The sequence below is a fragment of the Deltaproteobacteria bacterium CG11_big_fil_rev_8_21_14_0_20_42_23 genome, from assembly GCA_002796345.1.
GTDB lineage: Bacteria > UBA10199 > UBA10199 > 2-02-FULL-44-16 > 2-02-FULL-44-16 > 1-14-0-20-42-23.
Genome location: PCXC01000017.1, coordinates 1 through 51,780, shown reverse-complemented (window position 1 = coordinate 51,780; position 51,780 = coordinate 1). Strand labels below are relative to the sequence as shown.

Genomic DNA, 51,780 nt, shown 5'->3' with positions numbered 1-51,780 from the left:
TTGAGGTTGATTTTTGTTGAGCCTCCGAAAAAACACACCGCTCAAGGTCCGCTATCTTGAAAAAATGGGTTTTTCAGGGGGAACTAGTTATTCTCGATGACGAAACATCAATTCACCAAGTATGGAAGAGTAAGTTTGATGTATTGAGAAAAGATAACCCTAAAGAATTTTCGATTTCTCATTTTTCATCTGGGTTAGAATTAAAAAAATGGTACAAGAATCAAAATAATGGAAGTGAACGAACTCTTTTTCTTTGCGACTATGAATTATTAGGTGAAAACGAAAATGGTGTTCAAATTGTCGAAGAACTTGGGGTTCACAAACAAACAATTCTTGTTTCTAGCAGATATGAAGAGCCTGAGGTGAGAGAAAAGTGCAAAGAGCTTGGTATTAAACTCATTCCGAAGAGTTTAGCTGGATTTGTTCCGATCAAGCTGCGAGCTTCTTTGAAGCTCTTGGGTCAGGAAGTGCAGCCTTCAGATTCACAAACGATAAACAACGAACAACGAAGCATGAGTATTTTAGTCATCGATGACGATGAAGGCATTCGTTTGAGTTGGAAGGTGAGTAAACAGCGATTGGGTATTGAGCATCTTGATACTTTTGCTTCCATGGAAGCGTGTGAGGCGGAAGATCTAGACTACACAAAGTACAGCCAGGCTTATGTTGATAAAAATATTGATGGTTCAACTTGGACACTTGCTAAAACTCTTTGTTACTTGAAAGAGCAGGGTGTTGGGAAGATTGTTATTGCTTCTGGTGAAAATTCAGATGATATCAGAAATGATCGCTTTTATTTTTGCAGATGCTGTCTGTGCTCCTGACAAGATCCCAGAAAAATTAATTTTTTAGATTAAATTTCCCCCCTTTGTTAGTTAGCCGTTTAGTTTCGTTTGCCATTGACACCCCTCACCAACGACGGGCCGGTGACGTTGATGCTGGAAGTTTTGCTTTAGTTTGTGTTCTGCTGCTCCAACCAGTCTAAGTAACGAACTCCATTAATAAAGAGGTTTAGTCTTGCTCCATCTGAGTGTGCAAGTTCTGGATCGGGTTCCACAGTAAATTGGTAATCAGAAGAAAAATAATTTTTAAAAATCCTTTTGTATTTCAATTCTACTGATCTTCTAAACACCTCTTCTACCAGTGGAAGAGGTGTTTAGCCCGCCAAAGCGCGCATTAAATTTTTGGGATTGCCTGTTAAAGTTTTATAGTTACCTTCAATAGCTCTAATAAGATATCCCTCTTCATCAAGGGTAACAGTTTCATGAAGATCGAGATATGGCACGCCCTCACCATTAATATCATAAAAATCCCTGAAATCAGTATCATGAAGGATGTTGTCAAAGTATTTGCTCTCATTTCCTTTTATTTCGGTATAAAAGCCATATTCACCAGTTGGAGGTAAAGGACCGGCGTTCTTGAAGCGCAGTAAATATTTTCCATATTCTTCCCGATCAGCTTGTAGAGTAGTAAAGCCAACTTGCTTTGGTGAAACAACAATAAAAAAATTGTTTAAATCAAAAGGTGGAATCCTAGTTCGATAATCATGAGGAACACCATTTTCAGTGTAGGATTCTAAAAACCATACTCCTGTAAATGGATCAGACTCACAGTTCACACCTTCTTCATCAAACCAAACATCGAATCTATTTTCAATTGTTGCATTGTCAGGAAGATCGAAATCATGAAAAGAAATGAGGTGTATTTGAACGGCTGAAGCATCGATTTCCACTTCTGTATTAGCAGGGAGTTCTCCTGATGGAGTATTGTTCCCAACGTCTGATGCCAATGCGATAACAGCATTGTTTGAAGCGTGCCTTTTTATACGTGCAACACATTGGTTTTGACGAGTGTCTCCAGAGACGTTTACACAACTACTTGCCATAGGGTGAGTGGTCATTACAAAATAGTTTTGGCCATTTGCATCAGTGTCTAATTCTACTGGAAGACATTTAATTTTTTTCTTTTGACGAGCAGAGTCATTGACTGCAATAAACTGATCTGTGAAAGACCTCCCTATTTTCCCAAACGTTTCGTTATAAGTTATTTCGGTATTATTATAGTTTAGCTTACCATCAACATAACTCATGAGCTTTTTCCAAAAATTAGTAAGAGCATTTGGAGAAGCTAAGTTTCCATGGCTGTAAAGGGGATACCTGTCGTATTGAGGCCCCTTGCTTTTATAGGTGCGTAAAGGAATTTCCCATCTACCTGTAATGCCATCACTATTTTCATAAAAATTCTCTGAAGCTTGAGCAGTAGATTCTTCAAGCCATCCTGCATAAGGGTTATTGCGTTTTCCTTGATATGCTGAATATTGAAAGGCGTGGAATAATTCGTGTATTAATAAGATTGAAAGATTTTCTCCGCCTTCTTCTGCATATTTTAATGAAATATGCATTATGCGAGAGGCTGGATTGTATCCACCAACAGAACTTCTGCGAATAACTCCATTTACAGCAATCATCAAATGAGGAAATGTATTAGGATTATGGTCCCTTGCTACAATAGGGTAGGTGTAGACCATTTGTGCAAAGATAAGGGGAGTTATTAACGCTGCGACTTTATCGACTCCTATTTGTGCAAGATATTGTGCTGCGTGCCTGAAATGTGGTTCAACCTGATCAAAAGAATTGTTGCATCGCAGAAAGAAATCCGGAGTGTGTGAAAGGGTATGGATGTTAGGCAAACAATAAACGGCTAAAGGCAACTCTGACCAAGGCAAGTCTTCAGGTTCTGTTGACTTTGTCCCTATACTTTTTGAAACTTCTGAAACATTTGTTTGTGGGAGAATATTTTTTATAGCGGAAGGTATAGCATTTGGATCTTGCACTAAAATAATCTCAACATTTTCTGCAGTTGCATAAAGTTGTAGTGTGATTTCTCTTTTTTCAAGGTCAAGTTTTCCAAAAAGTAAATCCCATTCACTTGCATCAACATGTTCAAATTCAATTTGTTTTCCTTCAAAACGAAACAAAGGCAAGATACCTTTGCTGATATCAATCTCTTTTGGAATGGGAAGTGTGATTAAAATTGGTTTGTCAGAGCGTGAAAGATGTCCATCGTCAAACTCAAGCACAATGGGTTCTCCCACGATGGTGTAACTTGCATCAATTTGATCAGCTGCCACTTGATCTTTGCCCACGAAGAAACCTTTGTACTTTACTTCATCGTCCGCAAAACTATCTGCAGCAATCTTAAGAGAGAAGTTGACTTCTTTCACTTCAATGCCGTTGGTGGAACTTATGATTCCAGCTGTGTCAACGGGCGCTTGATCTGACACTTGTGCTGCTGTGTTGGAAGAAGAGCTTCCTCCGCTGCAGGAAAGCATCAACAGTGAAAGTGCAATGGCGAAACTTATTTTATCATTTGTCTTCAGCATGAACATTTCCTTTTTTACGGCTGTTGCTGCTGTTCCAACCAGTCCTGATACCGCACTCCCTCGATGAAGAGGTTGTTGCCATCGTGACAATTAAGTTCTTCACCAGCCTGCTGTGGATCTGCAGCAAAGTTGAATGGCGTGTTTATGGTGTTAAACAGTTTTATGTATTCTACATCAGCCGTTTCTTCGTAAGGAACATTCACCCATTGCTGATGATGAGCCATTTTCAATTTATAAGCACCACTTGTGTGATTGCTGATGTTTCCAGAATCATTTAACACCAAATGCTCTCGCGAACTAAAAGCAGTGATGTTTTGACTATTGCCAATCTCTGGAAAATCAACATAGCTTAAGCGGAAGTCGAGCATGTTTTGCTCAACTCCACTTACGACAACTTCTTTCCAATTTGAGTTTCCAGCGCTTGATAAAATGGAAGGACGTATTTGTATGAGGTAGGTGTTGTCTACGTCAGGCTTTTTCTTGATGATCATATATGATGCGCCATTAACTTGAACTGGCGTTAAGCACTGTGAATAATCACGGCTAGAAACATCTACATCTGCATCACCGTTTCTCCAAGGATAGTAGCTTCTTTTTTCAGATTGAGATGATTGTAAAAACCACACCCCTTCAAACGCATCATGCTGACAGTCTTCTAATGTAATACCTACCGTAGTTTCCAGTTGATCACTATTTGCAACTTCGTAATTTGTGTTTGAAATATACTGAAGCGTAAGTGAGCTTGCATCGGTTTTGAGAACACCATCTGCAGCAGAAAGAGGAAGCGTGTTTCCATTTCCACTTACCAGAAGAAGAGCTGCATTATTTGTGGGAACAAGACCATTGGCAGAAAAAATGCCATCACCCAATCTGCGAAGGTTCATACATTTTTTTCTGTCGGGACTTTTTATGGTCATACATGAACTTGCCATGGGATGAGTTCGTGGCCACACAAATTTTTCTTCGCCACTTGCAAATCCGTCAGCTCTCGCTTCAACAACTGGGCACTCAATTTTTCCGGCAGCTTTTTGTGCAGTATAAAAGTCTTTAAGATGGTTAGGGAAAATTTCTCCAGTACTTCCCCTAAAAGCATCTGCAATTTTTTCATAGCTAATGCCATCAAGATTTTTCCAAAATCCACTGAAATAAGAAATGGGATTTCCTGTTGCATTTGCAATAGACGGAACTGAAAAGACAGGGTGCACTTGTCGGTCTGGAAAAGTAAGTGCTGGAAAGTTCTGATTTCCATCAGCATCTTCCCAAATTACAGCTGGGATATCATCTATTTTGTTTAAAGCTAATTTCCAGTCTCGTTCACCATAGTGCTGGTCTGCAAATCCAGGAGCCATCGCATCTTGAAGGGCGATAGCCATTCCGTTTCGAAGCCATGACATTTTTGATGAGAAAAGGTCTGTTTTATTTTCGCCTTTGTAATTCTGTGAAATAAAACTCTTAAAAAGAGTGTCCGCGATTTCTAAATTGGCAAAAGGAACTTCGTTAGGATTGAAGATGTCGTAAGTAATGTATATTGTATGCGTGCTGTCGTCGTAGCAACTATGCGTAAACACTGGGCACATGCCAGCAGCAGTAAGAATGATGGGGAGATGCGGTCTTCGGTCATCAAGTTCTGCGCTTAAGCTTGTCGTGAAATCTTGTCCTGCAACAGCTCGTATTTCTTCAAGAAGCGCAAAATTTAAGGCGATTGGCGTAAAGCGAAGTTCTTTAAAATATTGAGACACTTGATTTAAAAATGGAGCAAGAAATTCACCAGCAACTGTTTGGCAGGTGTTTAAATGTTCATCGCTGATGTTGTTGCTTACATCACACACAAGAGCCCACGGAAGTTCATACCATTCCTCTTCTCCTTCAGGAATATTTTTGCCCACATTTGTTTGAGCAGATAAAGCCTGCGCTGCGCTTTTCACATTGGTTGAAATATGTAAACTTTGATCAGTTGCATTTCCTCTAAACTGCATCAGGACAAGTTCTACATTTTCTGCAGTTCTGAAAAGATGAAGAGTGATTGTTCTTTTTTCAGCATCAACTTTTCCAATGAACGGCCGCCATTTTTTTTGATGCATTTCTCCATTCTCAACAGATGAACCCATAAGGCGAATGAAAGGCATGATGCCTTTGCTCATATCAACGCCAGCAGGAATGGGAAGGGTGATGATAAGAGGTTTGTCAGCATCACTCATATGAGTAGAGTTGAAATGTAAAACGAGCGGAGTTCCTACTAAAGTAAAATTATTTCCAAGAGAAGTGATGTCAACTTTGTCTTCACCTGTCTCAAAGCCTTTGTATTCAACACTTTCCTCATCATCAAAACTTTTTGCAGAAATGCTCAGGCTAAAAGCTTCATGTTGAAAAAGATAATCTTGTTCAGAATCAATAATGCCAGCAATGGAAGTAGCAGCCGCAGGAGTGCTGCTGCCAGAATTTCCTCCGCTGCAGCTTGCGATGACGAGCGCTATAAAAAGAAAGCAAATGTGTTGAAGTGTTTTCATCTTCGTTTCCCTTTTCCCGTTATTGATTACTGCTGCCAATGCTCTGCGCTGTTTCTTCTTCAAGTGCTGTGTCTACTTTATTGAGGTCTAGCAGCGAAGTGTTGAGCACGGTCATAAGTTCGATGGCGGGTTTGTCTTTGTCCCACAATCCTTTGATGTGGGCATAGAGCATGTCGCCGCTAAAATTCATGGCGCCCGCAAAGTAAGGCAGAGATTCTTTTGGGGCTTCCTTCACCAAAAAGAGAGAAGAAAACTTATTGAAACTTCCTTGCGCTACTTGACCGATGAGAACAAAATTGGAAGGTCTAAATCCATTCAGTAATTGTTGGTAAGGATGTAACCCACATACTTCAGCTGGTTTTGAAAATGAAGCGTTCAGATACTTTGCCGTTCCCACCAAAATTTTTCCCGCTGATTTTCGTGCAATAAAAAGTGATTCTTGAAATGAAGCCGTGGCACTTTCGGTGCTTAACTCGTAGCGAGAAAAAAGACTTGCTTGTTCGGGAACCGTTCCCAACGCCGTCTGTTCTTCTGCTGTAAGCACTGGTTTTGCGTCTCCTTCTTTAGAACTCAACCAAGAATCTAAAGCCCAAATAGAACTTTTGTCACTTTCATCGGGATAGGCTACGACCACAATTTCTTTAATGGCTTGCGAAAGACTGCATGTTTCAGTTGGTTCGCTTGTGGTAGAAGGTGATGCTTCTGATAAAATATGCGATTCACCACCATAAGTATCATTGCTAGGATAATTGTAGTTTTGGCCAAGCGTTAGCCCGCTTCCATTTGTGGTGTAAGCATTTCTGCCGTATGCGCTTCCAATGGAATTTCCAGAAGGAACATAAGCGTCACTTGTGCTTGCGGGTGTTGATGTTTGTGAAAGGCAGAAGGTATCTGGATTTGCCTTGTATTCGTCCTTATATTTAATGGCGATGCCCATGCGTGGAGGTAAAAAGTTGAACATTTGTTCCAGCAACGTTCGTGTTTCTGTTTTTTCTCCATCTGCTTCCATGGAAAGGTACTGCGCCAGGAGTGTTGATTCTTTGAGGCCGGCTGTATTGACGCAGGCTACAACATCGGCATCTTCTGGAAGGTCGTCCAAGCATCCGCAGCTGGGAGTAATCACAACGGGGCCTTCAGCTTTTGGCTTAAGGCATTCCAGCGTTTCTTTCACTTCGGGTTCTGGGAGTATTGAGGTTTCAATTTGATCTTGTGTGGCAAGAGTCTCAATACCATCTGAAGTTTCCGCGACTTTTCCCACGTCAAAATCACGGACAATTTGCCCGCCATGACAGGCCGTAAGCAGGGTAAATAAAAAAACTCCTCCCAAGTACATTGCACATTTTTTCATACTCTCCTCCCAGTATTCTTAAAGAGAGCAACAAGCATGCCACTGAAATGTGAGCTAAGCCTCTGAAAATGAAAGGCGTTTTTTTACACTGAGCTCTCAAAATGAGAAAAAAATGAAAAAAGTTCAGAATTTGACGCCATGGGGAAAGGAGAAAATAAAGGCTTTCCCTCATTACTTTTAACGTGGCAGGGTTTGCCTCAAACCTTATCGATAATACTATTGTCATTCTTTTTAAAGATTGTTAGGTGAGGTGCACTTTTTCCGGAACGTGGAAAAACAAAGAGGTTTTTTATGTCAGAATCAGCCGCAGCTTTACTTATTTTGTTTGTTGCCTCCATCGCCTTGGGCAGTGTTGTGGTGCTTGTTTCTTCGTTTATTGGAAAAAAATCTCGCAAAGGCGAAGCCTACCACACGCCATACGAGTGTGGTCTTGATCCAGTAGTTGAATCGCACCGTAGAATTCCCATTCATTTTTTTCTTATTGCCGTGCAGTTTATTATTTTTGATATCGAAGTGGTGTTTTTATATCCCTGGGCCAAAGTGTTTTTGCGTTTTGTTGAGGCAGGTTTGGGCTTGGTAATGTTTGTGAAAATGATGATCTTTTTGGGCGTGCTCCTGATTGGTTTTATCTACGTATGGAAACGAGGCGCTCTAGAGTGGGAACAATAGTTTTTGGATGAAAAGAAAGTGAATATGAAAAACGAATCACCAGGTTTTTTTACATCTAAGCTTGAAGACCTCATTGCGTGGGGCCGTAAGAATTCTTTTTGGCCATTTCCTTTTGGAACGGCGTGCTGCGCCATTGAATTTATGGGTGCTGTTTCAGCTAGGCATGACGTGTCTCGCTTTGGAGCAGAGCTCGTCCGCTTTTCCCCGCGCCAAGCGGATTTGCTGATGGTGATGGGAACGGTTACCTACAAGCAAGCGCCTATTCTCAAACGTATTTATGATCAAATGTGTGACCCAAAATGGGTGGTTGCCTTCGGTGTGTGCGCAAGCACGGGTGGTTTTTACGATAACTACCACACCCTTCAGGGCATTGATGAAGTGATTCCGGTAGATATTTATATCCCCGGATGTCCGCCGCGGCCAGAGCAGTTGTTTGATGCCTTGTTGAAACTGCAAAACAACAAAGACTTGTTGCTCGCAAAACGAGGTAAAGAAAAAGTGATGTTGGAAGATTTGTCATTGTGAACACGCGTGATGACAAGAGAATAACAAAAGAAAGAAGGATCTATGAAACGTTTCGTGACACTTCTTTTTCTCAGTTTTTTTGTGGTTTCGTCGTCGGCTTTTGCCTCTCAGTTTGATGATGGCATGAAGCTCTTGAAGGAAAAAAAGTTGGAAGAAAGTGCAAAAATGCTTTCACAGTTTGCACAAGAACACCCGCGGGAAAGTAACGCAGCACAAGCCTTAGCGGTTACAGCAAGAATTTTAGATTTGCTCCAAGATACGTTTAGTGAGCGTGCAGAAAAGAAATGTTATTGGGGTTCAAAGGCTCCAAGCACGCCAGCTTGCATGAGAGATGAAGCAAAACGCTTGAACGAGATCTATGGCAAAAATGCGTTCGATTATATTGGTGGAACCAGTGTTGCTTATATTGCGTATACGGGAAGTCATTATAAAACAGTGTTGAAGCGTCATTCGAAAAGCACATTTGTCGATGAAGCTGAGTTTTACCAGCTTCTGCTTAAGCTGGAGGGCCACCCAGACAAAGTGCTTCCACGCATTGAAAAATTCCAGAAGCAGCATCCCTCTGGAGAGTGGAATCGAAAAGCGAGATTATTGTGGGCACGGGTAAACGAAGATGTCTCCTTCATTTGGAGAAAGTGGACCTGGGTTTTGTTTAACGGAAAAATTACAGAAGACGAACTTATTGTTCGTTCAGCGCCATACCAACGGGCTGCAATAGCTGCCTACACTGAACTTGCGAAGCAGCACGCCGCAACAGTGGAAGGGCGCATGGCAGCAGAAGAGTTGAAGCAACTGCAAGCAACAGGCGATAATGGAAATGTGATCAGCATTACCAACGATGCTTCAGCAACTCCTTGGAGTAAATGGGGTGTAACTCTTTCGCAGTAGAATTTTTTCCCTTGAGAGGTTTTTGTGTCGCAGCAAGTGATTGAAAAAATACAGCAGCACTTTCCAGAAGCAGTTCTTGAAAGTTCATCGCACCTCGGAAATGAAACCGTGCTTCTTGCACGTTCATCATGGTTGCAGGTTTGCGCGTTTCTTCGCGATGAGCCAGATATGGCCTTCAACATCATGATGGATTTGTGTGGTGTCGATTATCCTGGCAGAGCAGAACGTTTTGAACTTGTGTTGCATCTGTATTCGTTGAAGCACAAACATCGCATTCGCTTAAAAACCAGATGCAGCTTAGATGACCCGTTCATCGATTCCATTAGCTCACTCTATAAATCTGCTGATTGGTACGAACGAGAGGCCTACGATCTGCTGGGCATCAAGTTTTCCGGGCATCCCAATTTAAAACGTATTTTGTGCCATCATGAATTTGAAGGTCATGCACTTCGAAAAGATTTTCCGTGTAATCGACGTGGAAAACTTCCCACTTCAGAAACATTGTTGGACGAACTTGAAAAAACTCCAGTGTGGAAACCTGAGCACGATGAAGATGAAGAAGATGCTTACGCAAACATGAAAGACCTGTCGCATGAAGCGATGTTTCTTAATATTGGCCCGTCGCATCCCGCCATGCATGGATGTTTCCGCGTTTTGGTTGACCTAAACGGCGAAACCATCAGCCGTGCAGTTGCCGAGATTGGCTACTTGCACCGTTGCTTCGAAAAAGAATCCGAAGGTCATACGTACACACAAGTTATTCCTTATACTGATCGTTTAAATTATCTTTCTCCGCTTATGAACAACACCGGCTATTGCATGGCAGTAGAGCAGTTGCTGGCGGTTCAAGTTCCAGAGCGCGCCATTTGGATTCGCATGCTTATTTGCGAAGTGAGCCGCATTTTAGATCACCTTATTTGTATTGGAACCAACTTGGTGGACATTGGTGCGCTGACAAACTTTTGGTATTTTTTCAATGCTCGCGAACTTTTTACCGATTGGGTTGAAGCATTGTGCGGAGCAAGGCTCACTACTAATTACACTCGCATTGGTGGCCTCATGCGCGACCTTCCCGCAAACACCGATAGCTATTTGCGCAAATGTCTTCAAGAAGTAAGCAAGGCCATTAAAGATGTAGAAGGTCTTATTAAGCACAACCGTATTTTTATGGACAGAACCATGGGAGTTGGTGCGGTTTCAAAAAGAGATGCCATCAGCTTTGGCTTTACTGGCCCCTGTTTGCGGGCGTGTGGAATCGATTACGATATTAGAAAAGATCATCCTTATTATTTCTATTCAGATGTGAATTTTGATATTCCCGTTGGAGAACATGGCGATTCTTACGATCGCATTTTTGTTCGTTTTGAAGAAATGAAACAATCTATTCGTTTGGTGGAACAATGTTTAGACAAAATGCCGCAAGGCCCCATTATGTGTTCCGAGCCGCATGTTGCGCTGCCACCAAAGCATGAAGTGTATGGTTCTATTGAAGGCATGATGCGTCACTTCAAGTTGATTATGCACGGCATTAAAGTTCCTGCTGGTGAAGTGTATTCGTTTACAGAAGCTGCCAATGGTGAACTTGGTTTTTATATTGTAAGCGATGGCAGTGATAAACCCTATCGCATAAAAGTGCGGCCGCCATGTTTCAATTTGTATGCGGCCTACCCGCAAATGATCACGGGTGGCATGATTGCGGATGCTATTACCATTCTTGGAAATTTGAATATTATTGCAGGTGAGATTGATCGATAGAAAGTGAAGTTAAAGTTATGTCGTTCACATTAAACAAAAAAGCTGAAGAGAAAATTCCTGAAATTTTGGAACGCTTTCCAGAAAAGCGTGCGGCCGTTCTTCCTTTGTTGTGGCTTGTTCACGATCAAGAAGGCTGGATTCCGCCAGAAGCGATGGAATACGTTGGCCAAAAAATTGGGCTTAATGCTACTGCGGTTTGTGAAGTGGTGAGTTTTTATACCATGTTCAATCGCAAACCCATTGGCAAACATCACCTTCAAATTTGTAACAATTTGTGTTGTCGATTACGTAATGCCGATTGGCTTGTTGATTATGTGCAAGAGAAACTTGGAATCAAACCTGGGCAATCAACACCCGATGGAAAATTTCATCTTTCTACCGTTGAGTGTTTGGCATCGTGCGGAACTGCACCAATGATGCAGGTTGGCGACGACTACCATGAAAATTTAGATGCAGAAAAAGTGGATAAACTTTTAGAGGAGTTAAATAAGAATTGAATTTAAGTTAGCGGGGATTCTGTGTCATTGTGAACGAAGTGAAGCAATCTCCTCGTTCAATTGGCCGAGGAGATCCTTCGCTACACTCAGGATGACAAGGCATTGTGAGAATTAATCCCCGACTGAAGCATTCGTGGATAAAAAAATAAATTAAGATTGCTTCAAAAAATTTCGCAGTGACATTGTAAACAAGTGGATTATTAAAAGATTATGAAAAAAACACCAAAAGTCTTAACACAACATTTCGAAGTCAAAGAAATGCATACGCTGAAAGTGGCGAAAAAGCATGGGCGTTATGAATGCTTGAAAAAACTTTTCTCCATGAAGCCTGAAGAAGTGATCGAAGAAGTGAAGGCTTCTGGCATTAGAGGCAGAGGTGGTGCAGGTTTCCCGGCTGGCTTGAAATGGAGTTTTGTTCCCAAAGACAGCAAAAAGCCAAAATACCTTGTGGTGAATGCCGATGAAAGTGAACCTGGAACGTTTAAAGACCGGGCTTTGCTGGAAAAAGATCCGCATATGTTGCTGGAAGGCATTATCATTGCGGCTTATGCCATTGGCGCCAACAGAGCATACGTGTATTTCCGCGGCGAGTTTGCAGCGCAGTATGATTTATTTTGGAACGCCATTGAAGAAGCAAAAAAAGCAAAATTGCTTGGCGATGATGTTGATGGTTCAGGCTTCAAGCTTGAAGTGGTGGCGCATCGCGGAGCAGGTGCCTATATTTGTGGTGAAGAAACGGCTTTGCTTTCTTCGCTTGAAGGTTATCGTGGGCAACCTCGCATAAAACCTCCATTTCCCGCCGTTGAAGGTTTGTGGGCTTCACCTACAGTTGTGAATAATGTGGAAACCATCGCAGCTCTTCCGTGGATTTTGAATAACGGTGCAAAAGCGTATGCCGCGATGGGCACCGAAAAAAGCCCCGGCACAAAATTATTTTCAGTGTGTGGTCATGTGGAAAAACCCGGCGTGTATGAAGTAGAGCTTGGCACACCGTTCAAAGATTTGCTGGCCATGTGTGGTGGAGTGTGGAAGGGCCGCAACTTGAAAGCAGTGGTGATGGGCGGTTCTTCTGTTCCTGTGGTTACGGCAGAAGAAGCCATGAATGCAAAACTCGATTACGAATCATTGCAGCAAGCAGGTACTCTGCTTGGTTCTGGCGGCATGATCATTTTTGACGATAGCATTTGCGCGGTTGAAATGATGACAGACATTGCGCGTTTTTATAACCACGAATCGTGTGGTCAGTGTACTCCGTGCCGCGAAGGAACGGGTTGGGTGAAAAAAATCTGCGATCGCATTGAAAAAGGTGATGGCAGAGACGGTGATTTAGAACTTCTCTTAAGCCAAGCCAATAATATGTCGGGCAGAACTATTTGCACGTTCGCAGATGCGCTTGCCATGCCGGTAAGATCATGGATTGCAAAATTTCGACATGAATTTGAAGAGCATATCAAACTTGGATATTGCCCTCATAAAATGAAAACGCCAACGTGGCAGCCACCAAAAGTGGTTCGAGAAGTGCAACCAGAAAAGGGGAACTAAAATGAAAAAAGTTTTTTTACTTAGCTTGATTGTACTTCAGGTTTTTGCAGTTTCTTCACTCTGTTCGGCAGCTGAAAAAGAGCAACCAAAAACCTATGCTGGCAGAGGTGCATGGATTGGTGGCGCTACAGGTGGTGCGGCTGGTCTTACCATTGGCCTCATTGCAGTGAAGGCGCTAAGTTCGTTTGAAGGTGGTACCGGAAAAAAAGTAGGACTTGTTTTTCTTACTACCGGAGGTGGTGCAGCAGCAGGAGCAGGTATTGGTGCTCTTATTGGTTATGCAATTAAACGCAATCCAGAAGCAGTTTCGTTTCAACCGTATTATCTTCCAACAAAAGAAGGAAGTGTTGTTGGATTAAACATCGCAAAAAGATTTTAGAAGATTGAGAAGATTATGTCAGAAAAAGTAAAACTCACCATCGATGGAAAAGTAGTAGAGGTTGCAAAGGGAACTACTGTGTTCAACGCTGCAAAGCAGATGGGCATTGAGATTCCGCATTTTTGCTATCATCCAAAACTTTCCATCGCTGGAAACTGCAGGCTTTGCCAGGTTGAAGTGGAAGGCGCGCGCGGCCCTGTGATCTCGTGCAAAGAAGTGGTGCGCGAAGGCATGGTGGTGCAAGTGAATAGCGATGGTGCAAGGCAAGTGCGTAAAGATGTGCTTGAATTTATTTTGGTGAACCATCCGCTAGACTGCCCCGTGTGTGATCAATCGGGTGAATGTAAATTGCAAGATCAGTACTTCGATCATTCGCTTCAAAATTCTAGAATGCAGGAAGCAAAAATCCACAAACCAAAAGCCAAACCTATTGGCCCTCATGTTCATCTTGATGATGAACGTTGCGTTTTGTGCACGCGCTGCATTCGTTTCTGCGATGAAGTGGTTGGCAGCCACGAACTCATGATGCGTGAGCGCGGCGGATATTCAACTATAGATGTGCTTCCCGGCCGTGAGTTAGATAACAAGTATTCTCTTTGTACGGTTGATCTTTGTCCGGTGGGAGCTTTGACTTCTTCGGATTTTCGTTTCAAAAAACGCGTTTGGTTTTTGGCCAGCACACCAAGTGTGTGCACCGGTTGTGCTACGGGCTGCAATGTTTTGCTGGATCATCATGATAAGATTTTTTACCGCATGCGCCCTCGTGAAAACGAAGATGTGAATCAGTGTTGGGCGTGTGATGATGGACGTATGACATACAAGCAACTTAATGCACAAAACAGAACGCTTTTTCCAATGCTTCTCGCTGAAGGTGAATACAAGCGCATTTCCTGGGATGCAGCACTTAACGAAGTTCATCATCTTTTAGAAAATCTTAGCGGAGATGAAATCGCATGCGTGCTTTCAGCGCAGTGTACCAATGAGGAAAATATTGCATTCTCACGCTTTGCCAGAGAATCACTTGGCGTTTCAGATTTTTATTGGACAGGCTTAGACGAAGATAAAGCTTTCGCCGATAAGCTTCTCCGCGATGCCGATCGCAATCCTAATACGTACGGCGTAAAAATGATGGCATCGAAAAGAATTTCAAAAAGCATGAAAGAAAAAGTGGTGTTTGTGCTGGGCAATCTTTCGGATGCTGAAGTAGCAATTTTATCTTCTCTTTCTGCAAAAGTAATTTGGGTTACAGAAAGTGCAGTGATGAACAGACGCTTTGCTGATGTGGTTTTCCCGCGTGCAACATATGCAGAACAAGATGGAACCTTCATCAACAAAAAGGGAATTTTACAACGCATTCACAAAGCGTTTGAGCCTCATGGTGAATCAGTTCCGGTGTGGACTTTGTCAGCAAGACTTACAAACCGCTGGGGAAAGCTTGCTGTGGCTGCATCTGCTGATCAAGTGTTTGAAACAGAAAAAACACATTACAAGCCACTAGCGGCTGCGAGCTTTTATACCATTCCTCAAGTGGGAGTGCAGTTATGACATCGTTAGGCCTTCTTCTTTCCGTTCTTAAAGTTGTAGTGGTAATGATGATGCTGCTCAAGTTGGTGCCGTTGCTGATTTGGATCGAGCGAAAAGGCGCTGCTTTTATTCAAGATCGCCGTGGTCCAAACCGCGCTACAGCCTTTGGTATTATTAGACTTGGTGGAATTGTTCATAGCATTGCTGATGCCATTAAGCTGATTACCAAAACTGATTTTTCAAGCGAACATGCCAACAAAGCCTTGGTGATTTTGGCGCCGATTATTGCGGTGTTTGTGGCTATTTCAGTTTCAGCGGTTATTCCATTTGCAGAAGCTTTTACTATCAATGGCGTAAGTTTTCAGCTGCAGATTTCAGATTTGAACGCCGGCCTTATTTATATTTTTGCTCTTTCTTCGTTGTCTATTTATGCACTCCTGCTTGCAGGTTGGGGCTCAAACTCAAAGTTTTCGCTGCTTGGCGCCGTTCGTGCTTCATCGCAAATGGTGAGCTACGAAATTGCACTTGGCCTTTCTGTTGTTCCTCTTTTTATGCTTTCAGAAAGTTTTCGCATTAATGACATCGTGGCAAGTCAAGGGGTGTCGCTACTTTCCTGGAACATTGTCAGAGCACCGCTTGCCTTCATCCTCTTTTTCACCGCACTTTTTGCCGAAGCAAACCGCACACCCTTCGATCTTCCCGAAGGCGAAGCCGAGTTAACAGCTGGTTTTCATACTGAGTATAGCTCGATGCGTTTTGCCCTCTTTTTCTTGGGTGAGTACACGCACATTATTGTGGGTTCGTTGTTGGTGACCATGCTTTTCTTTGGTGGATGGAATATTCCTTACGTAAGTTCTGAATACCTACACCACAATATCGAACACGTGCTTCGTCTGCTAAGTATTGGTGGAGCTGTGTTTGCAGCTCTTGGTGCAGCTGGGCTTTTTAATCGTTTTGTGAAACGTCGTGGATTTTGGGGCGATCTTCGCGATTACGAATCTTTTCTGTTCGCGGTCATTTTAGCAGGCCTCGCTGCAGGTCTTGCTGCAGCTGTGTTTGCGCTCACGGGTGCAACGCTTCCAGAGTGGGTTGGCAGTATTGCTGTCTTTCTCTTGCAGATGATTGTGGTTTTGACTAAGACGCTGTTTTTCATTTGGACCTTTATCTGGGTGCGATGGACGCTCCCACGTTTTCGATACGATCAGTTGATGAAACTTGGATGGAAAGTAATGATTCCCCTTGGCATCTTAAATATTTTTGTAACGGGAGTGGTGTTGTTGTTAACGCACTAACTATAAAACTATGGAATCCATTTTATTTTATATTTTTTCCGGTGTGAGTATCATCTCTTCACTTTTGCTGATCACTCGCGCAAACCCGCTTATGAGTGCACTTTGGCTTGTAGTTGCACTTGCAGCAACAGCAGGCATTTTTGCGCTTTTGTCGGCACCGTTTTTGGCGGTGATTCAAGTGCTTGTCTATGCGGGCGCCATTATGGTGCTCTTCCTTTTTGTAATCATGCTTATTCAACTTGGGCCTCAGCAATTAAAACCAAGGTTCATTCGTTTTGGAAAAATATTTGGTGCCGCACTTGGCATTTATTTTTTGCTTTTGATCGGCTTCTCGCTGACCAGCTCCACCACTATGCCAGCGGTTGCTTTATCTGAAACTTTTGGTGACCCAGGTGTGCTTGGTGAATTGCTGATGACAAAATATCTTGTTCCCTTCGAAGTGATATCGGTGATGTTGCTTGTTGCCGTGGTGGGAACAGTAGTGCTTGGAAAGAAAAAATTTTAGAGCGAACTATGATTACACTTCATCACTATCTCATCTTAAGTTTGGCGCTTTTTGTTCTTGGTGCCATTGGCGTTGTGATTCGTCGCAATGTGCTCATCATGTTTATGTCGGTTGAACTGATGCTGAACGCCGTCAATATTGTCTTGCTCGCTTTTTCAAAATGGAACGGCAGAGATGATGGCCATGTGATGGTGCTCTTCGTGCTGGCCATTGCTGCAGCTGAAGCTGCGGTTGGTTTGGGCATTGTGATTGCCATGTATCGTAACAAGCAAACGGTTTATAGTGACGATATGAAAGTGCTGAAAGGATAATCTCAACACAACTATGTTAGACTTTATTTATACCTGTATTTCTCCTCAAACGCTTGTCTGGTTGATTGTGCTCTTTCCTTTGCTTGGTGCCATCATCAACGGGAAAATCGCCATTCTTACGTCGCATGGAAAATCTGAAAGCTACCGCGGGGTAGTCTCATTTGTTGCGGTGCTTATGCCAGTGCTTGCGTTTGTAGCAACACTCATTTGTTATTTTACGCTTACCGGGTTTGAAGGCGGAGCAGCGCCGTCTCTTATTACAGGGCCATTGTTTACGTGGTCGGCAACTTCCAATGTGGTGATTGATATTGGTCTTAAGCTTGATCAACTTTCTATTGTGTTAACGCTTGTGGTGACTGGGGTGGGAAGTTTGATTCACCTCTATTCAACTGGATACATGAGCCACGACAGCGCCTATGCACGCTACTTTGCCGAGCTTAACCTCTTTTTGTTTTTCATGCTCATCCTTATCTTGGCAGACAATATGTTGTTGATGTTTGTAGGATGGGAAGGTGTTGGACTTTGTTCTTATCTTTTGATTGGCTTTTGGTTTGAAGATTCTGCCAAGGCAACAGCTGGTGCGAAAGCCTTTATTGTAAATCGTATTGGTGATGCGGGTTTCCTCTTGGGCATGTTTCTCATTTTTAAAGTGATGGCGTCCAGTGGTGCCGCTGCTGAAACTGGTTTCTTCAACTTTGATACCTTGTCGCGTTATTCTCCACTGTTTGCCCCTATGGCAACGGCCATTTGTCTTTTGCTTTTTGTGGGTGCTTGCGGAAAGTCAGCTCAAATTCCGTTGTATGTGTGGTTACCCGATGCCATGGCTGGTCCAACGCCTGTTTCTGCACTTATCCACGCTGCCACCATGGTAACTGCTGGCGTGTACATGATTGTTCGCTTGAACTTTTTGTTCGTGCTTTCGCCAACGGCTCTGTATGTGGTGGCCTGTGTTGGTGCTGCTACGTCACTGTTTGCGGCCACTATGGGAATTACGGCAAAAGATATCAAAAAAGTTTTGGCTTATTCTACCGTCTCTCAACTGGGCTACATGTTTTTAGCCTGTGGCGTGGGAGCCTTCTCTGGCGCTATTTTCCACTTGGTCACACACGCCTTTTTCAAAGCGCTTTTGTTTCTGGGAGCGGGAAGTGTGATCCATGGTTTGCATGGTGAACAAGACCTTACCAAAATGGGTGGCTTGAAAGATAAAATGCCAGTGACGTGTTGGACGTTTGTGATTGGTTCACTTGCACTTGCCGGCCTTGTGCCAACTTCAGGATTTTTCTCGAAGGATGCCATTTTGTGGCACGCGTATTCCAGTGGCCATGTTGGGTTGTGGCTCGTTGGATTTCTTGCAGCTGGCATGACGGCATTTTATATTTTCCGTTTAGTTGGCCTTGCCTTTTTTGGCGAAACAAATTTGAGTCCGGAAGCTTGGAAAAAAGCACATGAATCTCCTATGAGCATGCTTATTCCACTCATCTTGCTTGCGATTCTCTCCGTCTTTGGTGGTTTGCTAGGCATTCCCGAAGTTTTGGGTGGACACGAAATGCTTGGTACGTGGCTATCAGGTGTTGTCCCCCTTGTTCATCATGGCATAAAAAATCATGGCACCGAAATGGTGTTGATGGTGGTGACAACAGTGTGGGGATTGCACTTTACTATCTTGGGTTGGGTTATTTACGTACAACGCCGTGACTTGCCCGATGCCATCGCAAGACGAATGAAGCGCACGTATACGCTTTTGCTCAACACATATTATGTAGATGAAATCTACAATGCACTCATCGTGAAACCACTTCTGTGGATTTCGCGAGTGGTGTTGTGGAAGGGTGTGGATGCCACCGGCATCGACGGCATGATGGTGCATGGCACGGCTCGCAGCGTTTCGCTGTGGTCGCAACTGGTGTCTGCGATGCAAAGTGGTTCGTTGCAGCAATATCTTTTGTATTTTTTCAGCGGAGCTGTGGTCTTGCTCGCGTACTTTTTATTGTAGGCTAAAGGGATGGTAGTTTTTGTAGAAAGTTGACTATGGATTGGATCATTTCACATTTATTAAGCACAGTTATCTTCCTTCCGTTGTGTGGAGCACTGCTCTTGCTCTGCATTCCCGCGCGATTAGAGCAACTCATCAAAGCTTTAAGCTTGGTGATTTCGTTGATCGCTTTCGTGCTCGCCCTCAAGATGTACCTGCTTTTGCCGGGGACGGGTGATTTTGAATTTGTAGAACTGGCATCCTGGATTCCATCGCTTGGCATTAGCTATAGAATTGGCGTTGATGGTACTTCGGCCATGCTGATGTTGCTTTCTGCGTTTTTGGTTCCCATCACCATTCTTGGCGCGTGGAACGATATTTCATCGCGCGTAAAAACTTTTCATGTCTTTATGCTCATTCTTGCAAGTGGCATGCTTGGAGTGTTTGCGGCGCTTGATGTTTTCTTGTTTTATGTTTTTTGGGAGATTGTGCTCATCCCGATGTACTTCATGATCGGCATTTGGGGAAGTGGCGCGCGTATCCGGGCTGCACTGAAGTTTGTGATTTATACCATGGTGGGTTCGGTGCTGATGCTTGCTGCAATTTTATATGTTGCGGCAAAGCTTGGTGGAACTTTCAACCTCATCGATTGGTATGCGGGAAGTTTTTCGCATCAAGAGCAAATGTGGCTCTTTGCAGCGTTTGCGCTTGCGTTTGCTATTAAGGTTCCTTTGTTTCCATTGCATACTTGGTTGCCGGATGCGCACACCGAAGCGCCAACTGCTGGTAGTGTGATTTTGGCCGGTGTCTTGCTGAAGCTTGGTACGTATGGCTTTTACCGTTTTGCCATGCCCTTGTTTCCCGATGCGCTTCTTGCCTTTCAGCCTCTCTTTTTAACGCTTGCAGTGATTGGCATTGTCTACGGCGCACTTGTAGCTTTGGTGCAGCCAGACCTGAAACGTTTGGTGGCGTATTCTTCTGTTTCGCATTTAGGCTTTGTGATGCTGGGTTTGTTTTCGCTGAATGCCGCTGCAGTTCAAGGTGCTGTTTTGCAAATGGTGAACCACGGGCTTTCAACTGGTGGTTTGTTTTTGCTCATTGGCATGTTGTACTCTCGCCGGCATACTCGCCTTATTGCTGAGTATGGTGGGCTTTCTCGTTCTGTTCCTTACTTGGCAGTAGCGTTTATTTTTATGTCGCTTGCTTCAGTGGGAATGCCAGGCCTTAATGGTTTCGTAGGTGAGTTTCTTATTTTGCTGGGAACTTTCCAAACCAAAATGCCTTACGCCGCGGTGGCTGTGAGCGGAGTAGTGCTTGCTGCAGCGTATATGTTGTGGGCAATTCAGCGTGTGTTTTTTGGGCCGCTTGAAAAAGAAGAAAACAAAAGTTTGCGCGACATGACTTTCCGCGAGTACCTTGTTTTGCTTCCTTTAGTTGCTCTCATTTTTGCTATCGGCGTGTGGCCAAAACCGTGGCTGAAAAAACTTGAGCCATCAACGCGTTCATTTATGACGCTTGTTGGCCGCGCGGAAAGCCTGAACACACCTGTAGTTGCGGATGATGATGTAAGTTTGGCTCAAGGTGTTGAAGAAGATGGTCTTCATTCCTCCCCTTAGATTAAGAGGGAGAATATAATTACGTAGCATGGGGTTTTTATGATGATGGCAACTGGAGCTGAAGGTTCATATCTTGATCTTCTGGTAAAAACGCTTCCACAGCTTGTGTTGTTTGTGGCAACAAGTTTCATTCTTTTGTTGGGTGCGAGCATCAAAGAAAAGAAAGGCTTGCTTTCTTTTTTGGTGAGCCTTGTTGGAATGGCGATTGCTTTTTTCCTTTCATGGAAATTGTGGCTGCAAGGCGGAAGCTCAGTGATGTACATGCTTTCCTTCGACCGCTTTAGTTTTTTGGGATGGATGGCGACACTGTTGGCGCTGCTTTTTTCACTTTTGCTTTCCTATTCCTATTTGGCTGAACGCAAAATGATTCGCTGCGAATACTTCGCCCTTTTGCTGATGTCGGTTATTGGCATGGGAGCCATGATTGCAGCTTCCGATCTCATCACGTTCTTTGTTGGCCTAGAAACCATGTCCATTGCGGTGTACGTGCTTGCAGGATATTTTCGCATTCGGGTGGAAAGCAACGAAGCGGCTCTGAAATATTTTATCAACGGCGCATTTGCCTCGGCGTTTATGGTGATGGGCATTGCTTTTCTTTACGGCAGCGCTGGAACGCTCGACCTGCAAACCTTGTCGCATATGGCTCAGCCCATTTTGTTGGGTGGACATAGACTCTACTTTTTGCTGGGCATTGGCTTGCTCTTGATTGGTTTTGGCTTCAAAGTTTCTGCAGTTCCGTTTCACTTTTGGGCGCCGGATGTGTATGAAGGCTCGCCCACTCCTGTTACGGCGTTTATGGCCATGGCGGTAAAAGTGGCGGCTTTTTTTGCGTTCATCCGCGTGGCAAGTACAGTGTTGGTGCAGGCTGGAAGCCTTTACGTGCAAGCAATATGGATTATCGCAGTAGCAACAATGTTTGTGGGAAACCTTGGCGCCATTGCACAAGACAATCTCAAACGCTTGCTTGCGTATTCTTCCATCGCGCATGTGGGCTACCTGTTGGTCGCGTTTCCTCTTCTCGGCACGCATTATGCGCAGATTGCGCCGGCGCTTTTATTCTATCTTATTTCTTATATTTTTATGACGGCCGGTGCTTTTGCGGTGGTGTGTATTGCTCAAGGCAAAAGTGAATCTGCTGATATCTATCATCTTGCAGGCTTTGCCAGAAAGCGACCAGCTCTTGCTGCGGTGGCAGTAATCTTTTTCCTTTCCCTTGCCGGTTTTCCTCCAACACTTGGCTTCTTTGCAAAATACTATCTCTTTAGCGAAGCGCTTTCAGCTGGTTTTGTATGGCTTGTCGTAGTGGCTTTGCTGAATTCTGCCATGTCTGCATACTATTATTTGCGCCCCATTGTGGTGATGTACTTCCATGAAGCCAAAGACAGCGAAGCCGACAAAGTGCCTATTCATCCCTTTGTGCTGGTGGTGTTGGCCATTTGCCTTTTTGCCTTGTTGGTCTGCGGAGTGTTTCCAAACACACTCTTATCACTCACAAGCGCTTCGGTTTAGTATGATTTCCCCTTGAGTTCGAGGGCTTTAGTTCTTAATTGAGTCAGCCTATGTCACGAGCCATTATTATTCCCGCTGCTGGAATTGGAAAGCGAATGGAAGCGAACAAGCCAAAGCAATATTTGCTTTTGCGCGGCAAGCCTTTGCTTTGTTACACCTTGGAAATTTTTCGTGCATATGAACATCTTGTGCTTGCAGTAGAAGCTGAAATGCAAACGCAAGTGCAAAAAGATATTGTAGAATATTTCAATTTCCCCAAAACGTGGAAAGTGATCACAGGCGGAAAACAGCGTCAGGACTCAGTTTACGAAGGCATCAAAGCGCTTCATTCATCATGCAATTTCGTTTGTATCCATGATGCAGTGAGGCCATTCGTAAAACCAAAGCAAGTAGAAGAGCTTTTTTCCGTAGCCGAAAAAACGGGCGCTGTTGTTTTTGCGGCTCGTGTGAAAGATACCCTGAAAAAAGCGAATGCTGAAAATCAAATTGCGGCTACCGTTGATCGAGCTTCGTTATGGCGAGCACAAACACCGCAAGTGTTTCAGCTTTCACTGTTAAAAAAAGCATTTGAAGATGCGTACGCCAACAATGTTTATGGAACAGACGATGCCATGCTGGTGGAACGGCTAGGCCACGTGGTAAGCTTATTTGAGGGCAATGACTTCAATATCAAAATTACAACACCAGAAGATTTGGACATTGCAGAGTTGTATGTGGAGTATTTTTCTCAGAAATAAAAAAGGAAACGATATGAGAATCGGTTTTGGACATGATATCCATCAACTTGCAGCAGGAAAAAAACTCATTATCGGTGGTGTTGAGCTTGCGTTTGAAAAAGGCTTTGTGGCTCACTCTGATGGCGATGTCTTGTATCACGCTTTGGTAGATGCTTTGCTGGGCGCATTAGCGCTTGGTGATATTGGCGGACATTTTCCAAATGATGATCCGCAATGGAAAAATAAAAACAGCAAACACTTTGTGCAACACGCCTACAAGTTGGTGCAACAAAAAGGCTACAAGCTTGCAAATATAGATGCCATGGTGTTTGCAGAAGCGCCAAAGTTGAAAGAACATTTAGTTGCAATGCGAAAAAATATTGCAGGTTTGTTAAACCTCGAACTTGATCAAGTAAGTGTAAAAGCCGGCACCAACGAAAAATGCGATGCCGTTGGCCGAGGTGAAGCCATAGAAGCAACGGTTGTAGTGTTGGTGGAGAAAAAATAATTATGACCCTTAAACTCTACAACACCCTCACACGAAAAAAAGAAGTGTTCACACCACTGGCGGCAAACAAAGTAGGAATGTATGTTTGCGGGGTGACGGTTTATGATTCTTGTCATTTGGGTCACGCGCGAGCAGCACTTACGTTTGATATGATTTCACGCTACTTACGATTCACTGGTTTCGACGTGAAGTATGTGACTAACTTCACTGATGTGGATGACAAAATTATCAAGCGCGCAAACTCCGAACATGTTTCAAGCGAAGAGATTTCAGAACGCTATATTGCGGAATACAAAAAAGACATGGCTTCACTTGGCATTGAAGCTCCAACTGAACTTCCAAAAGCTACAGAACACATTGCAGAAATGATTGCGATGATTCAAAAACTCATCAGCCGCAATGTGGCGTATGCTGTGGATGGCAGCGTTTTCTTTTCAGTGAGAGCTTTTCCTGAGTATGGAAAACTTTCTGGAAAAAAAATTGAAGACCTCGAAGTGGGTGCGCGTATCGAAGTAGACGAAGCCAAAAAAGATCCACTCGATTTTGTATTGTGGAAACCAGCAAAGCCCGGAGAACCAAGCTGGGCCTCACCTTGGGGTGATGGGCGTCCAGGTTGGCACATTGAATGTTCAGCGATGAGTTGCAAGTATTTGGGAGAAACTTTTGATATTCACGGTGGCGGCCGCGACATTTCTTTTCCCCATCACGAGAATGAAATTGCGCAAAGTGAAGGCGCAAGCGGCAAACCCTTTGCCAACTATTGGTTGCACAATGGCATGATCACCATGAACGGTGAAAAGATGAGCAAGAGTTTGGGCAATGTAGAAAATATTTCTCAACTCGTAGAAAAATATGATCCAGAAGTCATTCGGCTTTTTGTGTTTTCAAATCATTATCGTTCTCCGCTTGATTATACAGCTCAAAACATTGGTGACAGCAAAGCCGCACTCGATCGCTATTACGAGACACTTGCTCGCGTTTATCTTGCACCTGAAGCAAGTGCAAGTTCGTCGGTTGAAGCTGAGTTACAATCAAAGCTTACAGATTTTCGAAAAGATTTTGCAGAAGCCATGAACGATGACTTCAACACCGCCATTGTGATTGGAAAAGTGTTTGAGTTGGTGAGAATGATCAACCGTTTTCTAGACGAAGCGCAGGGTGTGAACGCTTGGCTCAAAACTGGCGTTGATGAAATGCAAAACATTTTGAGTAAAGTGCTGGGCGTTTTTGGCAGCAATCCGAAACAGTATTTCGAAGAAGCCAGCCGTCGTGTTCATGAAAGTGTAGATGTGAAAAAAATTGAAGAGCTTATTTCGCATCGTCAGCAAGCTCGTAATAACAAAGACTTTGCCGCCTCTGATAAAATAAGAGACGAGTTGCTTTCTCTGGGCGTGGAACTGAAAGACCTTCCCGGCGGAAAAGTGGAGTGGAAGGTAAAGTAAAGGGATTAAATCCTTCTTGATTCACAGAAAAGATAAGATTACACTCGCGCGATATGGAAAAGAAGTTTGCCATTTTTAAAAATTTTCAAGATGCTGAAAAAGCAAACCGTGAAAATTCCTTCAAGCTTACTCCGGAAGAGCGCATCGAACTTTTGGAACAACTCCGAAAACAATATCAGGAATTACACTATGGAACACAGCAAGGATTTCGAAGAGTTTTTCGCATTGTTAAACAAGCATAACGTTCACTATCTTGTTGTGGGTGGATATGCCGTCGTTTTTCATGGGTACCCACGTTTTACGGGTGACATTGATATCTATTATCAAGCTGAAAAAAAGAATATAGAATCCCTATTGTCGGCGTTGAAGGAATTTGGTTTTGATTTTGATGAACTGAATGTGGCTGAACTTTCTCAACTTGGTCAAGTAGTGCAATTGGGACAAGCTCCAAATCGTATTGATCTTCTCAATAAAGTTGACGGTCTTAATTTTGAGCATGCTTGGAAATCTAAAGTTGAAAGTAGGTATGGAACCGAAAACATTTTCTATATTAGCTTTGATGATTTGCTGAAAAATAAAAAAACTGTAAATCGTGAACAAGATCGCGCTGATGTTGAATACCTGAAGCAGAAACTAAAAAAAAGGTGAAGCGTTTAGGGCTTCACCTTTTGTTTTTGTATCATTTTAGTCTTATTGCTTATTTATCCAAAACGCTCCAGTCTTCAATGCTCTCCAATACCAATTGAAGGCCTGTGTAGTTGTTAAATCCAACTGTTCCCGTAAGTGGATCATAATCACCATCATAAACAAGGGAAGAAACTGCCATCGCATCTGCAGCCTCGTGGTTCCATGCTCCGCCACGTACGCTAAACGCTCCTTGTGCTGGGTTATTTATTCTCCAATTTGTATCTTCAGCCATCCAACGGCATACGTTCCCGCACGTTTGAGCAAAAGGAAACAAGGTTTGCTCGTAGCGAGGATCGTTTACATCAGCTGTTTCTGTAGGTTTAAAAGCATCATGTTTTATATGAGCAAGTAGGCGCGGAGCCTCTTCTTTTTTCTCTTCTACAAGCGTTCCTTTAGAAGTGCCATAAGTTCTTTTCAAACCGTTGCTTGCAACGAAGAAAAATTGGTCATGTGTTGGAAGCACTGCTCTTTGTCCTTGTAGTTCTGAGTTGAGTAAGCACGCAACGGCAACACTGTGCCAGTAAGTAAGGCCAACAACTGGCTGGTTTGGACGGTTGAAGGTTCGTGCTGCACCGTCCAAAACTGAAGAAACTGTACGTCTTGTTGCGTCTCGATTAAATCGAGCAGAAGGATCTGTAAGCATTTTGAGCAAAATAAGGGTTTGATCGGGAGAAACAAGAGCTTCACCGTTGTTCAGTCTATTCCATAGAGAATCACTCGAAGAATCATGCGCATTCAGCCCAAATATCTCTTCCTCTTTGTCTTCAGGAGAGCTTGCAACCATTTGAATATCTGTAACTCCACTTTGAGGGTCGCGTTTAAGTGTGATATAGCGGTCACCTGCAGTAGTAGTAGAAAGAATACCTTTGTACTGCGCATTGGTAAGTGGTGTTCTGGCCATTTGGAAGCCATGAACCGAAACCGATCGCTCACGAGGAGCAAATGTTCCTCCCTGAATAGACTGAAAAGTGAGGGGCACTGCACTTGTTGGTAATCCTATTAATTTTATAGTAAATCCGGACATAAAGATTTTCTTTCTTTAAAGGCTAAAGCCTTGTTTCACACACTTATCGGCATTCACAAAAAAAGTTGCGTCTTTTTTGAAAAAATAACTTATCCCGCCAACCCTAAAGCCATTGCTGCAAGTTCGACGAAAGCAGGGTTGATGTTATACAATTCTTCATCTTCATCTCCCCTTTCAAGCGGTGAGTGTTGTACAATTTTAAGCGCAGCGCCGTCATCACTATTACCCATGCTTAAGACATATTTCTCAGCAGGTGGACCATCACCTAATATCATGTCTGTTGTTGGCTTGAGATAAGTTGCTGCAGATGCAAGAAAAACAGTCTCGGAATCAAAGTGGTGTGGATCGAGAAGTGCGGGATCAAACTCATATTTATTATCATCATTTGCATTCAGTGTATTTGAATTATGTTGGTCTTGGATAAACAATTCACGTAAATAAGAAGGTACTTTGCTCTTTTCAGCTTCAAGGAAGATGCTCGCAAGGGCAAGCATCAATAATCCGCTGGGGGCTCTTTCCCGAAGGATTACTCTTCGTACCTCGTTAAAAGAAAAAGGATGCAGCAAAAATTTTCTTGCCAGTTTTAGAACGTGATGGAAATTGAGCCTTAATATGTCTGCAATATTTATATTTTGTGCCACCTCAGGATATTTTTTTAGTATAAATTCTAGAAGATGATCTTTTCGTATTTGAAGCTTCAATTCTTGAGTGCTTGGAAATGGATTGTGAAGCGTATTGTCAAAATCTTCAGGAATAAATGTTGTGTGAAGAAGATGAATTCCAGCAGGATCATGACGCACGCCAACAGAAATCCAAAGGCCAAAGCCATCCATATGTTTATAAGATATGGTTGTGCCAAGATATACATCCTCGCTTCTTTTTTGTGCCAAGTGCACGATAGATCCCATTTCCATGAAACCATCAGGATCGGCAAGAGAAGCTTCATCTATGTACCATGGGCTCATGCTTTTTGCTGCTGAACGATCAGCAAGGCGTTGGTGAATTATTTCCTCGCCATTTTTTGCGAGTGACATAAGCCCTCTGTCCATGCCCAAAACGCTGCTTCTCACTGCTGAAAAATGTGATCTTGTGATGGGAACAGCTTTTACTCCATTTGAAGTCGCTACAGGAAAGTGTGGAGTAAGCATTCCATTTTCTAGACGAAGAGTGGCAAGGTTTAAGACCCTGGGTGATAAAAGTAGGCTCATAGTGTATTTTCTCCCTGTAAAGCTATTATCGGCTGAATTTGGAAAAAGTTGCTTCTTTCAGCTCTGTGCCCTTTTTACTTATCCACAGCCTTATCCCCAAAAAGAGACGACATGTGGATAAGTTTCATTTGCCGTCAGAAGTGGAAAAAAGCTTGTTTTTGAGGCATTTCGGCAGTAACAAGCCATTTCTTATGCCACTTTTCACCCTTCACACCGATTTTGAACCCAAAGGCGATCAGCCCACGGCGATTAAACAGCTCACCGAAGGCCTCAAAGCCGGGAAAGAGCACCAGGTCTTGCTGGGGGCAACGGGAACCGGAAAAACTTTTTCCATTGCCCACGTCATCAAAAATGTAGAGCGGCCCACGTTGGTGATAGCGCCCAACAAAACCTTGGCGGCTCAGTTGTACGGCGAGTTCAAAGAACTTTTCCCCGAAAATGCCGTGGAATATTTCGTGAGTTACTACGACTACTACCAGCCCGAAGCCTATTTGCCGGCGCAAGATGTGTTCATCGAAAAAGATTCCTCCATCAACGAACGTATTGATAAGCTGCGCCACTCGGCAACGCACTCGCTGCTCACACGCCGCGATGTGATTATTGTGGCTTCCGTTTCGTGCATCTACGGTTTGGGTTCGCCGGATGCTTACCGCGGCATGATGATTCACACCAAGCGCGGTGAAACCTTAGACCGCGATGATTTGCTTACGCGTCTCATCGAAATTCAATATGAACGCAACGATTACGATTTCCATCGCGGAACTTTTCGTGTGCGCGGTGAAAGTGTAGAAATTTTTCCAGCGTACGAAGATGCCAAAGCTATTCGCATCGAATTTTTCGGTGATGAACTTGAGCGTATTGTTGAAGTGGATTCCATTACCTTGCAGCCGCTTCGCGAGTTGAGTGAAATCACTATTTTCCCGGGATCACATTTTGTAACAGAAGAAGAAGCCATCAAAAAAGCGTCGGTGCAGATTAAAGAAGAACTAAAGCAACGCGAAAAAGAATTGCATGTTTTAAACAAACCCATCGAAAAACATCGCATCAAACAGCGAACACTTTATGATTTAGAAATGATGCAAGAGATGGGATATTGCAAAGGCATCGAAAATTATTCGCGTTACCTCACCGGCAGAAACCCTGGTGATGCGCCTCCTACGCTGGTGGAATATTTCCCAAAAGATTTTTTACTTGTTGTGGATGAAAGCCACATTACCATTCCGCAAATTGGGGGCATGTACAACGGCGACCGCGCGCGCAAGATGACGTTGGTGGAACATGGTTTCCGTTTGCCAAGTGCATTGGACAATCGGCCGCTGAAGTTTGAAGAGTTTAAAAAATTAGTTGGGCAAACTATTTATGTTTCTGCAACGCCAGGAAATTACGAGTTCATCGTTGGCGAAGGAGAAATTGTTGAGCAAGTGATTCGTCCAACCGGTCTGCTTGATCCCATGATCGAAGTGCGAAAAACAAAAGGGCAAATTGAAAACTTGCTTCAAGAAATGAATAAAGTAATTGCCGCAGGAAATCGTGTGTTTGTCACAACACTCACCAAACGTCTTGCCGAAGAACTAACAGATTATTTTTCAGAAGCTGGTATTCGTGTTCGTTATCTTCACTCTGATATTGATTCGTTAGAGCGCACTGAAATTTTGCGTTCTCTTCGACTTGGCGAATTTGATGTGTTGATTGGCATCAACCTCCTTCGGGAAGGACTTGATCTGCCTGAAGTTGCGCTGGTTGCAATTTTAGATGCCGACAAAGAAGGATTTCTTCGTTCAACGCGTTCGCTTATTCAAACCTTTGGAAGAGCTGCACGAAATGTGGATGGAAGAGTAGTGATGTATGCCGACAGAATTACAAAATCGATGAAAGAAGCCATGGATGAAACCGATCGCCGTCGTGAAAAGCAAATAGCGTACAACAAAAAACATGGCATCACTCCAGAAACCATTCGCAAAAAAATCAGCGATGCCTTGCATGCTCTTTACGAAGATGTGCCGCTGCAACCCACGCTTTCTCAGGTTCAGCAACTCTTCAGTGTGGAAGAAGCTGAAAAAGAAATTAAAAAGCTGAAAAAAGAAATGCTTCAGCATGCCAAAAAATTAGATTTTGAAGCCGCCGCAAAATGTAGAGACCAAATCAATGAACTGGAAAAACAGGTGATTGGTGCTTAGGTAAAAGCTCTGGAAACGCCCATTTTAAGCGGTTTTGCCATTGTCATGCTTCAAAGCACAAGTTTAATTGCCTTAAACAGCCATATTTTCCACTTTTCCCTTGAAAAAAATCTGCAAATATATGAAGAGCTTAGGGTCCAAAGTTTTTTTAGAGTTCAAAAATGAGCGGAAGGAGCAAAGCATGAAACAGCTTGGCAAAATCATTGCCTTAGTGGGGATACTTTCATTACTGCCTTTAAGCAGTTTTGCTGACGGAAGCATGAGCTACAAAGATGGTTTCATGTTCAAGAATGAGGAAGAAACCTTCAAACTCAAAACCTACGGACGTTTGCAACAGCGCTTTTTTTACAAAAAAAATGATACAGGCACAAAACAGCTGAGCTTCCGTATTCGCAGAGCTGAGTTGAGATTTAAAGCTAGTGTTCACGACAAAATGAGTTTTGTGCTTGGGCTTCGTCACGCCACCAATTCAGCTGACTTTGCAGGGCTTAATGTTACAGCAGTCACCGGAACCTATGCGTTCGATCCAAAATTTGCGGTAACCGCTGGTATGGTTGGTCTTCCGCTTGATCTTATGAATGAAACATCTTCTTCGGCGTACCTTTTGCCAGAACCAGCAATTACCCATACGCAAAATGATTCCTCTACCGCGCTTACAGCTGCTAGATCTAGCTTTGGTGTTCCCGATGGTCTTGGAGTGAACTTTTCGGGAGATATAAGCAAATTTTTCTACTCTGCTTCAGTGGTGAATGCGGCTGAAAGTAATTACACTTTGAACGGAAATCGCCGCATGTCCTTTGGTGCTCGCGTTGGAATGAACATCCTTGATGCCGTTGGTGGATCGTTGACAGATTTTGCTTGCAGCAAAAAACCTCAGCTTACCGTGTCTTTTGGTGGAATGTTTCAAGGAAAAAGATCTGATACCGCTTTCAAATCTGCATTTGATGATGTGAATGGCGTGACCACTGGTGTTGCTCCAGTGATCAAAAATATCATGACGGGTTCAGGTGGTGTGGGATATCGCTATGCAGGCTTGTCACTTCAAGGTGAAGCCTATTACCGTCGCACGAAGTTTACAAGTTTTGGAAGTCTTCCCGCTGAGCTTCGCGATGCAAGCTTGATTGACAGCGGATATTACGGTGCTGCAGGATATTACATCATTCCGAAAAAATTTGAAGTGGCTGGTCAAGCGGGTCAAATTTTCCGCGAAGGCGCAGATAACGATTCTGTGCAGTTTGGCGGAGGCGTTAACTGGTATATTCATGATAACAACTTAAAGCTTCAACTTGCTTACACTTGGGCTGAAATTTACAACGATATCGTGGGTGGAAAAAACAACAATCAACATGAAGCAACGCTTAATCTCCACGCAGCATTCTAGAAGTTTCTCCTTTTACAATCTAAAGCCGCAGTGTTGAAAAACATTGCGGCTTTTTATTTTTCATTACACCACTTCAGTTTGATGTTGAATGAGGAAGAAAATTCCAGATACCCCGCAGAAAAGTGCGCCCAACAAAATAGTTTGTGGCGTGGAAATGTAGTCTGCAAGCACTCCTCCCAAGAGTCCACCCAATGCCATAAAGCCCATAAATAAACTCATAAAAATACTGATGATGCGTCCGCGAAGTTCTTCAGGTGCAATGTGTTGAAGGAGTGTAATCAAACCAGAAAAAATAATGGTAATAAAAGTATTGGCCGCTGCTAAAAACAGCATTCCAAATTTTAGCTGATAGCTTTGAGAAAAAAGAATCAAAAAAAATGAAGTTGCAATGAGCGAAAAAGAAGAAAGCTTTAACAGTTTTGTATGGTGTGAACGTGCCGCGAGGAAAGCGGAGCCTATTAAGGCGCCTAGGCCAGCGGCGCCATTCAGAAATCCAAGTTCCTTTGCTCCGCCAAAAAAAGTTTTTTCCGCAAGGCTAGGATTGAGCGCTACGAATAAACAGCCGGCACTTGCCGTGACGGCAAGCAAGAGCAAAGATTCTCGAGCATGCTTGTTGTTCCACGCAAAAGATAATCCTTCTCGAAGAGCTTCCCAAAACGAATTGTTTGAAATCTTTGAAGGAAAAAGTTCTTCTTGTCGAATCAGCGAGAGGAAAAAATAAAACATGAGAAAGCTGATTGCATTCAACAGAAAACACGGCATCTCGCCGCCCCAAGCCAGCAAAAAACCAGCAAGCACAGGCCCCACGGTTCTGCAGATGTGAACTGCAGCCGAGTTGAGCGAAACGGCATTGAGCAAATCTTCTCTGCCCACGGTGTCCATGATGAAGGTGTTGCGAAGAGGAAACTCCAGCGCAAACACAATACCCAGCACAAAGGTGAGGGCCAGAATGTGCCACAATTGCGGAGTGCCCAGCAGCAAAAGAAAAACAAGAAGCATAGCTTGAAGAAATCCCAAGACTTGTGCACATTTCAAAAGCCGTAAGCGGTTGAAGCGATCTGCCATGGTGCCACCCAACAAGCCTAAGAAAAGCATGGGAAGCTGTTGAGCAAGGAACATGGCCCCGAGCCAGGTGTTGGAGCCAGTGATGCGCCACACAAGCCAAGAAAGCGCTGTGGCTTGAATCCAGACACCAAGGAGAGAAATAATCGAACCGCTGAAAACAAGGCGAAAGTTAAAATGGGCAAACGATTTTACAATGCGTTCTATTTGCATAGTTTACCTTCATAAATTCTTCTTCAGTTTTTGGAAAGAGAGATTCTTGCTGTTTACCAAAAAGTGTCAGGTACGTTCTGGTTTTTTCTCCTTGCTATCTCAAGTCATCTTGCCTAGAAACCCCGAAATCCTTTCTGGATAAGGGTCTAAGGAGATGAGTAATGGTGATGATGGCTTCTGTTACTGGTTTTACTTCAAGGTTTTTTTTAGGATCTTCTTCAGGGGTTGATGTCGCCCCTGTTTCAACGAATTCTTTTTATTTTAATAATTCAGGAAGGCTCATCCTTAGAACTCCACCCATGGCTGCACCAATAAGTCCTGATTTTGTGTTAGCTTTAAGCACATTAAAAGCGCCCAAGTTATCAAAAGAAAATGCTGTGGTACCAAAGCACTGGTTCACTTTGATGAGGGATCAGCTGCAAATGAAGGTTCATGTATCCGACCCCAATCCTTTTATGCAAGCACGAGCTTTTGCACTTTTATTTTCTCTCGCAGATGTTACAGGCATTGGATCTCCCAGCGATTTTAAAAACAAAGCTTTTGAAAAAATGGATGAACAGGTTAGTGCTCTAAGAATTAGATTGGAAAGTTCCTCTTCATCAGAAGCGACAGCAGCATTATTGGCAGAAATATTTTTAGTACAATCTCTAAGGAGTGTTTTTCTTTGGTACCTTGGTGATATTGCTACTGCTAGCAGAGCCATTGGTTTTCCCCTTCAAATGTATGACAGAATGATGCCTCAAATGTTGGCGCAAGATCCGAATCTCTTTGTTCCGCAGCTTGAAGGTGCCAGATTGTTTGCCTTAGAACAAAGGGCTGATTTAGCTGCCGAGCAACACCCATCGCCACTCTCAGCTGAACCATATCGCGCTGCTTTGGCGATGATGGGCACAGTTCTTACAAGAGCAACTCAGCTTACAGTTGGTGCTACTGTTTTGGATGTTCTTATGGCAAGGTATGCAAGTGTTAATGAAAAGGTAGCTATCATAGCCAAATAAACTGAAATCAAAAAACGGAGGAAACAATGCGATGGAAAAGTGTTTGTGTCTGTCTGATGTTGAGCACACTTCTTTTTGCTTCACAAAGTTTTGCTTCTGCTGCTGAAGAGAAAAAAACATTTCCTCCGGTGACTTCTTCCAACTTAAGTTGTTTTGTCGAAAACGAAAAAATTCAGGCCAATCTTAAAACTTCTGTGCAAGATCCCTATTGTTGCGAGTTTACACATGACAACAATCAAGATGATGCGCAGTATCGTCCTTTTTGCCTCAAACAGAAAATAGAAAAAGTTGAAGTTTTGCTTTCGGCGTTAAAAACAAAAGTGGAAGTTCAGGAAAAGCAGCTGCGACAAGTGATTGCTGGCGGCGAGAGTGAAAAAGTTGGTAATATGCTTGAGAAAAAAGCATACAATTTTTGCCCACACTGGGCAAAAGATGCCGATGGAAATGTAAGCCGCCACACTGCTGAACTTACGCGTTATCTCACCTGCCTCGATTCACAATACACAAGCTACCAACGTTATCTCTCCACCGTTCAAGCAATGCAGAAAACGTTTGCGAAAAAAGAGCGGAAGAAGTGATGTTGGTAATAGTTCAATAGTTCAATAGGACAATGGATCCCCTGGTCAAGCCAGAGGATGACAGTGATCTCCTAATTTTGTCCTTTGTCATCCTCGCGTACGCGGGGATCCAGCAATTCAGGAATTTTTTTTTTGGAGTCATCACAAAACCTTACCATAAAAAAAGACTCACCGAAGTGAGCCTTTTTCTTCTAGCAAAAATTTCAAAACACTTTTTACTTCATCAACCATCCGTTAATCACCGGAAGTGTTGAATAAGGTTTTGTTTTGAGAGGGCTTGTGTCGGTGTCGACAAACACAACAGTGGCACCTTGAAATTGATCTGAATAGAGATTGATATGAGTTGGCTCATTGTCAAAAACAGCGATGACATTTCCTATTGCTTTGGCCTTTTTCGTTGCTGTAATTTTGTAGTCTTCATCAATTTGACTTTGTTTTTCATGAGTATAGCCTTCAGTTTTTTGAACTAGTTTTGCAGGCTTCATGATAAGGGTTGTTCTCGCAACGTTGATAGGAAAACCAAAATGCTTTAATGTTGCTATGGTTCCTGTTTTCAAATCGTCATTTCTCCCTGTAATGTAAACAATGTTCGCGCCCGTCTTATAAATTGTATTTACATAATCCAAAGCGCCAGGAAGAGGAATATCGTAGTTTGCCACGTATTCATTTGAAAAAAATCGTGGTTTCCAAAAAGTTTTAATCTCTTCGTCCAATTTGAGCGCTAAGTCTTTTTTCATTCCGCTGCTGAGAAAATGGTCACGGAAGTTCCAGCCCGCTACATTTCTACGTTCTACGTTGAAAAGTTCAGGAATGTTAAACTGAGATCCGTATTCATGGTAAATACGAAGACTTCTTAGTCTCGCATCAAGTAGCGTTGAATCTAAATCAAAAACAACTACCGCATTTTTAGTAGTGCTTGCTTTTTCAATGACGCTCTTAAGCAGTTCTGGCTGGCCTTTGCGGACGGTGGTTTCGTTCCATGCGGCAAACGAAGAACTGCCAACAAGAATGCAAAGCATTACCACAAAAAGGAAAAACAAACGTTTCATATTTCAATCTCCTTGATGAATTGAGTTTAGCCTCGCTCTAATGGGTTGACTTGGGCTTGTCAAATTTTCTTCATAGCCTTCAGCAGCAGGGGATGTCTCAAATATTTTTACACGGCCTTGCGAAGAGGAAGCACGCGTAATCCTCCATAGACAAGATCCCTAACCTTTTTTCTTGTGTCAGCAAAATTGCTGTTTGGATCAACGTTGAAAAAAACCGAAGCAAAACGGTTTGCTGATGACCCAAGAGCTGCTGGAATAGTATCGCCTGCATCAGCCCATTGAAGAAGTGCTACAATCTCAGGGGCTTCCTGCTGAAGTGCTTCAAGTGAGGGAATTTCTTCTAATTTCACAGCTTCGTTTAATCCAATCAGCTCACTGGCAAGATCATGTTGGGGCGTAGTTTGCTCAGCCGTGTAATGGGGGTTGAGCAAAGCGTGTATCCATGCGGCTGCCATGTTTACTCCAGTTGTGTGTTCAAATAAACTTACAATGGCACCACCGGGCAAGCGCAGTGCAGCTTCACCTACCAGTAAACGTCCATCGCTTGTGACTAAATATTCAATATGAGCAGGTGCAATTTCATGTTCAATGCCAAGTGCTCGAAGCACGCGTAAAGACATTTGCTTTATCGAAGCCTCAATCGGTGTAAGATTGAGGTGTCGCGTGATATCGCAGGCAAAAAGATCTTGAAGAAGAGGAGATGAATACTTTCCAAGGCCGTGGAAAACAGCTTTACCACCGCGGACAATGAGATTGCTGTGGTATTCAGCAGCTACATCAACAAAAGCTTCCGCGATATAAGTTTCGGCAGAAGACTGAATGGCATCCCATACTTGTTTTACATCTGCTTCAGTGTGAATGAGGTGTGTTCCAAGGCAAGAAGCATCTTCTCGAGGTTTTACAACCACGTGATAATTATGTTTGCGTGCAAAAGCTTCTAAGCCGTCCAGAGTGTCAAGGGCCGTAAAATCAGCCACATCAAGGCCTGCAGCCATTAGTGCTGTTTTCATGGTGAGCTTATCTCTTGCCCTTAAGGCCGCAAGAGCAGGAACGGGATCTTCAAGTGTCAGTTCAGAAGAAGCCTGCGCTGCAGGAATAACCATCGCTTCCCGAAGAGGAAGGATCTGCGTTACCCGGGGTACATGCGTTCTTGCTGCTCGAGCAAGCTCGTCTCCACGATGTGGTGCATCTAGTAAAAGGGGCGGTGATATTTCTGGAGGAAGCGAGCCTTTAAAGCTAGTGGGAAGAACAGGAACAAGCTGTGCACCATAGCTTTTCGCTGCACGAGTCATAGCAACAAGATTATCAGTATAGTTAGAACGCGGCATGCCTGGAAGACCAGGCGCAACTACAAAAAGAGTTGCAGGTGCCGCAGAAGTTATTGCAACGGGTATGTGCATTTTCTTTTTCCTTCCTTTAGAGCATGTCTAAAGTTAAATGCGAATCCAAGTTCAAGGATGCGCAATGAACATTCAAAAGGTGAAGAAAAAGACTAGATTAAAAGTGGTCTAAAAAAGCGTTTTCCCAAAACCGCTTCAGGTGCTTGAAGATAAGGGTGACAAAGACGCATTTTCCGCGGAAGACGAGAAAAAGTTTGTATCGGTAGCTGGGTGCGGTGAAAAATTATTCAATTCCTTTACAACCTCCTCTAGGGGGAAAGAGAAATTAACATTTTTTGGACACCTAAAGAATGTGCAAGAAAGTGTCAATAAAGAATTACGAGCCCCTTCATTTTTGCAGTGTTTTTTGCTGCTGGAAGAGAAAGGAGAAAAACTTGCCATTTTCGCGTGAGTTCACTAGTAGCAAGCGCTTGAATCTTAAGGTAGAAACGAGGAAAGTATGGAACAGATTCACCTTGGTGGCATTGCTGTAAGCGAGCTGGCGACGACATATGGCACTCCACTCTATGTTTACGACGAGGCGCGTATTCGCAGTAATGTTCAGCGTGTGTTTAAGGCCTTTCGTTCGCTCTACGATAATTTCGATCTTTTCTACGCCATTAAGTCCAATTCCAATTTGGCTATAGCTTCCATTATTGCCAGTGAAGGCGTTGGTATTGATACGGCTTCCATTAATGAAATCAAACTTGCAAAAAAATTGGGCGTAAATGGGAACAAGATTCTTTTCACTGGGAATTATTTGTCAGAGGAAGATTTGAAAGCGGCAAGTGAAGAAGGAACACTGATTAACCTTGATGACATTTCTTTGCTTCCAAGACTTTTAAAATATGGCACGCCGGAAACCATTTGTTTTCGCATTAATCCGGGCATTGGAAAAAGCAACGTAGGTGAAGAAGATGTGTTTGCTGGCAGCAAAGCAAAGTTTGGTGTGCCGCACGAAAAAACAATTGAAGCTTACAGAATGGCAAGAGATGCTGGCATCAAGACATTTGGTGTGCACATGATGACCGGCTCTTGCGTGACCGATCCAGCTTATTTCGAAGAAATCACCTTAAAGCTTATGGATGTGGTGGGCAGAACTGCAAAAGAACTGGGCATTCAATTTTCATTCGTAAATCTTGGTGGCGGACTTGGCATTCCTTATCTTCCCGAAGAACCTGAACTTGATATAGAAAAAACTGCAGAACTTGTGGTGAATGCCTTCCTCGCTAAGTGTGATGAATACTCGCTTACCCCGCCGCGCCTCATGATGGAACCCGGCCGATATTTTGTGGGCGATGCTGGTTTTCTCTTGGGTCGCGTGCATGCTGTTAAAGAAAGCTATCAACGTTTTGTAGGAACCGACATCGGTTTCAATTTATTAATGCGTCCTGTTTTGTATGATGCCTACCATCACATTCGCGTGAATGGAAAAGAAAATCAAAAGCGAGTTCCCACAAATATCACAGGACAGTTGTGCGAAAATACCGACGTGTGGTGCAAAGAGAGAATGTTGCCGCCGTTAGCATGTGGCGATCTTATCGTGGTTGAAAATTGTGGAGCTTATGGTTTTTGCATGAGCTATCCTTACAACGGAAGGTTGCAGGCAGCTGAAGTTTTGGTGAATAACGGGCAGCATGCACTTATTCGCAAACGTCAAACAGTTGAAGATTTATGTGCACTTATTCACATGCCAAAGTGGTTTTAACAAGGAGTGGTGATGGAAATTAAAGTTTCAAAAAGACTTGCAGCTCTTACTGGATATGCATTTGCCGAGGTGGATAAAAAAGTTGCTGAGTTGAAAGAGCAAGGTATTAATCCCATCGACTTTGGCGTTGGTGACCCTAGTGAACCTACGCCAGAAATTATTCGAGCAGCCTTGAAAGAAGCAAGTGACGTGCGAAAAAGTGCGGGCTATCCAAGTTATATTGGCTCACTTGAATATCGTGAAGCCATTGCAAAGTGGACCAAGGCGCGTTTTGGCGTTGAGCTAAATCCAAAAACTGAAATTGCATCTTCGGTTGGTTCGAAAGAAGCTGTGTTTAATTTTGCCGAAGCTTTTGTAAATCCTGGTGACGTAGTAATTGTTCCAAACCCCGGCTACCCGCCATACACCAGAGGAACTCAGTTTGCCGAGGGCGAAGTGTATTATGTGAATCTTCTTCCTGAAAATAATTTTTTGCCAAAACTTGATGAGATTCCAGAAGATATTTGTAAGCGCGCAAAAATTATGTGGGTGAATTATCCTAACAATCCAACAGGTGTTTTGGCATCGCGAGCATTTTATGAAGAACTTGTAGCGTTTGGGAAAAAGCACAACATCATCATCGCTTCGGATGAACCTTATACCGAAAATTATTTTGGAACTGAAAAACCACTTTCCATTTTAGAAATTGCAAAAGAAGGTGTGGTTGTTTTTCAGTCGCTTTCTAAACGAAGTTGCATGACGTGTTATCGCATTGGCTGGTGTGCAGGTGATGCACGGATTATTGATGCCTTTAAAAAATTAAAAACCAATGTTGATTCAGGTGCAGCTACCTTCATCCAGGATGCAGCCATTGCAGCACTTTCGGATGAAAAGCATGTGGAAGAGTTGCGAGCTTTGTACCGAACAAAACGCGACATTATCGTTGAAGCCTTTGTTGATGCGGGTTTACCAGAGTGTAAACCAGAAGCAACGCTTTACATGTGGCAACCTGTTCCAAAAGGGATGACATCTGTAGAGTTTGCGCAAAAATTGCTTGATCCCAACATTGCCATGGTAACAACGCCAGGAAATTGGGTGAGTAGCGAAGTGCGAGGAGTGAACCCTGGCGAAGGCTTTGTGCGTCTAGCGCTTGTGCCCAGTGTTGAAGAATGCAAAGAAGCCGCAAAAAGAATTAAGACTTATTTGAAAGATCGATAAAGCGGCGTCTAAATTTAGTAGGTTTTGTGCTTTAATGCAGCGGTATTCATTTCCAACTCAGGAAAAATATTCTTCCCTTTGTGAGAGCGCACTTTTGAGGCCTTCATCTCTTTAACAGCCATAAAGAAAATGATGAAGGCCGAAATGTTGGATGAAATTTCCGTGGCGCTTGAGCGGAAATTTCAGAGCGACGCAAAGGGAAGAATATTTTTCCCCAATTCAAAATCAATTCCCGGAATTGTTTTGTGGGAGACGGGTGAATGGCCAGTGGAGCACTTCTCCTGGTCTTACAATTTTCAATTCAACGCGTCTATTTTTTGCACGGCCTTCGTCGGTATCGTTAGGTGCGATGGGGCGTGTTCTTCCATAACCAAAAATGGCAAAACGGCTGAAGTCTAAACCTTGTCCTACAAAATAATTGCGAACACTTGCTGCTCTGCGCTCTGAAAGGTTTTGGTTGTAAGCATCGCTGCCAAGATAATCGCAATGGCCTTCAATGCGAACGAGAAGATTGGGATCTTTTTGAAGCAACTCAAGGTTTTCTTCCAAAAGAGTAACCGCCGATGGAAGGAGGTCGGCGCGGTCGAAGGCAAAGTTGATGTCTTTAAGCAACACTACTTTTACGATGGTTTCTGTTTCGGGGCATCTGGCGGCATTACAAGCCAAAAATGAGCTAGAAATAAGGAACAAAACGAGAAAGGTAAAACGTTTCATATGGCCACTCCTTTTAAGAAAAGTCCGAGGTGCTATGCCATGGAAAGCTAGGAAAGGCAAGCGTTTCCGGGCTGGTTAGAAAAAAAACGAGGCTTCTCTCTAGGTCTTTAAAGCTGGTATTCCAGCTGGAACAAGCTTTTCCCGTTTACTTTGCCTCATAATTAGAATGCCGGAGCTCGTAATGAAAATAACCCCAGCAAGCGTGAGAAGATCGGGAACCTCGTTCCAGAACATCATGCCTCCCAAATAAGCCCAAAGTACAGAGCTGTAGCCGAAGGGCGCAACAAACGAGGCCTCGGCGCAGATGTAGGCTTTGGTGAGCAAAACTTGGGCTATGCTGACGGTGAGTCCAATTTCTAAAAGAAGCAGCCATTGTTCTGCATTGGGCATCACAAAGTTGGCGATGCAAAAGGGGAGCGAAAAAATACTGGCAAAAAGTGTGAAGTAGAAGGCGATGATGTAGCTTGTGTTTTGCTTATTCAGTTTTCGGATGAAAATCATAGAGAGAGCAACCGCAAACGCAGCTGTTAAAGGCATAAGAGAGGCAATGCTGAAATGACTGTGGCCAGGTTTCACCACAAGACACACTCCAATAAATGAAATGACAATCAACCAAAAACGCTTTGGATTGAAGCGTTCCTTCAAAAGAAATGGCGCTAAGAGAGCCATGATGATGGGAAGTGTGTTGAAGACGGCAGTGAGATCGCCAAGCGAAAGAAAGGGAAGGGCGAAAAAATTAAGCCCCATTCCAATAAGGCCAAAGAGAGAGCGAGCAAAAAGCAGCCATCCTTGTTTTGCCTTCAAGGTTTTTGAATGCTTTATGGTGAAAGGAAGAAGGAAAAGAAGAGAAATAAATGAGCGAAAAAAAATGAGTTCGAAAAGAGGAAGTTCATTTTGCAAACCTTTCACTCCCATCCATGTAAGATTGAAGAGAAAAGCTGAAGACAGCATATAAACAATAGCTCTTAATTCATCATTCTGAATTTTTTTGAGTATCAAGGTGCTATCCTCAATAAAGTTGTTTCAATTTCGCTTGGAGTGTCAACGTTGTCTCGCTTGCAAACCCTTGCTATAAGCGAGTATGAGCCTGCCTTTACTTTTTTTGGAAGTTCAAAAAGAAGATTGCTTACACTTTTTACAGTGTGAAATTCAAGACACTCTTCTGCTTTTTTTTCTCCCAATACAAGTTTTATTTCCTTCTTTTTTTTCTTTGTTCCATCTTTGTTTATCAGTGTGAAGTGTGAAGAAAGAAAAAGTGGCCATGAAGTAACGCGCACAACTTTTACCGTTATATTTTTTTCGGACAAGTAGAAATCTTTTTCGGGAACGAGAATTAAAAGTTTGTTATCATCTGAAATATCAGTTCCTACTTTTGACGTATTTTGATCCCAAAATCTGGCAGGGCCGGTATCAACGTGAATATACTCTCCGCCGTAATATCCAGCGCCACCAAAGGAAATCTCTCGCATGTATTCCCATATTTTTTTGGAAGAAACGCCTTGAATTTTTAAATCGGCGGCCATGCCATACTGGTGCAACGATGCCTTTGCTGCAAGTTTGCCATTGTTCCGCAAATTTTGATTGTAAACAGGATTTCTATATCCCGAACTTAGTGTGATGGTTCCACCGTGAAAGTGGTCTTGAAGAAAATCGATAAACTCAAGAAGTCTAATGCTGATGCGGGTTTCCGGGTTGTTGTAGTTAGCTTGAAAAACAAGATTTATTTTTTTGAGTGCAGCTTCATTGTAGCTTCCATCTTCATTTCGAAACTTTCCTTCAAAATGTTGCGTTGTATGATTGCTGCGAAGCTGAAATTTTCCATCTCCGTGGTAATGGTAAGGAATAACAGTGTTTGCAAAGAGAGGTGCAGAAAAAAGAAAAAGTAAAAGGGTGAGAAAAATTTTCATTTCAACTTTTCCATTTGATTGAGCAGCCCATAGAATGTGGAGTGACCTCTTTTACTTCTCTTCCAGCAAGAATATCTTCGATGGCGTTTTCCAAATAGCGTGTTGTTACTTCGGCTTCATCTTTCCAATTATCATCGAAGGCACCATGAAAACGAATGATGCCATTTGCATCAGTGACAAAAAATTCTGGAGTGCAGACAGCATTGTAAGCTTTTGCAACGGTTTGCTGGTCATCTCGAAGATAATGAAAAACAAAATGGTGTTTCACTACAATTTTTTTCATGTTTTCGAATGAATCTTCGGAGTAAACATTTTCATCATTTGGATTAATGCCAATCACAGCAACTTCTTTGTGAAGATATTTTTCTGCAAGTTGTGCAATGCGTCTGAAGTGCGCTTTTACATAAGGGCAATGATTGCAGATGAACATAATCACAGCCGCTTTTTTGCCGTTGAGTAAACCAGCAAAGCTATGTGTTTTGTCATCTGTGCCCAAAAGTGAAAACGATGGAGCTTTTTCTCCAATCATCATTTCGGTTGAATGCATGAGTGCCATAAAACCTCCTTACTTTTTTTTGCTTCTGTAACGCCCAATCTGAAACAGTTTCCCGATGTTGGCTTCTTTTGTTTTCACGGGAACAATGGTTCCATCAGTGCTTGCCATAAGTGAAGTAACTCCGGGGCCGTGACCAGAAGCATTTGAGTCGCCGTGAATAATCACGCCAATCATTACCGCGCCCGTTTTGTAACACCAACCATATTTGGCGTCCATGTCAGTGATGGCAACGATATCGCCAAGCTTGAGCGTGTCAAGGCCCAGTTTTTTGATTTCAGCTTCGTCAGCCGTCATGATGTCAAAGTCGCCAGTGAAGGTGTTGAGTGAACCCAGGCCAGAGCCCATGAGTTTTCCGGGGATGATGTGAGCTACTGGAACTTCAAGCTTTCCTTTTTTTTCAACGATGCCCATTTTTTTAAGGAGCTGCGGAGAAGTAGAACTGATCATCACTTCCGGGTAGCCGATTAATTTCAAACCTTGGCCAAGGCTGCTGATGCGAATTTTTTCATCGCCGTTCATTTTGTTCAGCACGGCTTGAGGAAAATCGATCATCACATGTTCAACGCCGCCATGATGACCGGTGACAATTCCTTTTTGGCCTTTGGCATCGCCGTTTAGAATTGTGGCTTCATTTCCAACGCAGGCTAAAAAGTTGTAGACCTTGTTTTCTTTGTCGTTTCGCTTTGCGGGATCAGCCACGCTGGAAACCGCAGGCTCAATATGATCAGCGGCCCAGCCGCAGGCTTTGTCGCCCACAAGCACGTTATAGCAAATGCCGCCAACTGCTGGCACATTGTGCACTTTGCCGTTGTGGCCCACTTCACTTGGCCAAACCATGGCCGGCGCAACTTGGCCAAGCACTGATAACGCAACGAGATCGTGTTCATTTGTTTTGAGCATGAGAAGTGTCCTTGCTATTTGGAGTGTAAAAAAGAAAAAAACTTGGCCAGAGCATTACAGCGTTTGTTTTGAACAGTCAAATGGAAGAGGGAGGCTAAAAATAAAAAGAGGGTGAAGGAGATTTTGCTTCTCAGTGAGAACGACCAAATGCTACATCATTCTCTTCTGCTCTTCGGTCGACATAAGCACTCCACCCAGCGATGAGCCTTAAGTTTGTTTGGTATTCCGCATCGAAGTTTGCAAGTGTCCTTTGTTGAAGCTCGAGCTCAGCTTGCGCTTTTTCAAGCTTGTCCACCGGTGTTTTTTGATTTTTTTCCAGCTTCGTCAATGTACTTTCTGCTACAGATAGCCTTTTTAGGAGTGCTCGCCTTTTGTTATCAGAAACAATTGCATAGGCATTAAGTGATTGTTGTGTTGGTGTGTAGTTCTCTCCAGATGCGGCATCGTGTATAAAACGGTTTATTTCATGCGCAGCTACTTGAGCAACGGCATTCTGGAAAAGAGCGGCTGCAAAGGTCAGGAGGTCCGCTTCTTCAGCTCCAAAAGGCTGAAGAGCATCAAGCATTGCAAGTCCCTCGGCCATTCTCTCTGGAGTCATGGGTGGCATAAGTTCTTGACGATAAGGGTTGTGTTGCACTGCACCTTCAAAGGCGAGTGATGATTGACCGTTTCGGCTTGCCTCTTCAGCTAGCTCATGGATGAAGCCATCTGGATATTCATCATCTTTTTCCGCACCCACAACACCTAAGATTGTTCCACCTAGATCATCTGGAGAAAAAGGACGATTGTAAAAGTTAAAGCCCGTAGACCAAGGATGGTTATCCTCAAGAAGCGCCATCTCTAATAGCCCTACAGGATTTAAGTTTGTTTCACCGTCCGCTACTTTGATAGCAAGTTTTTGCATGTTGCCATCAAGAACTTCGGGAGTGTAACCTCCCATGGCTACAACAGCGAGAGCTGAACCAGGATAAGTGTGAGCGTATTGTCTAGCGGTATTAGCTCCTGTGCTCCGCCCAACAAGAACCACTCTCTTACCATAGGTGTTGAGTTGAGTGACAATTTGGTGAAGCCAAGCCATGTAGCTGTCCATGTCATAAGCAAACTCTTGGCCAAACTGATAATTTCTTCCTGCAATACCATGAGCAGCGGGGTCGAAGGTAATTGAGAAAATGCCACGGTCGGCATCTGTCTCAATGAGCCTTGCCATTGAAGAAGCGGACGACCATTTGCCTCCAGCGCCCGCGATATAGACACGAATTGGTCCTTTAGAATCTTCGGGACGCACTTTAGTTGAAAACCAAATGACGTTGTTAAGACCTGGGACGTAGGCAGCTTCTACGTCGCGTGTGTTCCGCAAGGTTTGCATGTCGAAATCGCCAGTAAATTTCCCTTTTTCTACTTCAGCTGTAGCAGAAAGTGAAGTGTCGAGGTCTGTGAGGACAACTTTCTGTTCTCGATCATAGTAGAAAAAGAGGCTGAGTAACTTTGCTTGTTCAAGGGTGATGGAGCCGCTTGAGTTGATGGATGTGAGTGCAGCAAGAACATTGCTTCGTTCAGTTACAGCGTGATTGTACAAGGCTTCTAATTTAGTTTTTAGCTTGGGGTCTGTTTCTTCTTCTGCAGTCTCTCGATAAATTCTGATTTGCCCATCAATGGCAGCTTCTGAGGGATCCGTGGTGATAGCAAGTTTTGTGTGGTTAGGAAGCATTTGAAGCATGAGGGTGAGTTCGTGGAGACCTGTTGTCTTTCCCGTTCCATAGTATGCAGCTTTTATTTCTGGAGGAAGAATATGGAGAGGAGAACCTGATCGTGCTGTGGTAAAAACATGAGTGAGTGGTTTTGTATCATCAGTATCTCCAGGAACAATCTGAAGAACTGGATGAGCAGAAGGTGCCAGTTCATTGAGGAGATCAAGATGCTCTGGAAGCACCGTTGAGCGATATCGAGTTGAAAGAGCGAGCCCTTTTGCTTGAAGAGCTTCAGAGATTAGCTTAATTTCTTGAGGAGTAAAACCGGTCCAAGAAGGCTGAGGCGTGTAATCATTTCTTAGTCCTGCAGTAAGATCGGCACCAAGGTTGAGAAGGTGATCTTGGCTTTCAGCAGCTATGGAACTGGTATCTGTCATGCCAAGAGAGTACATTTTTCCAAGAATAACACTCGCATCTCTTGTTGCATCTTCCTCATATCTAGACAAAAGGGTAAAAGTCTCTCTAGGAGCTCTTGTTTCTGTGAAAAAGGCCTCGTAAAGTGCCTTTTGTTGTGGAGAGCCTGAAAAATCAGTTGGCTTTATAAGTGCTTCACCATCAGTGGTAAAAATCGTAGCTTGAGTAAGCTCTTGATATTGAGGTGTAGTTAAAAGATATCTTGCAATGTATAGTGCAAGCGCTGTTGCATCAATGTTTTTCAAATTAGTGATGTTTTGCTCTCTTAAGGTGTTAGCAAATGTATCGGCTTTAGCCGTATTAGCATATGTTAATCGCGTAAATTCAGCTACATCATAAGGATTGATAGGAGAGGAAGAAGTGCTTGAAGCCAATCGGGTTTTAACTGCGGCAGTGATAAGGTCTTCTAGAAGCGTTGCAGTCTCATGATCTGTAGGTGTTCGAAGTGAAAGACCTTCACTTTCGAGAGCACTCTGCACTAGTTTCAAATTTCTTCCGAAGCCCACTCCGGGAATGAGCGCAAGCTCGTGAGGCAAAAGAGATGCAAGTTCTGCTTTCAGTTTGTAACCAGATTGCAAAAGACCGGTTATTACTCCGCCACTTAAAGCTCGTGATGTTCTTCCTGTGATGGGATTTTGACGATCTACACACCAGTCGGAAACTTCATCGGCTTCCGGCACTCGGTATTGGAATGGCGTTCTTATAGAAATTCTTTCTGCGATGATCATATTCCCTAATGCATTTTGGCGGGCATGCTCGGTAAGTTGGCACAATTCGGTAGGACTTAAGGTTAATAGAGCCCTTACTTCGAGTTCAGTCAATTGTTGTAGGTCACTAAGGGTGCGAATTTTGTTTCTTCTCAGGGTTAGAATGACCTCAGGTGAAAAATGCCTTCTTCCAAGACTTCCTGCACATGAAAAAGTTTCGAGAGAGTCAGCAGGTGGAGTGGCAAAGGTGATTCTAAGAGCTCTTGCTGCAGTTAGATACCGAGTAAGATCTCGACCTTCAATGATACCTTCTTTCTCAGCGAAATCACAAAAAGTTATTATTTCAAAATCATACACGCGCTCGAAGTTGAGAAGTTGGTGTGCGGCATCGGCTAGTTCAGGTGCGTTGGGAAAATTTTCGGGATAAGAAGTAGTTCTAAGTGCAAGGCCTAGAGAATCAAGATATCTCACAAGAACTTCTAATTCATCTGGACTGAGGGGTGGAGTCTCGTTATTGAGTCTGCTCATGTGACGCACTTGGTTTAGGGTGTGGTCACAAAGTTGTCGCAAAGTGAAAATGCCGTTGTGACGCAGGGCCAAAAGAGCGGGAAAAGGAAGTGGAAGTAGTGCAGCAGTCTTTAAATCGAAAGCATAATATAAGAGTTTTATTGGTTGTGGATGCGGATGCGTTCTAATACTTGCTAGATGCAGCAAATTGCCGTTTCCCGAAGGTGCGACTTGGGGTGTTATGAGTGGAGCTAGATGTGCAAAAAGGCCAGAGTCTCTTCGTGGAGCTTGGGCTGCAAAAGCGAGTGCAAAAGTAGGATGTGGGTTTTGGCGATCGAAGAGAATATGCGCATCTGTCATACCATATGCGTCAACGAGCGGGCTTTTTATTAAAGGTAGAAGAGGAGACGTCCCAGTTGCTGTAGTCAGCCACCCATGTTGCCTGAAAAAGGCAGGAACTTGTGGTAAAGCCGGCATTCGGGCTAAGGTCATGAAAATCCCTTCTTAATGTCAAGTGGAGCTTGCTATCCTTTATCGCCGATACTGTGATTTTGTTGCGTGCTTTTTGTATGCCGTGTACAAAATCGAAAAGCATCAGCCAAAGTAGAGACTTATGAGAAGATATAACGCGATGCAATACAAAAAAAGAAAGCGGAATCATTGTGCTGTATACAGTTTAAAAAGAATTTATTTATTTCAGGAGTTTAGATCTTATTTTGAAGATGTGAAAAAAGAAGAAAAGCCTTGTTTTTAGCTACTTTTTTTGTTCTTCCGGCATGCCTGCTGTATAACCTGCTCCGATGATGGCTTGCAAAAGCTGGCCTACCAATACTTTTTGTGGATCGTAAGAAATGAGGACAGCTTTTTCCTTTTTGGAGGCTTGCACTGTTTTAACCCCTTCAAGTGGACGAACAGCTCCTTCTATGGTGGCGGTACAGCTGGAGCAGGTCATGTTGTGGACGGGAATGCTAATATGGGCTTCTGTTTGTGCTTGCAGCGAAGGAGAAAAAACAAAAAGTGAGCTCAAAAAAAAGAGAAAAAAACAAAGCAAACGTTTCATTGAACTCCTCCTTGAAAAAAGGTGTGCTTTTCCTTTATGGTGAAAAGCAAAGAAGGTCAAGAAAGCAGCACAACGAGAAATGAGATGAAATGAAGGTTCTTTTGGCAAGTGCATCACAAGCAAGGAAAAAAATATTGGAAGATGCGGGTTATGATTTAGTGCACATTTCCTCGCGCATTGATGAAAGCAAAAAAAATGATGAGACCCCAAAAGCTTATGCCATGCGTCTTGCAGAGGAAAAATCAAAAAAAATCACTCAAGATTTTGCTGTCGATTTTATTTTAACTGCAGATACTGTTGTGGTGTGTGAAGAGGAAGTGCTTGGAAAACCTGCGTCTGCCGATGATGCATTTTTGATGATGAGAAAACTTTCCGGAAGAATGCACGAAGTGATCACAGCTCTTTCTCTACGCCGTGCAGATGATAAAACATTTCAAACCTTGATAACACGCTCAGAAATATCGGAAGTTGAATTTCGAACATTGTCTGAAAAAGAAATAAGTGAATATGTGCAAAGCGGCTTGTGGAAAGAAAAAGCGGGCGGCTATGGAATTCAAGATGATCACAATTTTGTGAAAACGCTTCACGGAAATAAAAGTAATGTTGTCGGCGTTTCACTTCCGCTGCTTGAAGAGATGTTGGCTGAGTTTGAAGCTAAAAAATAGTCGATATCAACTATTTTTTAGTCGATTCATTTTGAGGGATAGGACAATAGGATGATGGTAACAATTTCCTCTTCATTGTCTGCCAAACTAAATAGCATCGGGAACGAATGGGTTTGATTGTTCTTCTGCATGTCTGCCAGATACCGTCATCAGAAGTGCTCCTGCTGGCACTGCGGCAAGAGAAGCTCCACGCATTCCAACATACTGTGGAAGAAAACGAAGTAGTTGCATAAACGTTGGTGTTTTTGATGCCGCAACAACGGCACCAGCTGCAACAGTTGCTCCGCCCACTTGAAGCATGGTTTGTTGGTTCAACACTTGGCGCATCCATTCGAGTGGCATGGTGTGTTGGATCATTTTACGCGCGGCTTCTGTGGGTTTGCTTGTATCATCGGATGTGTTTGATGTTGATCCAGCTCCCCCAGTACTTGGAGGGGTTCCTCCACCTGGAAAGCGATTTGTAATAGAGCTGATTATTCTTCCTCCGATTTCGAAAACTTTAGATCGTACTCTATTGCTTACTAAAGAACCTATTCCAATCCCTGCTATTGTAAATCCAGCACCTGCAATGAGAGAGTCAATAGATTTTTCTGCGAAACTGGGTTCACCATGAATAAAGGTTTTTAGTCGTCGTTCTTCCAAATCACAGCTTGATTCTGGAACAAAAGGAAGTTCATCGATCCACGAGTGAGCATAATCAAGCCAGCCAAAGTGATCGGTGCAGTGTTGATTTTCTAAAGCCTCATCGACGATGGCTTCGTTTTGATAGTACATACAATAAACACCAGGTTTTCTGCTTTGAGCGTCAAGATGGAATTGACCTTTTGCTAAATTCCAGTCAGCACGTTTTGCTTCCGCTTCTTCGCGTGTGTATTCTATTCCCGCAATGCGATGCGTGCCATTCATGCCGTTACAAAGACCAGTAACTTCTCCTTTGTAAGAACCTTCAGAGACAACATCGACGCCATCAATTTCTTGAGTTGGGTAAATTGGTTTTTCTAATGCCACTTTTCCTCTTTCTCCAGCGCTATGCATAATAACCTCTTTCTTCAGCCCGATTATCTTACTGGGCTAGATGCTCTTCTGCTACTTTTCGCACGTTCAAGTACTTCTCTTTTAGCGGCTTTTGCTTTTTCTGCTTTCCTTGCCTTGAGTGCACTTGCAACCCCACCAGATCTTGAAGCAATGTTTCTGATATGATCGAGGGTTTTTGGGCCAAGTTTTCCATCGCTAAGCGGCTCAGTATTCTTCAAATACGTTCGATCAGTAGCAATCGAAAGGGCATAACGTTCAATTTGTATTCTTGTTCTTTTATCTGTTATTCCTTTTGTGATCCCTTCATCATGAAGTTGTGTCTGAATCCTTTTACGTAAAGCTATGATTCCACCATCTCCGACTGGTCCTGTTATATCTCCATGAGCTTTCTTATTTCTAAAAGCTTCTTTAACAGCAATATCTTGTGCTACGTGAAGAGGAGAGATGCTTGCCTGTACAAGTGCCATTGTTTCAGCTTGTTGCAATCGAAGGCGAATAAAGTTTTCTGGAACGAGACCAGGTTTTTCGGCAAGTGGAGCATCTGATTTTCTGTAAATGTTTTTTTCGTTTTCAGGTAACTCTTCCCAAAGGCCCAGAATAGTTCTGCTAAAAGCATGAAGCTCTGCAGGTTTTAATTCATCTCCTGAGTAAAGCATTATTTCTTTTACCTGTTGTCTTACTCCTTCAAGTCTAGCTTTTGGAGAATTGCTTTGAGTTCTTGTTTTTTGTTCTTCAGCACTTCCTCCCCAAAAAGGAAGTGAGATATGGGAGTGTTCTAAATCAATTTTGACATCTGTATTAAAGAGCTCACGGCCAGCCTCTCGATCGATAACATCAACGGCAATACTCCTCTTGTTCGCGATACCAGCTATAACGTGCTCAACGGTAACGGTTACAGATGTACTTCGCTCAGTGCCTTGTCTGGCTTGATCAACAGCATCAGCAAGGGCGCCTTTTGCGGCATCGTATAGTGCAGAACCACTTCGTTTTCTGTAATAAATCCCAAGTCGAGCGGCTGCTTCTATGGTTTCAGGAGTGAAGGTGACATTTTTATTTGTCTCAAGTTTTATACTTTCTTGTTTTTGTAAAGATTCTAAAATTGAGCTTGGAATCATGTGAAAAATTCTTACTTCTTGGAAACGCCTGTCATAATCATCTGCTCCTTGAATAATCATTTCTAATGTGTCTGGTTTTAAGTCACCGATAAAACGCGAGCGATCTCGTTGAAGCATTTCTAGTAATTGGGTTTTTAGTGATTCTGCATCACCTTCACTTGTTGAGCCTGCGTTCATCATTTTCCCAAGTTCAGGAATGTAAGGAACGTTTCCTTTTTCCATTTCGGCTTCAACAACTGCAAGTTTATCTGTGAATGAACCTCTATACATTGTGCCAGCTAAAAATTGTGTGTTGTTTACTTCCCAGATGGCAGAGGTTTTTAGTTCAGGAGGAACTCTTGGATCGTTTGCGGCAATTAAGAGAGCAGCTTTATAGGTAACTAATTTTTTACCAACACCCGTTTCACCAACAAGCAATGCGTTTTGCCCAAGTCCTTCACCTCGTGCGAGGGCATTTAAAAGATCAACAGCTTCTTTATCGCGGCCTAGCACATCGAAATTGGGATCAGCTTTCAGTTTTTCTCGCATTACTTCCACAAGATCTTTTGCAAAATCAGTAATTTTCACCTGTTTATTTTGTGCTTCTACTGATTGACGCATGAGTTGCATTTGTTCTTCGGCAATTTTCATCTGTCTTTCCATTGTTTCACGCATGAGCTTCATTTGTGGTTTGACCATGAAGAAATACATACCAGCTATGCTGGCTACTGTAGCTCCAAGAGATGTTTGAATGGCGAGAATGCTTTGGAACTTTTGTGCTTCTTCTCTTTCATTCGCAGCGAAATAGGTGCTGAAATCACCTTGAGCCATTTGCAGCGTTTTTGGGTTTGAAATGCGCATGCGGATGATTTCGCCGATGATGGACTGTATGTCAGATTTGCTCACTTCTTCCGGGATTAATTTA

General features: G+C 43.2%; 45 protein-coding genes and 1 pseudogene. 28 read left to right on the top strand and 18 right to left on the bottom strand.

Annotated features, from left to right (window positions below; all coding sequences use genetic code 11):
* Positions 1–56: 56 nt before the first annotated feature.
* Complete coding sequence (locus COV43_02300; GenBank protein PIR26322.1) at positions 57–824, top strand: hypothetical protein; 768 nt, start codon at positions 57–59, stop codon at positions 822–824.
* A gap of 128 nt (positions 825–952) precedes the next feature.
* Here the strand turns inward: COV43_02300 and COV43_02295 are convergent, their stop codons facing one another.
* From COV43_02295 to COV43_02280, 4 genes are read right to left on the bottom strand one after another with little or no spacing between them, the layout of a single operon-like run.
* Positions 953–1,132, bottom strand: a complete 180-nt coding sequence (locus COV43_02295) for a hypothetical protein (protein ID PIR26321.1) — start codon at positions 1,130–1,132, stop codon at positions 953–955.
* Positions 1,133–1,156: 24 nt separating this feature from the next.
* The gene (locus COV43_02290) at positions 1,157–3,382 is read right to left on the bottom strand and encodes a hypothetical protein (GenBank protein PIR26320.1); all 2,226 of its coding nucleotides are present in this window, start codon (positions 3,380–3,382) and stop codon (positions 1,157–1,159) included.
* Positions 3,383–3,396: 14 nt separating this feature from the next.
* A complete protein-coding gene (locus COV43_02285) occupies positions 3,397–5,889 on the bottom strand; it encodes a hypothetical protein (protein PIR26319.1) in 2,493 nt (830 codons plus the stop codon).
* A 19-nt stretch (positions 5,890–5,908) separates the two neighbouring features.
* A complete protein-coding gene (locus tag COV43_02280; GenBank protein ID PIR26318.1) occupies positions 5,909–7,237 on the bottom strand; it encodes a hypothetical protein in 1,329 nt (442 codons plus the stop codon).
* 291 nt (positions 7,238–7,528) lie between these two features.
* Between COV43_02280 and COV43_02275 the strand changes: the two genes are divergently transcribed.
* From COV43_02275 to COV43_02185, 19 genes and pseudogenes are all read left to right on the top strand, one after another.
* Positions 7,529–7,906 carry an NADH-quinone oxidoreductase subunit A gene (locus tag COV43_02275; GenBank protein ID PIR26317.1) on the top strand — a complete coding sequence of 126 codons (378 nt, stop codon included), beginning with the start codon at positions 7,529–7,531 and terminating at the stop codon, positions 7,904–7,906.
* A 24-nt stretch (positions 7,907–7,930) separates the two neighbouring features.
* Positions 7,931–8,431: an NADH-quinone oxidoreductase subunit B gene (locus COV43_02270; GenBank protein ID PIR26316.1), complete on the top strand. Its 501-nt coding sequence runs from the start codon at positions 7,931–7,933 to the stop codon at positions 8,429–8,431.
* A gap of 42 nt (positions 8,432–8,473) precedes the next feature.
* Entirely contained in the window at positions 8,474–9,319 is an 846-nt protein-coding gene (locus tag COV43_02265) for a hypothetical protein (GenBank protein ID PIR26315.1), read from the top strand.
* 144 nt (positions 9,320–9,463) lie between these two features.
* Positions 9,464–11,074, top strand: a pseudogene (locus COV43_02260) (NADH-quinone oxidoreductase subunit C).
* 17 nt (positions 11,075–11,091) lie between these two features.
* The gene (locus COV43_02255; protein ID PIR26314.1) at positions 11,092–11,571 is read left to right on the top strand and encodes an NAD(P)H-dependent oxidoreductase subunit E; all 480 of its coding nucleotides are present in this window, start codon (positions 11,092–11,094) and stop codon (positions 11,569–11,571) included.
* A 210-nt stretch (positions 11,572–11,781) separates the two neighbouring features.
* A complete protein-coding gene (locus tag COV43_02250; protein ID PIR26313.1) occupies positions 11,782–13,113 on the top strand; it encodes an NADH-quinone oxidoreductase subunit F in 1,332 nt (443 codons plus the stop codon).
* A 1-nt stretch (position 13,114) separates the two neighbouring features.
* Positions 13,115–13,492, top strand: coding sequence for a hypothetical protein (locus COV43_02245; GenBank protein ID PIR26312.1), 378 nt, complete (start codon positions 13,115–13,117; stop codon positions 13,490–13,492).
* A 15-nt stretch (positions 13,493–13,507) separates the two neighbouring features.
* The gene (locus tag COV43_02240) at positions 13,508–15,037 is read left to right on the top strand and encodes an NADH-quinone oxidoreductase subunit G (protein ID PIR26311.1); all 1,530 of its coding nucleotides are present in this window, start codon (positions 13,508–13,510) and stop codon (positions 15,035–15,037) included.
* Positions 15,034–16,308, top strand: a complete 1,275-nt coding sequence (locus tag COV43_02235; GenBank protein PIR26310.1) for an NADH-quinone oxidoreductase subunit H — start codon at positions 15,034–15,036, stop codon at positions 16,306–16,308. The genes COV43_02240 and COV43_02235 overlap by 4 nt, the downstream gene beginning before the upstream one ends.
* A gap of 10 nt (positions 16,309–16,318) precedes the next feature.
* Positions 16,319–16,813 (top strand): NADH-quinone oxidoreductase, encoded by a 495-nt coding sequence (locus tag COV43_02230; protein ID PIR26309.1) that lies wholly within the window; start codon positions 16,319–16,321, stop codon positions 16,811–16,813.
* A gap of 8 nt (positions 16,814–16,821) precedes the next feature.
* Positions 16,822–17,124: an NADH-quinone oxidoreductase subunit NuoK gene (locus COV43_02225; protein PIR26308.1), complete on the top strand. Its 303-nt coding sequence runs from the start codon at positions 16,822–16,824 to the stop codon at positions 17,122–17,124.
* A 13-nt stretch (positions 17,125–17,137) separates the two neighbouring features.
* On the top strand, positions 17,138–19,117 hold the full coding sequence (locus tag COV43_02220) for an NADH-quinone oxidoreductase subunit L (GenBank protein PIR26307.1): 1,980 nt from the start codon (positions 17,138–17,140) through the stop codon (positions 19,115–19,117).
* Positions 19,118–19,161: 44 nt separating this feature from the next.
* Positions 19,162–20,712 carry a Fe-S-binding domain-containing protein gene (locus COV43_02215; GenBank protein ID PIR26325.1) on the top strand — a complete coding sequence of 517 codons (1,551 nt, stop codon included), beginning with the start codon at positions 19,162–19,164 and terminating at the stop codon, positions 20,710–20,712.
* A 39-nt stretch (positions 20,713–20,751) separates the two neighbouring features.
* Complete coding sequence (locus COV43_02210) at positions 20,752–22,221, top strand: NADH-quinone oxidoreductase subunit N (protein PIR26306.1); 1,470 nt, start codon at positions 20,752–20,754, stop codon at positions 22,219–22,221.
* Between the two features lie 50 nt (positions 22,222–22,271).
* Entirely contained in the window at positions 22,272–22,958 is a 687-nt protein-coding gene (ispD, locus tag COV43_02205; GenBank protein PIR26305.1) for a 2-C-methyl-D-erythritol 4-phosphate cytidylyltransferase, read from the top strand.
* A 13-nt stretch (positions 22,959–22,971) separates the two neighbouring features.
* Entirely contained in the window at positions 22,972–23,445 is a 474-nt protein-coding gene (locus COV43_02200) for a 2-C-methyl-D-erythritol 2,4-cyclodiphosphate synthase (GenBank protein PIR26324.1), read from the top strand.
* 2 nt (positions 23,446–23,447) lie between these two features.
* Positions 23,448–24,887, top strand: coding sequence for a cysteine--tRNA ligase (locus COV43_02195; protein ID PIR26304.1), 1,440 nt, complete (start codon positions 23,448–23,450; stop codon positions 24,885–24,887).
* A 53-nt stretch (positions 24,888–24,940) separates the two neighbouring features.
* On the top strand, positions 24,941–25,129 hold the full coding sequence (locus tag COV43_02190) for a hypothetical protein (protein PIR26303.1): 189 nt from the start codon (positions 24,941–24,943) through the stop codon (positions 25,127–25,129).
* Complete coding sequence (locus COV43_02185) at positions 25,113–25,535, top strand: hypothetical protein (protein PIR26302.1); 423 nt, start codon at positions 25,113–25,115, stop codon at positions 25,533–25,535. The genes COV43_02190 and COV43_02185 overlap by 17 nt, the downstream gene beginning before the upstream one ends.
* A gap of 49 nt (positions 25,536–25,584) precedes the next feature.
* On the opposite strand, the gene COV43_02180 is transcribed toward COV43_02185, so the two are convergent.
* Together COV43_02180 and COV43_02175 are read right to left on the bottom strand one after the other, a co-directional pair.
* Entirely contained in the window at positions 25,585–26,598 is a 1,014-nt protein-coding gene (locus tag COV43_02180) for a hypothetical protein (protein PIR26301.1), read from the bottom strand.
* A gap of 89 nt (positions 26,599–26,687) precedes the next feature.
* Positions 26,688–27,806, bottom strand: a complete 1,119-nt coding sequence (locus COV43_02175; GenBank protein ID PIR26300.1) for a hypothetical protein — start codon at positions 27,804–27,806, stop codon at positions 26,688–26,690.
* A 191-nt stretch (positions 27,807–27,997) separates the two neighbouring features.
* Here COV43_02175 and COV43_02170 point away from each other — a divergent pair, with 191 nt between their 5' ends.
* Complete coding sequence (locus COV43_02170; protein PIR26323.1) at positions 27,998–29,983, top strand: excinuclease ABC subunit B; 1,986 nt, start codon at positions 27,998–28,000, stop codon at positions 29,981–29,983.
* 121 nt (positions 29,984–30,104) lie between these two features.
* Positions 30,105–31,364, top strand: a complete 1,260-nt coding sequence (locus COV43_02165) for a hypothetical protein (protein PIR26299.1) — start codon at positions 30,105–30,107, stop codon at positions 31,362–31,364.
* Positions 31,365–31,427: 63 nt separating this feature from the next.
* On the opposite strand, the gene COV43_02160 is transcribed toward COV43_02165, so the two are convergent.
* Positions 31,428–32,639: a hypothetical protein gene (locus COV43_02160; protein PIR26298.1), complete on the bottom strand. Its 1,212-nt coding sequence runs from the start codon at positions 32,637–32,639 to the stop codon at positions 31,428–31,430.
* Between the two features lie 161 nt (positions 32,640–32,800).
* Between COV43_02160 and COV43_02155 the strand changes: the two genes are divergently transcribed.
* Positions 32,801–33,637, top strand: coding sequence for a hypothetical protein (locus COV43_02155; GenBank protein ID PIR26297.1), 837 nt, complete (start codon positions 32,801–32,803; stop codon positions 33,635–33,637).
* Between the two features lie 56 nt (positions 33,638–33,693).
* Positions 33,694–34,215, top strand: a complete 522-nt coding sequence (locus COV43_02150; protein PIR26296.1) for a hypothetical protein — start codon at positions 33,694–33,696, stop codon at positions 34,213–34,215.
* Between the two features lie 215 nt (positions 34,216–34,430).
* Here the strand turns inward: COV43_02150 and COV43_02145 are convergent, their stop codons facing one another.
* Together COV43_02145 and COV43_02140 are read right to left on the bottom strand one after the other, a co-directional pair.
* Positions 34,431–35,264 (bottom strand): hypothetical protein, encoded by an 834-nt coding sequence (locus COV43_02145; protein ID PIR26295.1) that lies wholly within the window; start codon positions 35,262–35,264, stop codon positions 34,431–34,433.
* A 107-nt stretch (positions 35,265–35,371) separates the two neighbouring features.
* Positions 35,372–36,664: a hypothetical protein gene (locus COV43_02140; protein ID PIR26294.1), complete on the bottom strand. Its 1,293-nt coding sequence runs from the start codon at positions 36,662–36,664 to the stop codon at positions 35,372–35,374.
* Between the two features lie 139 nt (positions 36,665–36,803).
* Here COV43_02140 and COV43_02135 point away from each other — a divergent pair, with 139 nt between their 5' ends.
* The 3 genes from COV43_02135 to COV43_02125 are packed head-to-tail and all read left to right on the top strand — an operon-like array spanning position 36,804 to position 39,548.
* The gene (locus COV43_02135; protein PIR26293.1) at positions 36,804–37,055 is read left to right on the top strand and encodes a hypothetical protein; all 252 of its coding nucleotides are present in this window, start codon (positions 36,804–36,806) and stop codon (positions 37,053–37,055) included.
* Positions 37,056–37,103: 48 nt separating this feature from the next.
* Positions 37,104–38,351, top strand: coding sequence for a diaminopimelate decarboxylase (gene lysA, locus COV43_02130; protein ID PIR26292.1), 1,248 nt, complete (start codon positions 37,104–37,106; stop codon positions 38,349–38,351).
* A 12-nt stretch (positions 38,352–38,363) separates the two neighbouring features.
* A complete protein-coding gene (locus tag COV43_02125) occupies positions 38,364–39,548 on the top strand; it encodes an LL-diaminopimelate aminotransferase (protein PIR26291.1) in 1,185 nt (394 codons plus the stop codon).
* Between the two features lie 225 nt (positions 39,549–39,773).
* Here COV43_02125 and COV43_02120 read toward each other — a convergent pair whose 3' ends face one another.
* The 7 genes from COV43_02120 to COV43_02090 form a co-directional block, all read right to left on the bottom strand.
* Complete coding sequence (locus COV43_02120; protein ID PIR26290.1) at positions 39,774–40,262, bottom strand: hypothetical protein; 489 nt, start codon at positions 40,260–40,262, stop codon at positions 39,774–39,776.
* 99 nt (positions 40,263–40,361) lie between these two features.
* Complete coding sequence (locus tag COV43_02115) at positions 40,362–41,261, bottom strand: hypothetical protein (GenBank protein PIR26289.1); 900 nt, start codon at positions 41,259–41,261, stop codon at positions 40,362–40,364.
* A complete protein-coding gene (locus tag COV43_02110; GenBank protein ID PIR26288.1) occupies positions 41,258–42,169 on the bottom strand; it encodes a hypothetical protein in 912 nt (303 codons plus the stop codon). Before COV43_02110 ends, COV43_02115 begins: the two co-directional genes overlap by 4 nt.
* A 1-nt stretch (position 42,170) precedes the next feature.
* The gene (locus tag COV43_02105; GenBank protein PIR26287.1) at positions 42,171–42,725 is read right to left on the bottom strand and encodes a thioredoxin family protein; all 555 of its coding nucleotides are present in this window, start codon (positions 42,723–42,725) and stop codon (positions 42,171–42,173) included.
* 9 nt (positions 42,726–42,734) lie between these two features.
* Positions 42,735–43,625 (bottom strand): DUF4438 domain-containing protein, encoded by an 891-nt coding sequence (locus tag COV43_02100; GenBank protein ID PIR26286.1) that lies wholly within the window; start codon positions 43,623–43,625, stop codon positions 42,735–42,737.
* 130 nt (positions 43,626–43,755) lie between these two features.
* Positions 43,756–47,361, bottom strand: coding sequence for a hypothetical protein (locus COV43_02095; GenBank protein PIR26285.1), 3,606 nt, complete (start codon positions 47,359–47,361; stop codon positions 43,756–43,758).
* Positions 47,362–47,755: 394 nt separating this feature from the next.
* Entirely contained in the window at positions 47,756–48,175 is a 420-nt protein-coding gene (locus COV43_02090) for a hypothetical protein (protein PIR26284.1), read from the bottom strand.
* Between COV43_02090 and maf the strand changes: the two genes are divergently transcribed.
* Positions 48,151–48,726, top strand: coding sequence for a septum formation protein Maf (maf, locus tag COV43_02085; protein ID PIR26283.1), 576 nt, complete (start codon positions 48,151–48,153; stop codon positions 48,724–48,726). The genes COV43_02090 and maf overlap by 25 nt on opposite strands.
* A gap of 87 nt (positions 48,727–48,813) precedes the next feature.
* Here the strand turns inward: maf and COV43_02080 are convergent, their stop codons facing one another.
* Positions 48,814–49,761: a hypothetical protein gene (locus COV43_02080; GenBank protein PIR26282.1), complete on the bottom strand. Its 948-nt coding sequence runs from the start codon at positions 49,759–49,761 to the stop codon at positions 48,814–48,816.
* Between the two features lie 23 nt (positions 49,762–49,784).
* Positions 49,785–51,780, bottom strand: a 1,996-nt coding sequence (locus COV43_02075; GenBank protein ID PIR26281.1) for a hypothetical protein, incomplete at its 5' end; no start/stop codon positions are given.

Bases quoted from the DNA above. Each gene is read 5' to 3' on its own strand.
- COV43_02290 (PIR26320.1), bottom strand. From the start codon at position 3,382: ATGCTGAAGACAAATGATAAAATAAGTTTCGCCATTGCACTTTCACTG.
- COV43_02285 (PIR26319.1), bottom strand. From the start codon at position 5,889: ATGAAAACACTTCAACACATTTGCTTTCTTTTTATAGCGCTCGTCATC.
- COV43_02280 (PIR26318.1), bottom strand. From the start codon at position 7,237: ATGAAAAAATGTGCAATGTACTTGGGAGGAGTTTTTTTATTTACCCTG.
- COV43_02275 (PIR26317.1), top strand. From the start codon at position 7,529: ATGTCAGAATCAGCCGCAGCTTTACTTATTTTGTTTGTTGCCTCCATC.
- COV43_02270 (PIR26316.1), top strand. From the start codon at position 7,931: ATGAAAAACGAATCACCAGGTTTTTTTACATCTAAGCTTGAAGACCTC.
- COV43_02265 (PIR26315.1), top strand. From the start codon at position 8,474: ATGAAACGTTTCGTGACACTTCTTTTTCTCAGTTTTTTTGTGGTTTCG.
- COV43_02255 (PIR26314.1), top strand. From the start codon at position 11,092: ATGTCGTTCACATTAAACAAAAAAGCTGAAGAGAAAATTCCTGAAATT.
- COV43_02250 (PIR26313.1), top strand. From the start codon at position 11,782: ATGAAAAAAACACCAAAAGTCTTAACACAACATTTCGAAGTCAAAGAA.
- COV43_02245 (PIR26312.1), top strand. From the start codon at position 13,115: ATGAAAAAAGTTTTTTTACTTAGCTTGATTGTACTTCAGGTTTTTGCA.
- COV43_02240 (PIR26311.1), top strand. From the start codon at position 13,508: ATGTCAGAAAAAGTAAAACTCACCATCGATGGAAAAGTAGTAGAGGTT.
- COV43_02235 (PIR26310.1), top strand. From the start codon at position 15,034: ATGACATCGTTAGGCCTTCTTCTTTCCGTTCTTAAAGTTGTAGTGGTA.
- COV43_02230 (PIR26309.1), top strand. From the start codon at position 16,319: ATGGAATCCATTTTATTTTATATTTTTTCCGGTGTGAGTATCATCTCT.
- COV43_02225 (PIR26308.1), top strand. From the start codon at position 16,822: ATGATTACACTTCATCACTATCTCATCTTAAGTTTGGCGCTTTTTGTT.
- COV43_02220 (PIR26307.1), top strand. From the start codon at position 17,138: ATGTTAGACTTTATTTATACCTGTATTTCTCCTCAAACGCTTGTCTGG.
- COV43_02210 (PIR26306.1), top strand. From the start codon at position 20,752: ATGATGATGGCAACTGGAGCTGAAGGTTCATATCTTGATCTTCTGGTA.
- ispD (PIR26305.1), top strand. From the start codon at position 22,272: ATGTCACGAGCCATTATTATTCCCGCTGCTGGAATTGGAAAGCGAATG.
- COV43_02200 (PIR26324.1), top strand. From the start codon at position 22,972: ATGAGAATCGGTTTTGGACATGATATCCATCAACTTGCAGCAGGAAAA.
- COV43_02195 (PIR26304.1), top strand. From the start codon at position 23,448: ATGACCCTTAAACTCTACAACACCCTCACACGAAAAAAAGAAGTGTTC.
- COV43_02190 (PIR26303.1), top strand. From the start codon at position 24,941: ATGGAAAAGAAGTTTGCCATTTTTAAAAATTTTCAAGATGCTGAAAAA.
- COV43_02180 (PIR26301.1), bottom strand. From the start codon at position 26,598: ATGTCCGGATTTACTATAAAATTAATAGGATTACCAACAAGTGCAGTG.
- COV43_02175 (PIR26300.1), bottom strand. From the start codon at position 27,806: ATGAGCCTACTTTTATCACCCAGGGTCTTAAACCTTGCCACTCTTCGT.
- COV43_02170 (PIR26323.1), top strand. From the start codon at position 27,998: ATGCCACTTTTCACCCTTCACACCGATTTTGAACCCAAAGGCGATCAG.
- COV43_02165 (PIR26299.1), top strand. From the start codon at position 30,105: ATGAAGAGCTTAGGGTCCAAAGTTTTTTTAGAGTTCAAAAATGAGCGG.
- COV43_02160 (PIR26298.1), bottom strand. From the start codon at position 32,639: ATGCAAATAGAACGCATTGTAAAATCGTTTGCCCATTTTAACTTTCGC.
- COV43_02155 (PIR26297.1), top strand. From the start codon at position 32,801: ATGGTGATGATGGCTTCTGTTACTGGTTTTACTTCAAGGTTTTTTTTA.
- COV43_02150 (PIR26296.1), top strand. From the start codon at position 33,694: ATGTTGAGCACACTTCTTTTTGCTTCACAAAGTTTTGCTTCTGCTGCT.
- COV43_02145 (PIR26295.1), bottom strand. From the start codon at position 35,264: ATGAAACGTTTGTTTTTCCTTTTTGTGGTAATGCTTTGCATTCTTGTT.
- COV43_02140 (PIR26294.1), bottom strand. From the start codon at position 36,664: ATGCACATACCCGTTGCAATAACTTCTGCGGCACCTGCAACTCTTTTT.
- lysA (PIR26292.1), top strand. From the start codon at position 37,104: ATGGAACAGATTCACCTTGGTGGCATTGCTGTAAGCGAGCTGGCGACG.
- COV43_02125 (PIR26291.1), top strand. From the start codon at position 38,364: ATGGAAATTAAAGTTTCAAAAAGACTTGCAGCTCTTACTGGATATGCA.
- COV43_02120 (PIR26290.1), bottom strand. From the start codon at position 40,262: ATGAAACGTTTTACCTTTCTCGTTTTGTTCCTTATTTCTAGCTCATTT.
- COV43_02110 (PIR26288.1), bottom strand. From the start codon at position 42,169: ATGAAAATTTTTCTCACCCTTTTACTTTTTCTTTTTTCTGCACCTCTC.
- COV43_02105 (PIR26287.1), bottom strand. From the start codon at position 42,725: ATGGCACTCATGCATTCAACCGAAATGATGATTGGAGAAAAAGCTCCA.
- COV43_02100 (PIR26286.1), bottom strand. From the start codon at position 43,625: ATGCTCAAAACAAATGAACACGATCTCGTTGCGTTATCAGTGCTTGGC.
- COV43_02095 (PIR26285.1), bottom strand. From the start codon at position 47,361: ATGACAGATGCGCATATTCTCTTCGATCGCCAAAACCCACATCCTACT.
- maf (PIR26283.1), top strand. From the start codon at position 48,151: ATGAAGGTTCTTTTGGCAAGTGCATCACAAGCAAGGAAAAAAATATTG.
- COV43_02090 (PIR26284.1), bottom strand. From the start codon at position 48,175: ATGCACTTGCCAAAAGAACCTTCATTTCATCTCATTTCTCGTTGTGCT.
- COV43_02080 (PIR26282.1), bottom strand. From the start codon at position 49,761: ATGCATAGCGCTGGAGAAAGAGGAAAAGTGGCATTAGAAAAACCAATT.